Annotated in this window: 40 protein-coding genes, 1 tRNA gene, 1 rRNA gene and 1 pseudogene (1 of these 43 running past the window's edge); 12 read left to right on the top strand and 31 right to left on the bottom strand. The window is 73.2% G+C overall.

The window, feature by feature from the left end; all coding sequences use genetic code 11:
• The 4 genes from D7318_RS20185 to D7318_RS34075 all read right to left on the bottom strand — a co-directional run.
• Positions 1-330: the 5' end (the start) of an ATP-dependent DNA helicase gene (locus D7318_RS20185; protein ID WP_120698529.1), read on the bottom strand. Its footprint begins 1,668 nt before the window's first position; only the first 330 of its 1,998 coding nucleotides appear in the window; it begins with the start codon at positions 328-330; the stop codon falls past the left edge of the window.
• An 82-nt stretch (positions 331-412) separates the two neighbouring features.
• Positions 413-2,104 (bottom strand): IucA/IucC family protein, encoded by a 1,692-nt coding sequence (locus D7318_RS20180; RefSeq protein WP_120698591.1) that lies wholly within the window; start codon positions 2,102-2,104, stop codon positions 413-415.
• Positions 2,105-2,230: 126 nt separating this feature from the next.
• Entirely contained in the window at positions 2,231-2,938 is a 708-nt protein-coding gene (locus D7318_RS34080) for a GNAT family N-acetyltransferase (protein WP_230423923.1), read from the bottom strand.
• Positions 2,935-4,896 (bottom strand): IucA/IucC family protein, encoded by a 1,962-nt coding sequence (locus D7318_RS34075; RefSeq protein ID WP_230423922.1) that lies wholly within the window; start codon positions 4,894-4,896, stop codon positions 2,935-2,937. Before D7318_RS34075 ends, D7318_RS34080 begins: the two co-directional genes overlap by 4 nt.
• 293 nt (positions 4,897-5,189) lie before the next feature.
• Here D7318_RS34075 and D7318_RS20165 point away from each other — a divergent pair, with 293 nt between their 5' ends.
• Positions 5,190-6,398 carry a trypsin-like serine peptidase gene (locus tag D7318_RS20165; protein ID WP_120698527.1) on the top strand — a complete coding sequence of 403 codons (1,209 nt, stop codon included), beginning with the start codon at positions 5,190-5,192 and terminating at the stop codon, positions 6,396-6,398.
• Positions 6,399-6,483: 85 nt separating this feature from the next.
• On the opposite strand, the gene panD is transcribed toward D7318_RS20165, so the two are convergent.
• The 5 genes and pseudogenes from panD to D7318_RS34985 form a co-directional block, all read right to left on the bottom strand.
• Entirely contained in the window at positions 6,484-6,906 is a 423-nt protein-coding gene (gene panD, locus D7318_RS20160) for an aspartate 1-decarboxylase (RefSeq protein ID WP_120698526.1), read from the bottom strand.
• Between the two features lie 23 nt (positions 6,907-6,929).
• Entirely contained in the window at positions 6,930-7,766 is an 837-nt protein-coding gene (locus D7318_RS20155) for an AfsR/SARP family transcriptional regulator (RefSeq protein WP_120698589.1), read from the bottom strand.
• Between the two features lie 294 nt (positions 7,767-8,060).
• The gene (locus D7318_RS20150; protein WP_183091525.1) at positions 8,061-8,855 is read right to left on the bottom strand and encodes a thioesterase II family protein; all 795 of its coding nucleotides are present in this window, start codon (positions 8,853-8,855) and stop codon (positions 8,061-8,063) included.
• Positions 8,856-9,083: 228 nt separating this feature from the next.
• Complete coding sequence (locus tag D7318_RS20145; RefSeq protein WP_230423920.1) at positions 9,084-11,510, bottom strand: helix-turn-helix transcriptional regulator; 2,427 nt, start codon at positions 11,508-11,510, stop codon at positions 9,084-9,086.
• 66 nt (positions 11,511-11,576) lie between these two features.
• Positions 11,577-11,906, bottom strand: a pseudogene (locus D7318_RS34985) (AAA family ATPase); the annotation flags it as partial.
• Between the two features lie 547 nt (positions 11,907-12,453).
• On the opposite strand from D7318_RS34985, the gene D7318_RS20140 reads away from it, so the two are divergent.
• Positions 12,454-13,044 (top strand): TetR/AcrR family transcriptional regulator, encoded by a 591-nt coding sequence (locus D7318_RS20140; RefSeq protein WP_183091524.1) that lies wholly within the window; start codon positions 12,454-12,456, stop codon positions 13,042-13,044.
• Between the two features lie 79 nt (positions 13,045-13,123).
• On the opposite strand, the gene hflX is transcribed toward D7318_RS20140, so the two are convergent.
• From hflX to miaA, 5 genes are all read right to left on the bottom strand, one after another.
• Positions 13,124-14,608 carry a GTPase HflX gene (gene hflX / locus D7318_RS20135; RefSeq protein WP_230423917.1) on the bottom strand — a complete coding sequence of 495 codons (1,485 nt, stop codon included), beginning with the start codon at positions 14,606-14,608 and terminating at the stop codon, positions 13,124-13,126.
• Positions 14,609-14,819: 211 nt separating this feature from the next.
• Positions 14,820-16,949 carry a RelA/SpoT family protein gene (locus D7318_RS20130; protein WP_120698521.1) on the bottom strand — a complete coding sequence of 710 codons (2,130 nt, stop codon included), beginning with the start codon at positions 16,947-16,949 and terminating at the stop codon, positions 14,820-14,822.
• A gap of 181 nt (positions 16,950-17,130) precedes the next feature.
• Complete coding sequence (gene dapF, locus D7318_RS20125; protein WP_120698520.1) at positions 17,131-18,033, bottom strand: diaminopimelate epimerase; 903 nt, start codon at positions 18,031-18,033, stop codon at positions 17,131-17,133.
• Between the two features lie 30 nt (positions 18,034-18,063).
• Complete coding sequence (locus tag D7318_RS20120) at positions 18,064-18,600, bottom strand: hypothetical protein (protein ID WP_120698519.1); 537 nt, start codon at positions 18,598-18,600, stop codon at positions 18,064-18,066.
• 109 nt (positions 18,601-18,709) lie between these two features.
• A complete protein-coding gene (gene miaA, locus D7318_RS20115) occupies positions 18,710-19,657 on the bottom strand; it encodes a tRNA (adenosine(37)-N6)-dimethylallyltransferase MiaA (protein ID WP_120698518.1) in 948 nt (315 codons plus the stop codon).
• A gap of 112 nt (positions 19,658-19,769) precedes the next feature.
• Here miaA and D7318_RS20110 point away from each other — a divergent pair, with 112 nt between their 5' ends.
• Positions 19,770-20,003 carry a hypothetical protein gene (locus D7318_RS20110; RefSeq protein WP_120698517.1) on the top strand — a complete coding sequence of 78 codons (234 nt, stop codon included), beginning with the start codon at positions 19,770-19,772 and terminating at the stop codon, positions 20,001-20,003.
• A gap of 42 nt (positions 20,004-20,045) precedes the next feature.
• On the opposite strand, the gene D7318_RS20105 is transcribed toward D7318_RS20110, so the two are convergent.
• Together D7318_RS20105 and miaB are read right to left on the bottom strand one after the other, a co-directional pair.
• The gene (locus D7318_RS20105) at positions 20,046-20,753 is read right to left on the bottom strand and encodes a class III extradiol dioxygenase subunit B-like domain-containing protein (RefSeq protein ID WP_120698516.1); all 708 of its coding nucleotides are present in this window, start codon (positions 20,751-20,753) and stop codon (positions 20,046-20,048) included.
• 53 nt (positions 20,754-20,806) lie between these two features.
• Positions 20,807-22,297: a tRNA (N6-isopentenyl adenosine(37)-C2)-methylthiotransferase MiaB gene (miaB, locus tag D7318_RS20100; RefSeq protein ID WP_120698515.1), complete on the bottom strand. Its 1,491-nt coding sequence runs from the start codon at positions 22,295-22,297 to the stop codon at positions 20,807-20,809.
• Positions 22,298-22,376: 79 nt separating this feature from the next.
• Between miaB and D7318_RS20095 the strand changes: the two genes are divergently transcribed.
• The gene (locus D7318_RS20095; protein WP_120698514.1) at positions 22,377-23,375 is read left to right on the top strand and encodes a TAXI family TRAP transporter solute-binding subunit; all 999 of its coding nucleotides are present in this window, start codon (positions 22,377-22,379) and stop codon (positions 23,373-23,375) included.
• A 71-nt stretch (positions 23,376-23,446) separates the two neighbouring features.
• On the top strand, positions 23,447-26,524 hold the full coding sequence (locus D7318_RS20090; protein ID WP_120698513.1) for an alpha-mannosidase: 3,078 nt from the start codon (positions 23,447-23,449) through the stop codon (positions 26,522-26,524).
• On the opposite strand, the gene D7318_RS20085 is transcribed toward D7318_RS20090, so the two are convergent.
• Both D7318_RS20085 and D7318_RS20080 read right to left on the bottom strand, forming a co-directional pair.
• Positions 26,487-27,932, bottom strand: a complete 1,446-nt coding sequence (locus D7318_RS20085) for a HAMP domain-containing sensor histidine kinase (RefSeq protein ID WP_120698512.1) — start codon at positions 27,930-27,932, stop codon at positions 26,487-26,489. The two genes, D7318_RS20090 and D7318_RS20085, sit on opposite strands and share 38 nt — an antisense overlap.
• A gap of 18 nt (positions 27,933-27,950) precedes the next feature.
• The gene (locus D7318_RS20080; protein WP_120698511.1) at positions 27,951-28,700 is read right to left on the bottom strand and encodes a response regulator transcription factor; all 750 of its coding nucleotides are present in this window, start codon (positions 28,698-28,700) and stop codon (positions 27,951-27,953) included.
• A gap of 300 nt (positions 28,701-29,000) precedes the next feature.
• Here D7318_RS20080 and D7318_RS20075 point away from each other — a divergent pair, with 300 nt between their 5' ends.
• The 5 genes from D7318_RS20075 to D7318_RS20055 all read left to right on the top strand — a co-directional run bounded on the left by D7318_RS20075 (position 29,001) and on the right by D7318_RS20055 (position 34,018).
• The gene (locus tag D7318_RS20075; protein WP_120698510.1) at positions 29,001-29,786 is read left to right on the top strand and encodes an amino acid ABC transporter ATP-binding protein; all 786 of its coding nucleotides are present in this window, start codon (positions 29,001-29,003) and stop codon (positions 29,784-29,786) included.
• Between the two features lie 68 nt (positions 29,787-29,854).
• A complete protein-coding gene (locus D7318_RS20070) occupies positions 29,855-30,661 on the top strand; it encodes a glutamate ABC transporter substrate-binding protein (RefSeq protein WP_120698509.1) in 807 nt (268 codons plus the stop codon).
• Between the two features lie 99 nt (positions 30,662-30,760).
• Positions 30,761-31,435, top strand: a complete 675-nt coding sequence (locus D7318_RS20065) for an amino acid ABC transporter permease (RefSeq protein ID WP_113688783.1) — start codon at positions 30,761-30,763, stop codon at positions 31,433-31,435.
• The gene (locus D7318_RS20060; protein WP_120698508.1) at positions 31,432-32,343 is read left to right on the top strand and encodes an amino acid ABC transporter permease; all 912 of its coding nucleotides are present in this window, start codon (positions 31,432-31,434) and stop codon (positions 32,341-32,343) included. The genes D7318_RS20065 and D7318_RS20060 overlap by 4 nt, the downstream gene beginning before the upstream one ends.
• Positions 32,344-32,443: 100 nt before the next feature.
• Positions 32,444-34,018, top strand: coding sequence for an FAD-dependent monooxygenase (locus D7318_RS20055; protein WP_120698507.1), 1,575 nt, complete (start codon positions 32,444-32,446; stop codon positions 34,016-34,018).
• On the opposite strand, the gene recX is transcribed toward D7318_RS20055, so the two are convergent.
• From recX to D7318_RS20040, 3 genes are all read right to left on the bottom strand, one after another.
• Positions 34,015-34,623 (bottom strand): recombination regulator RecX, encoded by a 609-nt coding sequence (recX, locus tag D7318_RS20050; protein WP_230423916.1) that lies wholly within the window; start codon positions 34,621-34,623, stop codon positions 34,015-34,017. The genes D7318_RS20055 and recX overlap by 4 nt on opposite strands.
• Positions 34,624-34,625: 2 nt before the next feature.
• On the bottom strand, positions 34,626-35,768 hold the full coding sequence (recA, locus tag D7318_RS20045) for a recombinase RecA (RefSeq protein ID WP_120698505.1): 1,143 nt from the start codon (positions 35,766-35,768) through the stop codon (positions 34,626-34,628).
• A gap of 162 nt (positions 35,769-35,930) precedes the next feature.
• Complete coding sequence (locus tag D7318_RS20040; protein WP_120698504.1) at positions 35,931-36,125, bottom strand: DUF3046 domain-containing protein; 195 nt, start codon at positions 36,123-36,125, stop codon at positions 35,931-35,933.
• A 52-nt stretch (positions 36,126-36,177) separates the two neighbouring features.
• On the opposite strand from D7318_RS20040, the gene D7318_RS20035 reads away from it, so the two are divergent.
• Positions 36,178-40,848, top strand: a complete 4,671-nt coding sequence (locus D7318_RS20035; RefSeq protein ID WP_183091523.1) for an ATP-dependent helicase — start codon at positions 36,178-36,180, stop codon at positions 40,846-40,848.
• 33 nt (positions 40,849-40,881) lie between these two features.
• Here the strand turns inward: D7318_RS20035 and D7318_RS20030 are convergent, their stop codons facing one another.
• The 8 genes from D7318_RS20030 to D7318_RS19995 all read right to left on the bottom strand — a co-directional run bounded on the left by D7318_RS20030 (position 40,882) and on the right by D7318_RS19995 (position 54,583).
• Positions 40,882-41,289 carry a helix-turn-helix domain-containing protein gene (locus tag D7318_RS20030; protein WP_120698502.1) on the bottom strand — a complete coding sequence of 136 codons (408 nt, stop codon included), beginning with the start codon at positions 41,287-41,289 and terminating at the stop codon, positions 40,882-40,884.
• Between the two features lie 95 nt (positions 41,290-41,384).
• Entirely contained in the window at positions 41,385-41,966 is a 582-nt protein-coding gene (locus D7318_RS20025) for a CinA family protein (protein WP_230423915.1), read from the bottom strand.
• Complete coding sequence (pgsA, locus tag D7318_RS20020) at positions 41,963-42,604, bottom strand: CDP-diacylglycerol--glycerol-3-phosphate 3-phosphatidyltransferase (protein ID WP_120698500.1); 642 nt, start codon at positions 42,602-42,604, stop codon at positions 41,963-41,965. The genes D7318_RS20025 and pgsA overlap by 4 nt, the downstream gene beginning before the upstream one ends.
• Positions 42,601-44,175 (bottom strand): MiaB/RimO family radical SAM methylthiotransferase, encoded by a 1,575-nt coding sequence (locus D7318_RS20015; RefSeq protein WP_120698499.1) that lies wholly within the window; start codon positions 44,173-44,175, stop codon positions 42,601-42,603. Before D7318_RS20015 ends, pgsA begins: the two co-directional genes overlap by 4 nt.
• Positions 44,176-44,228: 53 nt before the next feature.
• Positions 44,229-45,044, bottom strand: coding sequence for a helix-turn-helix domain-containing protein (locus tag D7318_RS20010; RefSeq protein ID WP_120698498.1), 816 nt, complete (start codon positions 45,042-45,044; stop codon positions 44,229-44,231).
• 121 nt (positions 45,045-45,165) lie between these two features.
• Positions 45,166-47,874, bottom strand: coding sequence for a DNA translocase FtsK (locus tag D7318_RS20005; RefSeq protein ID WP_120698497.1), 2,709 nt, complete (start codon positions 47,872-47,874; stop codon positions 45,166-45,168).
• A 73-nt stretch (positions 47,875-47,947) separates the two neighbouring features.
• Complete coding sequence (locus D7318_RS20000) at positions 47,948-48,622, bottom strand: response regulator (protein ID WP_120698496.1); 675 nt, start codon at positions 48,620-48,622, stop codon at positions 47,948-47,950.
• Between the two features lie 387 nt (positions 48,623-49,009).
• The gene (locus D7318_RS19995) at positions 49,010-54,583 is read right to left on the bottom strand and encodes a HAMP domain-containing protein (RefSeq protein WP_183091522.1); all 5,574 of its coding nucleotides are present in this window, start codon (positions 54,581-54,583) and stop codon (positions 49,010-49,012) included.
• A gap of 235 nt (positions 54,584-54,818) precedes the next feature.
• On the opposite strand from D7318_RS19995, the gene D7318_RS19990 reads away from it, so the two are divergent.
• On the top strand, positions 54,819-57,416 hold the full coding sequence (locus tag D7318_RS19990; RefSeq protein WP_120698495.1) for a SpoIIE family protein phosphatase: 2,598 nt from the start codon (positions 54,819-54,821) through the stop codon (positions 57,414-57,416).
• Positions 57,417-57,468: 52 nt separating this feature from the next.
• Here D7318_RS19990 and D7318_RS19985 read toward each other — a convergent pair.
• Together D7318_RS19985 and rrf are read right to left on the bottom strand one after the other, a co-directional pair.
• Positions 57,469-57,541 (bottom strand) — tRNA-Thr (locus D7318_RS19985).
• Between the two features lie 5 nt (positions 57,542-57,546).
• Positions 57,547-57,663 (bottom strand): 5S ribosomal RNA (rrf, locus tag D7318_RS19980).
• Positions 57,664-57,671: the final 8 nt, after the last annotated feature.

Below are 57,671 nucleotides of genomic sequence, written 5' to 3'. Positions count from 1 at the left end.
CTTGAGCGTCGCGAACTCGGGGCGGCGGCGCAGCAGCGGGTGCAGGGCCTCCACCGTGCGCGGCAAGTCCCGCTCGACCAGCTGCCGTTGCAGGGCGAGGGTCGCCGTCGCCACGACCACCCGGTCACCGTGCGCGATGGCGGGCACCAGATAGCCCAGCGACTTCCCCGTGCCCGTCCCGGCCTGGACCAGCACATGCGTGCCGTCCTCGATGGCTCGGGCAACGGCCTCGGCCATGGCGACCTGACCAGGTCGCTCGCTGCCTCCCACGGCGGCGACGGCGGTGTGCAGCAGCTCGGTGAGGGTGGGGTCCCCGGATGTGGCAGTCATAGGCGAGCCACCCTACGCGGCGGGTCGGACACTCGGCGACGCGCGGGACGACCGGGCGGCCGCACCGGGGGCGGGACCGGGGTCACGCGGCGTGCAGGGGATTCGGGACGGTGCCGTGGACGGCCGCGTGCGGGCGCTGGGAGCGGTCCCGGTAGCCGTCGAGGTGCAGGCGGTTCCGGTTGAGGCAGAGGCGCTCGATCCGGGGCGTGAGCAGGTCGAACGTCTCGAAGCGCGCCTTCAGCTCGGGGAAGCGCCGGTGGTACCGCAGGATCTCCGCCCTGACGAGTGACCAGAAGTCGGCCTCGGGCACGGACAGCTGCTCCTCGCACAGGGGAGCGAGGTAGCGGAAGACGCCGACGAACAGCCCCGAGTGGATGAACTGGGTGAGAAAGCCCGGGGGTTCGGTGAGCAGGACCTGCCGCACCCGCGCCGGGATCTCGTCCAGCTCGGGCAGCGGCTCGGCGCTGAGGTTGACGTCGTCGACGAAGTCCTTGACCGCGAGGCGCGCCGGGACGTCGCGTTCGTCGAAGACCACAAGGGCGTTCTCCCCGTGCGGCGAGAAGACCGTTCCGTACCGGTAGAGGAAGTGCAGCAGCGGCGGCAGCAGCGCGGCGAAGAGGTGGCGCAGCCAGTCGTGCGGGGCCAGACCGGAGCGGTGGACCAGCTCGGCGGTGAGGGAGCGCCCCGCGGGGTCGACGCCGAGCAGCGCGGCGAGGGTGCGGGCGCGCTCGCCCGGGTCGAGGAAGGGCCCGATGGGCTCGCGCCAGATGCAGCCGAGCAGCTCGCGGTACTGGTAGGGCACGGCGGGGAGCCGGTCGTAGAGGGGGTGCTCGACGGTCACCGACGCGGTCTCGCCGAGCAGGATGACCCGGGTCTCGTCGGCGAGGAACGGGTCGGCCGCCCGCACGCCCTGCATCCACGCGGTGACCGCGGGGGCCGCGAGGGTGCGCTCGGTGGGGAGGCCGCGCCAGACAAGGGTGTTGAGGATGGAGAGCGGGAGCTTCACGCCGCGCGCCTCGGGCCTGGACACATTGGTGAACGTGCGGATCGACTGCTGGGGGAGCCGCAGGTCCCCGTCCGTGGGGAGCGGGATGATCAGGTCGGCGGCGATCTGGGGGGCGTAGAGCGGGGCTATCGTCTCGTCCCACTGCCAGGGGTGGACCGGCAGCCACAGATGGTCGGCGGGATTCCGGCCGCGGGCGGCGACCGCGGCGGCGAAGGCCTCGCGGACCCCGGGCGTCAGCTCCTCGGCGTAGAGCAGGTCGGGGGTGGCCAGCGCGGGTATGCCGCGGTAACGGGCCAGGTCGCGGTGGACGGCGAGCCACGGGAGCGTACGGGGGGCGCGCGCCTCGGGGGCCCACCGCGCGGCGTCGGCGGTGGAGAAGCCGAGGCGGCCCTTGTTGGCGACGAGCCAGGGGTGGCCGGTCTGGTGGCCCTCGAGCTCGGCGTGGCCGAGGTCGGCGAGCCCGGCCGCGTCGAGGGCGCCGGTCGCGAGCGCGACATCGGCGCTGAGCGTCGCGGTCAGCTCGCGGATGAGGTGGCCCGTGGTGTCGCCCGAGAGGGCGAGCAGCGTGTCATGGGCACGGGCGATGAACTCCAGGGGGTCCGCGGTCGGGGTGATCGACCGCGGGTCTATGCGCCAGTGGCCATAGGCTCCCCGTCTGGCCCTGAAGCGGTAGACCAGGTCGTCGGCGACGGGCAGGTGGTAGGCGTCGGGGGGCGAGCCGTCGGCTCTGGGGGTGATGACGCCCTCGTAGGCGAACTCGGCGAGCATCTTGGCGAGCAGCGCGCGGGAGGCGCGGTGCCACTGGGTCTCGGTGACGGCCACGGGGTCTCCTTCGGTGGTTTCCTTCGGTGGGTGACGGTGTGGGTCGGCATGGCGGGTGTGCGTTCGTGTCGGTCAGCGGTCCCTGAGCAGGATGGCGGCCCTCTTCTCCGGGAGATCGGCCTCGCCGCTCCTGGTGAAACCCGCGCTCTCGAACGCCGCGATGGAGGCGGCGTTGCGCACATCGGGCTCGCCGATGAGCCGTCGGCAGCGCCCCCGGTGGCGCAGGATCAGCTCGGCGACGGCGCGCAGCAGCGCCGAGCCGAGGCCGCGGCCCCGGTCCTCGGCGCTGCCGATCAGCAGGTGGATGCCGGTGTCGTGGGGGCGGCACGGGTAGTGCAGGGCGACCGGGTCGAGGTCGGCGCGGTAGATCTCCCAGTAGCTCATGGGCAGTCCGTCCAGCACCCCGAGGCACGGCACGCTGCGGCCGTCGCCGCCCAGCTGGCGCGCGATGTGCCGCTCGGTGCGCTCGGGCGGACCGGCGAGCGCCCAGGAGGCGTCGACCACCGGGTCGTTCATCCACCCGGCGATCAGCGCCAGATCGCGGTCTAGGCACACGGGGACGAGCTGGAGGACGCCCGCGTCGGTGCGCGTCGGGCCCCAGGCGGGGAGGTTGTCGAGCAGCTCGGCGGGCTGGGGGTGGCACTCGGCGGCATAGGGCGGAGGGGCGCCCGTGAGGTCGGGCGGGAGGTCGAGGTCGGCGGTGTCCTCGAGGTCGGGGTCGCCGGGATCGGGGTCGCCGGGATCGGCCGCGCCTGGTCTCTCGGCGCCCGGGGCGGTCACGCGTCTCTCCCGCGGGCGGCGGCGAGGGGGTTGGGCAGGGAGACATAGACCGACTGGCCGTCGACCGGGCCGACCAGCTCGTCGAGGCCGTGGAGGCGGGTCAGCAGGTTCGCCTTGCACGGCAGCGTCTCGGACTCGAGCAGCCGGATGACGAGCGACGAGAGCGGGCCCCCTGACGCGGCCCTGTCCTCCCCCTCGAGAAAGCCCCTGACCAGGGCGAGCAGCCGCTCCTCGTCCGCGAGCCGCTGGGCGCCGAACGCGCCGACGAGGCCGAGGAGGTGGTTGATGCCGAGGTAGTAGGCGAACCGCTCGTCGGTGACCTCGTCGGTGACGAACGTGTCGGAGCGCTCGCCGATGCCCGGCAGCCTGCGCTCCAGCGCGTCGCGGTGCGAGGCGCGGAAGTAGAAGCCCTGGTTGTCGCGGAACCTGCCGCCCGCGGGCCAGCCGTCGGCGTCGAGCAGGACCAGGGTGTTCTGCTGGTGGGCCTCGAGGGCGATGCCCGCGTGCGCGTCGAGCCACAGCAGCGGCCGCACGACCACCCGCAGATACCGCGTCAGCCACGCCTCGGCGACGGCCGTGACCTCCTGGCCCGTCCTGGCGGCGAGGGTGAGGACGACATCGGCCAGGCGGGAGCGCAGCTCGCGCTCGGGCCGCCCCGGCCAGGGGCGCGGGCCGGTCAGCGCGGCCAGGCACAGCGCGTCGTCGTCGGGGCCGAACGGGCTCTGCCGCAGCAGCGCGTCGAGCCCCGCGACGGGCGCCCCTTCGGTGCCGTCCACCGCGAGCCAGGCCGGGTCGCGGACGATGTCGAACCCCGGCCCCTCGGGGAACGCCGCCCGCCACTCGGCGGCGAGACCCGACGCGAGCACGCGGTGGACCTCGGCGCCGCGGTACAGCTCCTTGCGGAGGTTCTCGCGGCGGGAGTTGGTGATGCGCAGTCCGAGGGAGAGCTTGAGCATCGCGAACGCGCCGGGCCTGTGGACGGTGCGGACCGACGAGGTGGGATACCAGAAGTCGCCCTGCTCGCCGAGGTCGGTGAGCAGTCCGGCGTTCAGCAGCGCGGCCACCTCGGGCCGGTGCAGCACGTCGCGGGCCTGCCACGGGTGCAGGGGCAGCGGCGCCGTGCCCGGGGGGAGCGCGAGGCCCGGGCCCGCGAGCCGGGTGGTGAGCTCCTCGGCGGGCACGGCCGAGCCGTCCTCCATCCATGCCGAGTCGGCGGCGAGCACCGCGCGGTCGACGGCCAGCCAGTGCAGCCGGAAGCGGCCGCGCAGCTCGGGCGAGCAGCGTTCGGCCTCCTGCCCCGCGAGCCCCTCGCGGCTCTTGGGCGTGGGGTGCAGCGGGTGGCCGAGCACGAGGGACTGCTCGGCGTGGAGGAACGGGCTGCCGTGCGGCGCGGGCGCGGGGTCGGCGCGCCAGTGCGCGAGGAACGCGGCGGTCCTCGCGGCCGAGTCGGCGACCCGGCCGACCAGGTCGGTGGCCTCGGCCACCGCGCGCCCCGCCGCGTCCCCTGCCGCGGCCTCCCTGGCGAGGAGCGCGGCCAGCGTCACCGCGTCCACGGGGCGCGCCCCGCCCTGCGCCCCCTCGAGGGCGACCGGGCCGAAGCGGTGCAGGCCGGTCGCCGACCAGTACCGCACCGGAACGCCGAGCGCGGTGCCGGAGGCGGGCAGCGGCAGCCGCAGGTGGCCGTCGACGGGGCGCGCGGCCCCGGTCTCGCGCACCCAGCAGCGCAGCAGCCCCTCGACGGTGGCGGCGTCGGCGGCCAGCGCGGGGTCGTGCTGCTCGAGCGGGTCACCCGCGGCCAGCTCGGCGCGGCCGTCGTGGGGTGCGGCGGGGGAAGCGTCGGGAGCCGCGTCGGGGTGGGCGCGCCGCGGGGCGGGCGGGTCCATGAGCCGGGCGAGCCGGTGGCGCACCGGCTGGCGCTCCCGGGAGGGCTTCCGCTCGGGACGGGGACGTGCGTTCATCCGTGTGTGGCACCGCGCCCGACACGAACCGAACGGCGGCGCCTCCTCCTTCGTGGCCTGATGCTCAACGCCGGGGCGTTCCTCCATCCGTGGTAACGACGCGGGGGCCCGCCGATCACGGTCCGCGCGAAGATCCTTTGGCGGGCTCTCGCCCCGAGGGGGGCGCGCGGAACCGGGGACCCGCCTGCGGCCGTCCAGTTGAGCACCGGCATAGTGGTGGCCCACCTCCCATGTCGGACGCCGCAAGGCACCGCGATCCACAACTCATGGCACATACCAGGGGGAATGCACCCATGTCATCGATACGCAGGCGACCCCGTCGCCGCGTCGCCTTGGCAGCCACCGCGATGGCCGCCGCGCTCGCGCTCACCGCGACCGCCTGCAACGACGACGGCGGCTCTGACGGCGACGGCTCGCAGCCGAGCGAGGACGCCCAGGCCGGGGGCGACCAGCTCCAGGACCTGATCGACAACCTGCCGTTCGACTTCGACATGGACGCGTGGCTCGAGGGGGGTTGGGAGGACTGGGACCGCGAGAACTGGCTGCGGGAGATCGGCGACTACATCAACCCGATCATCGAGGGCCTGTGGGACCCGGACCGCATGGAGGACGCCGAGCAGCCCGACCAGTCCATCGACGACGACCAGATCGAGGAGGACGTCGATCCTCCCGAGGTCGACAGCCCCGAGGGCGACCGCGGCATCACCGACCCCGAGCCCGCCCCGGTCACGGCCGAGCCCGTCGCGACGCCGTACACGCAGAACGGCGCCCCGATCGGCAAGGTCTTCTTCGACAGCCCCGAGGGCCCGATGGTCTGCTCGGGCACCGTCGTGAAGGACCCGGCCGCGCCGGGCCGGTCGAACCTGGTGGCCACCGCGGGGCACTGCGTGCACGCGGGCGCGGGCGGCGGCTGGTACCGCAACCTGACGTTCGTCCCCGCCTACAACAACAACGGCCTGTCCGCCGACCAGCTCGCCACCGCGGCGCCCGAGGACGTCGCGCCCTACGGGGTCTACTGGGCGGAGTTCGTCTCCACCACCCAGTACTGGATCGACAACGGCACCGCCGAGGGCGGCAACGGCGCGCACGGCGACTTCGCGGTCTTCTCGGTGACGCCCGAGGACGGCAGCGGCGCCTCCCTCGAGGAGACGGTGGGCTCCGCGCTCGACGTCAACTTCGACGCCCCCGCGGTCTCCGAGCTGGGCGCGGTGACGCTCTACGGCTTCCCCGCGGCCCCGCCCTTCGACGGCGCGACGATGCACATGTGCGTGGACTACCCGAGCCGGCTGACGATCGACGCCGGCATGCCGGTGATGTACTGGGCGGGCTGCACGATGACCGGTGGCTCATCCGGCGGCCCGTGGCTGCGCACCAACGAGGCGGGCGGGCCCGAGCTGGTCTCGGTCAACTCCATCGGCCCGCTGGAGAGCACGTGGCTGGCGGGTCCGCGCCTGGACACCGAGGCGCGGGACGTCTTCGACTACGTGAGCTCGCAGAGCTGAGGCCCGCCTCCCGCGACACTCGCGCCGGGGCCCGGCGGTCGGATCCGACCGCCGGGCCCCGGCGCGTGGCGCGTGCGCGCGCCCGTCAACCGCGCGACATGGCCAGCGGGCCGCGCTCCGTGTCACCGCCGGGGACGGGCTCGCCCGGGTCGGAGCCGAGGGCCACGACGCGGTTGGCGCGGTCGACGTGGACGACCTTGGGCCGCATCGCGCGGGCCTCGGCGTCGTCGACCTGGGCGTAGCTGATGAGGATCACCAGATGGCCGGGCTGGACGAGATGGGCCGCGGCGCCGTTGATCCCGATGACGCCCGAGCCCGCCTGGCCCTCGATGACATAGGTCTCGAGACGGCTGCCGTTGTCGATGTCGACGATGTGGACCTGCTCGCCCGGCAGCAGATCGGCCGCCGCCATCAGGTCCGCGTCCACGGTGACGGAGCCGACGTAGTGCAGGTCGGCCTGGGTCACCGTGGCACGGTGGATCTTGGACTTGAACATGGTGCGCAACACGAGCGCCCCTCCTGGGTTCGAGGTCACGTTCTCACGGGAGAGATACGTGCCGACGCCATCATGCTAATGCGGCCGAACGGGGAGGTGGAGGCGGACGGGTGTTCGAGGCGGGGGTCGCCGAGCAGGATGGCCCGCTGGAGGTCGCGCAGCGGCTGGCCTGGCTCGAGTCCGAACTCGCCGTGGAGGACGCCGCGGGCGGTGTCGTAGACCCGCAGGGCCTCGGCCTGCCGCTCGGAGCGGTAGAGGGCGAGCATCAGCTGCCGGTAGAAGACCTCGCTCAGCGGATGCTCGCCGCTGAGCGTCTGGAGCTGGCCGACCACCTCGCGATGGCGCCCGACGGTCAGCTGGGCGTCCATCAGCAGCTCGAGGCACTCGACCCTGGCGTCCTCGACCGCGCCGACGAACGCCCCGATCAGCGGGCCGCCGGAGACGCCGACCAGGACGGGGCCGCGCCACAGGGAGAGCGCGGACTTGAGGACGACGCACGCCTCGTCGTGGCGCCCCTCGTGGACCAGGACGCGGCCGAGGGCGACGCGCTCCTCGAACGTCCGCACGTCCAGCTCGTCGTCCTCGTCGAGCTGGAGCAGATAGCCGGGCGGCCGGGTCACGATCGGGCCCACGGGCACGGGCGCGGCGGCGGCCAGGATCTTGCGGAGCTGCGAGACGTAGACGTGCACGGCGGCGGAGGCGCGCCTGGGCGGGGAGCCGCCCCAGATCTCCTCCTTGATCCGCCCGCTCGCCACGACCTGCCCCGACCGGATGAGCAGCGCGGCCAGCAGCGTCTCGACCTTGCGGGCGCCTATGTAGGAGGGGCCCGACTCGCCCGTGAAACGCAGCGGACCCAGGATCTCGTATCTCATCAGCCTTCCCCGTTTGTCCGACAGATCGGCCATGGCGACTGAGCCGTACTCCACGCTAGCCAACGCCGTCGGTTCGGGGCGGGTCGTGCGGAGGCGGACGGGCGGCGCGCGGGAGGTGGGCACGTCGCGCTAGGAGGCCGTAGGGGGTTGACCCGCGCCGCGGACGGCACGCGCGCGCCCGTTTCGCGCGGGTCGTCGGGAAGGGTGGGGGCGGTGGGTCGCGGGTGCCGGGCGCCGGGGCCCGCGCCCGGCCTGTGGGGTACGCCACACCCCTATCTTTCGGAACGGTCGCCGTCAGCGCGCCGTCGCGACCCCTGCGCGCTCCGTGCGCCGTCCCGCGGTGAGCCGGGCGCCGAGGTGGTCGAGGAACGCGGCCGGTGCGTCCCAGGGGAAGAAGTGCCCGCCGGGGAACCATCGCGCGCAGAACTCACCGCTGGTGTACCGCGCCCACTCGTGCGGCTCGCCCTCGCGCGCCTGCGGATCGTTCTCACCCGTGAAGACGTCCACGGGGCAGGGCAGCGGGTCGAGGGGGCCGGGGTCGGCGTGGGCGGCGAGCGCCAGGTCGTCGCGGGTCAGGGCCACGGCGGCACGCAGCCACTGCGGGTACTCGAGCAGGGCGGCGGAGACCCCGCCGAGGCGCACGAGCCAGCGGGCGAGGTCGCGTTCGCCCAGCTCGGTCACCGCGCGCGCCACGTGGGGGCGGTGCGGGGCGAAGCAGCCGCCGACCACGAGCCGTTCGGGCACGGAACGGGCGGCCGCGGCGCGGTGGCGGGCGAGCGCGTGGGCGACGAGACCGCCGACGCTGTGGCCGTAGAAGGCGTGGGGTGCGCCGAGCCAGGGGTCGAGCTCGGTGTCGAGCCGGGCGACCAGCTCGGGCAGCCCGCCGGGGCGCGGCTCCCCCGACCGCTCGGCGCGGCCCGGCAGTTGCACGGGCACCACCGAAATGCCGTCGCCGATGAGGCGCTGCCACCCGGAGAAAACGGCCGCGGTGCCGCCCGCGTGGTGGAAGCAGAACAGGCGCAACGGCGCCCGGAGATCGGGTGCCTGAGGGAGGTAAGGGGTGCGAGTGGCCTGGGCGAAGGTCAACATGTGGGATCTCCAGGAGACCTTATCGAGGACACGCGGGAACGGCACCGTTGTGCGCGAAGGGCCCGGTGAGTCATGCCCGATCATGACCGACCGCCCTAAAGGATCCCTAGAAGCGGTCGCAAGGGGTGCTGAAAGGGCTCGAATTCCGGTTTCTTTACTCGCCGCATGAACAATTGAGATACAAATTTGGGAAACGCGGGGCCGCGCCGCGGTGGGCGCGGCCCCGCGTCATGCCTCGCAGCGCCGCACGCCGAGGCGGTCGGGCAGGTCGGCCCGCCGGGAGACGCTGAGCTTGCGGTAGACCCGGGTGAGGTGCTGCTCGACCGTGCTGACGGTGATGTAGAGCTTCCCCGCGATCTGGCGGTTGGTGTGGCCGAGCGAGGCCAGCTCGGCCACCCGCAGCTCCGCGGCGCTCAGGACGGCGTCCGAGCCGCTCTCCTGCGCGCCGTCCTGACCCGCCTCGACGGTCGCGCCCGACTCCGCGCGCCGCTCACGCGCGTTCTCCCGCCCGTGCTCCTCCCGCTGCCCCGACGGGCCGTCGGCGCCGTCCCGCTGCGGCGGCGGCACCTGGCCCGTCGCATAGGAGGGCAGCAGGCGGCGGGCCAGCGGCTCCGCGCGGCAGCGCTCCGCGAGGTGCCACGCCCGGCGCGCCGTGGTACGGGCCAGGTGCTGCTCGCCGATGTGCTGGTAGGCGTGGCTGAGGTCGGCGAGGGCGCGCAGCAGCTCGAAGTCGTGGCGCCAGTCGCGTTGCAGCTCCGTGGCCTCCCTCAGCAGGGACACGCGTCGGCGCGACTCCACGGCCGAGGCCCGCACCCGCAGCGCCGCCGCGCGGATGCGGGGGTGGTAGCCGGTCGGCCGCTCCAGCTGCTCGTCGAGGTGGCGCAGCGCCCCGGCCCGGTCGCCGAGCCGCACCAGGGCCTCGGCCGCGCCCGTCCGCCACGGGATCAGGACGGGCACGTCCATGTCCCAACCGGCCATCCGGCGGCCGCAGATGAGGAAGTGACGCAGCGCGGCCTGGGGGCGGCCGACCGCGAGGTTGTGGTGGCCCTGGGCCTCCAGGTAGTGCAGGCCGAACCGCGTCCCGAACATCGCCTCGGGCACCGAGCGTTCGAGGTGGGCCTCGGCCTCCTCGTGCGCGCCCCTCGCGGTGGCGGCGCCGATCAGGTTGGCGAGGGGCAGGCCCACCATCACGCCCCACGAGCGCGGCGGGACCTGGTCGAACGCGGCGCGTGAGCTCTCCTCGGCCTGGAGGATCCGGCCGCCGCGCCGCGCGATCTCGCCGCGGATGGCGTGGATCAGGCCGCGCCAGCCGCGCATCCCCCGGGACTCGGCCTCCTGGAGCAGCCGCGAGCACCAGCGTTCGGCGCGCATCGGCTGGTCCGCGTAGACCAGGTCGAGGATCGCGGCGCTCGGCGCGGCCATCCACCAGTCGCCCATGCGGTAGTTCCGCAGAACGCTCTCCGCGTGGCGCACCAGGGCCCGGTCGGACGCCCCCTTCGACGCGTCCGCGGGCGGGGAGCCCGGAGCCGCGCCGGGCGGCGCGGTGGCCAGGGGCGGCACGGGCGGCGGCGGCTCGTAGATGACGCTGACGTCGGCGCCATGGGTCAGCCGCCGCTCGAAGAGGGACTCGATGTCGCGGAAGAGGTCGGGGTAGGAGGCCCGCACCCAGCTCCGCAGGCCCGCCAGGTCGGTGGCGGCGTCCCCGTCCACCGGGAACTCCCCCGTGCCCTTGAGCACTTCGACGGCCTCGGCGGTGCGGCCGTGCCACAGCTGGGCCTTGACGACCGTGAGCGCCTCGCGGTCGGGGAGGCCGTGCTCGCGCCAGATGTCGAGCAGCTCGGCGAGGTAGGTGTGCGCGCGGGCCGGGCTGACCTGCCACTCGGCGCGCACCAGCATGCCGACGATCTCGGTGCGCTCGGGCCCCGGCGGGCTCTCCCGGTGGGCCAGCTCGAGGCAGCGCAGCGCGAACTTCCCGTCGTTGCGCCGCAGGGCCTCCGCCGCCACGTCGAGGAGCACGGAGATGCTCCAGGGCGCGTCGGCGCGGTCGGCGGCGACGAGGTGCTCGGCCACCCGGTCCGGCGTCCCGCCCTCGGCCTCGAGCAGCTCGGCCGCGGCGTGGTGCCAGGCGGTCAGCCGGTCGAAGGCGGGGTCCTTGAGCACGGCGGCGCGCACCGCGGGGTGGCGGAAGCGCAACGACTCCAGGAAGCCACCGGAGTTGAGGATGCGCACCGCGCGGTGCAGCTCCACCGGGTCGGCGCCGAGCAGCCTGGCCAGCAGGTCGGCGGTGACGTCGTGGCCGAGCACCGCGATGCCGCGGGCCACGTCGAGGGCGATGGCGCCACTGCGGTGCAGGCAGGCCAGGGCGACATCGGTGAACGTCTCCCCCGCGACCGGGCGCGCGGTGAGCGAGCCGCTCTCGCCCGCGCCCAGCGACTCCTGGCGGAACGCCCGCAGGAGGAGGGGGTTGCCGCCGGTCAGCGCGTGCCAGTCGCTCGCCCACCGGGCGGCTCGCTCCGCGTCCACGTCCCTGGCCAGCAGCTCGGCCACCCCGTCGGCCGAGAGCGGGGCGAGGGTCAGGCGGTGACAGTGGGGACTGCGCAGCAGCTCGGCGTGGAGCGCGGGAACGGTCGGCGTGGGGTGGTCGGCGTGCGTCATCAGGAGCATGACGCGCTCGGTGCGGATCCGGCGAATGAGCTGGAGGACCCCGTGGAGCGACGCGCTGTCGATGAAGTGTACGTCGTCGATCACCACCAGCAGCGGCAACCCGCCGGCGGCATCGAGCAACTGGCCGGAAATGGCGCGCGTCAGCCGGTAGGGATCGGCGGCCTCATCCCGAGTGATGTCAACGGCAAGTTGCCGGAGCACAGCAAGCGGTATATCCCGTTCCTCGGCGGAACCGAAGGCGTTGATCACCCGCGCGCCCGCTTCGGCCACCTTTCTCGAAAAGGCGACCGAGAGTTCCGTTTTTCCCGTCGCGACGGGTCCCGAAATTAAAACGGCTTTTCCCGAGCCCGCGTCCGCCTCGCCGAGAAATTGATCCAGACTTCTCATTTCCTTGGTGCGCTCGACAAGCTCCATTACCACTCATCCCCCTTGTGACTGATTGGTAACATCACCCTTCAGCGGGCATGAGCGCGCACCTGGCCACGAGGTCCACCCAAGAACGGTCAAGGGCATGGAGGCAGGTCACACATGGTGATCCCCCGAACACCCCGCCGGACCCGGCGTTCCTCACCCCGTGAGCCCCAAGAGCTTCACGGGAGATACACGCCCGTTTCACCAGCGTCTACTGCACTTCAGTTGTTTAACTTTCGAATTCAGCTTCGAGTGTCGACATTTCGCACCCAGAGCCTAAGGTCCGACTAGTATGCACCACCGCTGTGACGCGGGGATGACGGGGGGAAGTAATCCACCCCGCGGGGTGGACGACTCCGGACAGGTCAGCGGTGAACGCCGATGTGTTCGCATTCGCGACCCCGGGGCTCCCCATCCGTGCGCGCCGCCCCCGCGCTCCCCGCCGCCCGGCGTTCGATCTCGGCCACCCGGCGCGCCCGGCTGTGGCATCCTCATGGGCACTTCCCAGGACGGAGGTTGCCCCGTGAGCGCACCGCACCGGCTGCGCGCGGACGCCGCGCGCAACCGCGCGAACATCCTGCGCGCGGCGCGTTCGCTGCTCGCCGCGCACGGCGAGGCCGTCGGCATCGACGAGATCGCGCGCGAGGCCGGTGTGGCGGTCGGCACGCTGTACCGGCACTTCCCCACCAAGGCCGATCTCATCCAGGCGATCGTCGCCGACCTCGTGCACCGGATCCTCACGGCGCTCGACGAGGCGGTCGCCCGCATCGAGGCGGGTGGCGGAGCGTTCGCCGAGCTCACCGTGCTCACCGAGCGGATCAGCGAGGCGGCCGGGGTCGACCGCACCATCAAGGCGGCCGTGGGCAACCTCGGCGGCATCGAGGCCGACCCCCGGCTCGCGGAGAAGAGCGGGGCCGTGCTGGCCAGGATCGTGGCGGCGGGCCATGCCGAGGGATCGCTGCACCCCGACGTGACCGCCGCCGACCTCATGCTGGCGATGACCAACCTGCCGGGCGACGACCTGCCGAGGACGGCGCGGCGGCGCTGGGCGCAGCTGATCCTGCGCGGGCTGGCCGCCGACCCGGCGGGCGTCGCACCCGCCGTTCGACGCTGAGCGGCCCGGGCCACCGGGGACGCCGAAGAGGCCGCCCCCCTGCGCGGGAGGCGGCCCCTTCGGGCGCGTGGCGCGTCGATCAGCCGCTGACGGCAGGGGCGTACGGCTCGAGCAGCGCGGCCAGCTCCTCGTGCACCCGGGCGGTGAGCAGCGTGCCCTCGCCGGTGTGCTCCTCGGCCAGCACCTCGCCCTCCGCGTGCACCCGGGAGACCAGGCCGCCCTCGGTGTAGGGCACCAGGACCTCCAGCTCCACCGCGGGGCGCGGCAGCTCGGTGTCGATCCACTCCAGCAGCTGCTCGATGCCGAGCCCGGTGCGCGCCGAGACGGCGATCGCCCGCTTCTCCGTCCGCAGCAGCCGCTGCAACGCCAACTCGTCCGCGGCGTCCGCCTTGTTGATGACGACGATCTCGGGGATGTCGTGCCCGCCGACGTCCCTGATCACCTCGCGGACCGTGGCGAGCTGCTCCTCGGGCGCCGGGTGGGCGCCGTCCACCACGTGCAGGATCAGATCGGCCTCGCCGACCTCCTCCATCGTGGAGCGGAACGCCTCCACCAGGTCGTGCGGCAGGTGCCGCACGAAGCCGACCGTGTCGGCCAGCGTGAACGTGCGCCCGCTCGGCGTGGTCGCCCTGCGCACGGTCGGGTCCAGCGTGGCGAACAGGGCGTTCTCGACCAGGACTCCGGCGCCGGTCAGCTGGTTGAGCAGCGAGGACTTCCCGGCGTTGGTGTATCCGGCGATGGCGACGGACGGCACTCTGTTCCGGTGGCGCTCCTGCCGCTTGAGCTCGCGGCCGTGCTTCATGTCCGCGATCTCCCGGCGCATCTTCGCCATCTTCTCGCGGATCCGCCGCCGGTCCGTCTCGATCTTGGTCTCACCGGGGCCGCGCGTGGCCATCCCGCCGCCGCCGCTCGCGGAGCCACCGCCGCCCATCTGGCGGGAGAGCGACTGACCCCAACCGCGCAGCCTTGGCAGCATGTACTGCATCTGGGCCAGCGACACCTGCGCCTTGCCCTCACGGGACTTGGCGTGCTGGGCGAAGATGTCGAGGATCAGCGCGGTCCTGTCGACCACCTTCACCTTGACGACGTCCTCCAGGTGGATCAGCTGGCCCGGGCTCAGCTCACCGTCGCACACGACGGTGTCGGCACCGGTCTCCACCACGATGTCGCGCAGCTCCTGCGCCTTGCCCGAGCCGATGTAGGTGGCCGGGTCCGGCTTGTCGCGGCGCTGGATCAGGCCGTCGAGCACCAGGGCGCCCGCGGTCTCCGAGAGCGCGGCCAGCTCGGCCAGGGACAGCTCGGCGTCCCGCGCGGTGCCCGAGGTCCACACGCCGACCAGCACGACGCGCTCGAGGCGCAGCTGCCGGTACTCGACCTCGGTGACGTCCTCGAGCTCGGTCGAGAGCCCCAGGACGCGGCGCAGCGCGGCGCGGTCGTCGCGGTCGAACTGGTCGCCGTCCACGTGGTCGAACTCGCCCGGGGTGACGTCCTCATCCATCAGGGCGTCGGCCCGGCGTCCGGTGCTGCGGAGCTGGTGGTCCTGAGGAAGGGAAGAGAAGGTCAATGCAGTCCTTATGAGTCGGGGAACGCGGCTGAGCCGAACGGCCTCCGCGGGTGCGGCACATCGAGGGTGAACCGTCACGCCCCTCAACGTCCGGGCGATCGGGAACATTCCCGGCCGCGCATGGCCATGGTGGCACGGCGACCGCCCGCCGTCACCCCGATAAGCGGTGGCGCGGCCGGGAAGGCGGGGGCGCGCAGCGCGGGCGCGGGGCTCAGGACTGGAGGCGCGCGGCGCGCGTCACGTCGTACACGCCCGGCACGCGGCGCATCGCGCGCATCAGGCGCGGCAACCCCGCGGAGTCGGGAAGTCGCAGCGTGTAGGTGTGCCGCACGCGGTGCTCACGCGGCGGCTCGACCTCGGCGGCGAGCACGGCCGCGCCATGGGCGGCCAGCGCCTCGGTGAGGTCGGCGAGCAGCTCGGGGCGGCCCAGGGCCTCGGCGTGCAGCGTGACGCGGCAGCCGATGGACTCGGAGCGCCAGGTCACCGGGAGCGGACGGCGGCCCGCCGCGGTCATCCTGACCGCGGTCGGGCAGTCCTCGCGGTGCACGGTGACGGCGCCGCCACGCACGGTGAAGCCGCGCACGCCGTCGGGCGGCACGGGCGTACAGCAACGTGCCAGGCGCACCGGGGCGCCCGGCACGTCCGCCACGATCGCGGCGGCCCGGTCCGCGGGGTCGGCGGCGGCGCGGCGTGCCACGGGGGCCAGGGCGCCCGCGGCCTGCCCGTGGTGCGGCGCGGGCTCGGGGCCCGCATCGCCCCCGCTGGCCTCGCGGCTGTCGAGCCACCGCCGGATCGGGATCCGGGCGGCGGGGGTGGTGGCGTGCTCGAGCCACTCGGGCGAAGGCCCCGAGCTGCCGTCAGGGGCGAGCAGCAGGTGCACGGTGTCGCCGTCGTGCAGGACGGTGCGGAGCGTGGCCAGCCGCCCGTTGACGCGCACGCCGAGGCACGCGTGGGCGGCGTCGCCGTGGCGGGCGTAGGCCGCGTCGACGCACGTCGCGCCGACGGGGAGCTGGAGCGGCCCCGAGCCGGGCTCCTCGCCGAAGACGGTGATCTCGCGGTCCTTGGCCAGCTCGTCGCGGAGCGCGGTCCAGAACGTGTCGGGGTCGGGCGTCTGCCGCTGCCAGTCGAGCAGCCGGGAGAGCCATCCCGGCCGGGTGGGGTCGACCCGCTCCTCCTCGGCCCCCGCGTCGCCCTCGCCCGCGCGGTGCGGGTCGCCCAGGACGATCACGCCCGCCTCGGCGACGCGGTGCATCGCGTGGGTGCGCAGCAGCACCTCGGCGATCCGCCCGCCGCCGAAGGCGAAGGCGGTGTGGAGCGACTGGTACAGGTTGAACTTGGGGACGGCGATGAAGTCCTTGAACTCCGAGACCACCGGCGTGAAGCACGTGTGCAGCTCGCCGAGCGCGGCGTAGCAGTCGGCGTTCTCCGCGACGAGGATGAGCAGGCGGCCGTAGTCGTAGGGCCCCGGCTCGCCCCGTTTGAGCCTGACCCGGTGGACGGAGAGCACATGGCGGGGGCGGGTGACGACCTGGGCGGCGATCCCGGCCTCGCGCAGCACCTCGCGGACGGCGTCCGCCGCCTCGGCCAGCGGGTCGGGGCCCGCGGAGTGACGGCGGATCAACTCCTGGGCGCGCGCGTGCTCCTCGGGGTGGAGGATGGCGAAGACCAGGTCCTCGAGCTCGCTCTTGACGGCCTGTACGCCGAGCCGCTCGGCCAGCGGGATCAGCACGTCGCGCGTGACGCGGGCGATGCGGGCCTGCTTCTCGGGGCGCATGACGCCGAGCGTCCGCATGTTGTGCAGGCGGTCGGCGAGCTTGATCGACATCACGCGCACGTCGCTGCCGGTGGCGACCAGCATCTTGCGGAACGTCTCGGGCTCGGCCGCCGCGCCGTACTCCACCTTCTCCAGCTTGGTGACGCCGTCCACGAGGTGGCCGACCTCGTCGCCGAAGTCCGCGCGGACCTGGTCGAGCGTCACCTCGGTGTCCTCGACGGTGTCGTGCAGCAGCGATGCGGTGAGCGTGGTCGTCTCCGCGCCGAGCTCGGCCAGGATCAGGGTGACCGCGAGCGGGTGCGTGATGTACGGCTCGCCGCTCTTGCGGAACTGGCCGCGGTGCGCCGACTCCGCCAGCAGATAGGCGCGGCGCAGCGCGTCGAGGTCGGCGCGGGGGTGGTGGCGGCGGTGGGCCTGGGCGACGTGCTCGATGGCGTCGGGCAGCCGGTGGCGCACGGTGGAGCGGATGACGGCGGCGCGGCCGAGCTGGCGCAGCCTCAGCACGTCTCGTCGGTGGCCCCGGCGTTCGCGGGCGGCGTCGCCCGGCGTGGTCGCCTCTGCGCTCATGGGGTGGGCACCTCCCGCGGTCCTGTGACCGGTCCGCGGCCGAGGTCGATCGACCTGGGTCGATCGGCGTGGATCTTCCCGCGTGGTCCCGCAGCGGCGCCGGTGCTTGATGCTACCGAGCCCACCACGCCCCACCCGCCGACGTCCGCCCCTATCGTGGTGGATCACCCATTCGAGTGACTTATGTTCTGGGAAACGTGGCTGAAATGTGAGCCTGATGGGGCCAGGATTGATACAACCACTCGGCGTCCAGGGTCCCTTCGGCCACGATCACCGCGGGCCCCTTCATGGTGACCGCGCCCGACGCCTCCTCGGTGACCACCAGCCGGCCCCCGGGGACATCCACCGTGTAGGTGACCGCGCGCCCATCGGCCGCCGGGTCGAGCCCGTCGCGCCTGACCGCGGCGACCATGACCGCGCACGCCCCCGTGCCGCACGAGCGGGTCTCGCCCGAGCCGCGCTCGTGCACCCGCAGGGCCACATGGCGCGGCCCTCGGTCCACCACGAACTCGACGTTCACCCCCTGCGGGTACGCGGAGGCGGGGCTGACGGCGGGGGCCTCGCGCAGGGGGCCCGCGTCCGCGAGCGAGGCGACGAACGCCACGGCGTGGGGGTTCCCCATGTCGACGTGGCGCGCGGGCCAGCTGCGCTCCCCCACGGTGACGGTGACCGACTCGGCGGGGCCACCGGGGAGCGCGGCCGCGCCCATGGCCACGGTGATGTCCCCGTCGTCCTCGAAACGCACCCGGCGCACGCCGGCGCGCGTGGCGATGGGCAGGTCCCCGCCCTCGCCCTTGGCGAGCCCGGCGCGCTGGAGGTAGCGCGCGAAGACCCGCACGCCGTTCCCGCACATCTCGGCGAGGCTGCCGTCGGCGTTCCGGTAGTCCATGAACCACTCGGCCTCGCCGGTGGCGCGCACGACGCGCAGCAGGCCGTCGGCCCCTATCCCCGCGCGCCGGTCGCACAGGCGCGCCACGGCGGCGGGCGAGAGGTCGAGCCGGTCGTCCGGGTCGGGAATGATCACGAAGTCGTTCTCCGTGCCGTGCCCCTTGAGGAACGGCACGGGCTGCTGTGCGGTGCCCACCTGCCCGAGCGTAACGCGTGGTGACGACACTCAGCGCAGCGCGGCCACCCGGAGGACGGCGAGCACGGCGAGCACGGAGAAGCCGAGGCCGTAGAGGGCGAGCAGCCGCCAGTCGGGGCGGCGGCCCGAGCCGCGCGGCGGCAGCCCGGGCCAGGTGTAGCCGACGCGGCGGGCGGCCATCATGCCCCAGCCCGCGGCGCTGCACCCGATGAGCAGGCCCAGCATGGCGACGACCGCGCCCGCCTCGTCGAAGGCGAAGGCGAGCGGGAAGGCGAACATGAGCGAGCCGAGCAGGCTCAGCAGCGCGATGGGCGCGACCAGCGAGAGCCGCAGCCGACGGGGCGGACGCAGGTCGGCATAGGACTCGTCCTTGTTGAACTCGTCGATGATCTCGACGGCTTCGCCGGTCTCCACGGGATCCAGCGTCCCGACGTCCACGATCTCGTCCGCTTCCGGTTCCGGGGTGGGCGCGGCCTCGGTGAGGGCCGCGAGTGTCTCGTCGTCCGGAAGCCGACGGGGTGGCACACCCTCCGTCGTTCCGTTGCTCTCACGAGGGCCGGCCTCCATCGCCACGCGCCCTCCAGACTCAACGGCTTCACGGTTGCGACATCGCTCGATGATGGCACGCCCGGGGACCGGTCCCGTCCGCTTGGAGCGTCCCGATGCCATCACGTGATCAGGATGTGACCGTCCGTTCGACCAGCTCCCACGCAAGGTCCACAAGCTCCCCCCGCGCCTCGCGCGCCCCGCTCAGCCAGCGCACGCGCGGGTCGCGGCGGAACCAGCTCTCCTGCCGGCGGGCGAAGCGCCGGGTGGCGCGAACGGTCTCCTCGCGCGCCTCCTCCTCGGCGCACTCCCCCGCGAGCGCGGCCAGGATCTGCTGGTACCCCAGCGCCCTTGACGCCGTGCGCCCCTCGCGCAGCCCGGCCCGCTCCAGCGCCCTGACCTCGTCCACCAGGCCCGCCCGCCACATCCGGTCCACCCGCTCGGCGATCCTGGCGTCCAGCTCGGGGCGTTCCACCCCGACGCCGATCTGGAGCGTCGGGTAGACGGACCGCTCGTCGGCGGCGCCAGGCAGCCGCGCGGTGAACGGCTCCCCCGTGATCTCGATGACCTCGAGCGCCCTGACGATCCTGCGGCCGTTGCTCGGCAGGATCGCGTGCGCCGCCCGCGGGTCGGCCTCGGCCAGCCTGGCGTGCAGCGCGGCGCTGCCAAGACCCGCCAACTCGCCCTCGAGACGCGCCCGTACGGCCGGGTCGGTGCCGGGGAAGTCCAGGGTGTCGATCGCGCCGCGGACATAGAGGCCCGAGCCGCCGACCAGCACGGGAACGCGCCCCGCGGCCAGCAGCGCGTCGATCCGCTCGCGCGCCAGCCGCTGGTACTCGGCGACGCTCGCGGTCTCGGTGACGTCCCAGATGTCGAGCAGGTGGTGCGGAACGCCGCCCTGCTCGGCGGGCGTCAGCTTGGCGGTGCCGATGTCCATGCCGCGGTAGAGCTGCATCGAGTCGGCGTTGACCACCTCGCCGCCGAGCCGCCGCGCCAGGGCGACCCCGAGGTCCGACTTGCCCGCGGCGGTCGGCCCGACCACGGCGACGACCCGGGGGGCGTGGGCTGCGCTGTTCACGCGGGGCAGTCTCCCAGATCCGCCCGCGGCCCTCGAACGAGCGACGTGACGGCGGGCGCCGCGGGTCGTTGCTGCTGCTGAGTCATCCACCCACGGAAGGTCGGGAGTTGTCATGGGAGTGTTTGCCTGGTTCCGGGGCCGCGGCAAGGGGACGTCCGAGCCTGCGGCGTGCTGCGCGGGGGCGGCCGCCGCGGCGGCGACCGAGGAGAAGGCCGCCGCCGCGCAGCCCTCGGGGACCGCCGAGGGAGGCGAGGGCGAGGGGGCCGACGAGGTCGGCATCCCGAAGCAGACCGCGGCGCCCGAGGCCGCGGACAGCGGGGCGGGCGAGGGCGCGGCCCGCTCCTGAGCCGCGCCGGGGGCGGCCGCGGAGGACCGGCCTGGACCCCGGCTAGGACCAGGAGGCCACGAAGTAGCCGACGCCGTAAGGGGCTTCGTGGTACAGCAGGCGGCCGGCGAGACCGGTCGCCTCGCCCGCGCCCGCGAGCAGCTGCCAGCTGGAGCGACCCGCCGCGCGCAGATCCTCGGCCAGCTCGGCGTCGAGGGCGGCCAGGGCGGCGGTGTTCGCCTCGCCGAGCGCCCGCGCCGTCGCCTCGTCGAACGCGACGGCGCGCTCGTCGTACGCCCCAGGCGCGCGCGGGGATCGGCACGCGCTGCCGTCGCCCATCACCAGCAGGGCGAGCCGGTCGGTCGCCGCGGCCAGCTCGCGGCCCACGGCGGCGCACCGCTCGGGCGCGAGCGGCTCGCCGACGCCGAGGCCCTCGACGGGCGCGGCGGCCCACCCCGTGCGTTCGAGCAGCCAGGCGCCGATGGTCAGGGACGGCGGCAACGCGCGCTCGCCGGGCGGGCCTTCGCCGAGACGGGCCTCGACCGCCACCCCGAAGCCGCGCAACGAGCCGCGCGCCCCCGGGGGGAACGCGCCCCGCTCGGGCTGGGCCGCGGGGCCGACGACCAGCAGCCGGTCGGGTCTGGCCGCGGTGAGCACGCCGAGGGCGTCGTCGCAGGCGGCGCGGGCCTCGTCGAGCTCGGCCGCGGCACCCCCCGCCACCTCGGGCACCAGCAGGGGCGGACACGGGCACACAGCGGCGGCGACGAGCATGGCCGCAGCCTAACCCCGCCGCCTGCGGGCGCCGGGGCGTGCGCGCCGGGGCCTCAGTGCGCCGCGCAGCCGCCGGCGGGCTCGGGGGCGGCGGCCGGCGGGCCGACCTTCGGCAGCCCGAGCAGCACTCCGGGGGTCCCCTGCGCGGGCGCGGCGGTGCGGCGTTCCCACGCGTCCCCTGCGCGGGTGCGGCGCACGGCCTCGGGGGGCGCCTCGGCCAGCAGGTGGTGGGGCGCCGCATAGGTGACGGTGACCGTGGCGACGTCGCCGGGGCGGATCGGCTCGTCGGGGCGCGCGAAGTGGACCAGGCGGTTGTCAGGGGCGCGGCCCGAGAGGCGGCGGGTGGCGTCGTCCTTGCGGCCCTCGCCCTCGGCGACCAGGACGTCGACGGTGCGGCCCAGCTGCCGCTTGTTCTCCGCCCACGAGATGTCGTCCTGGAGCCGCACCAGCCGCTCGTAGCGCGATTGGACCGTCTCCTTGGGGATCTGGCCCGCCATCTCGGCCGCGGGGGTGCCGGGGCGCTTGGAGTACTGGAAGGTGAACGCCTGGGCGAAGCGCGCCTCGCGCACGACGTGCAGCGTCTCCTCGAAGTCCTCCTCGGTCTCGCCGGGGAAGCCCACGATGATGTCGGTGGTGATCGCGGCGTCGGGGATGGCCGCGCGCACCTTCCCGATGATCCCGAGATACCGCTCCTGCCGGTACGAGCGGCGCATCGCGCGCAGGATCCGCGAGGAGCCCGACTGGAGCGGCATGTGGAGCTGGGGCATGACGTTCGGCGTCTCGGCCATCGCCTCGATGACGTCGTCGGTGAAGTCGCGCGGGTGGGGCGAGGTGAAGCGGACGCGCTCGAGGCCGTCGACGGCGCCGCACGCGCGCAGCAGCTTGGAGAACGCCTGGCGGTCGCCCATGTCGGAGCCGTACGCGTTGACGTTCTGGCCGAGGAGGGTGATCTCGGAGACGCCCTCGGCGACCAGCGCCTCGACCTCGGCCAGGACATCGCCGGGGCGGCGGTCCTTCTCCTTGCCGCGCAGCGCGGGGACGATGCAGAACGTACAGGTGTTGTTGCACCCGACGGAGATGGCGACCCAGGCCGCGTACGCGCTCTCGCGGCGCGTGGGCAGGGTGGAGGGGAACGCCTCGAGCGACTCGGCGATCTCCACCTGCGCCTCGCGCTCGACCCGGGCCCGCTCGAGCAGGACGGGGAGGCTGCCGACGTTGTGCGTGCCGAAGACGACGTCCACCCAGGGGGCGCGCCGCACGATGGTGTCGCGGTCCTTCTGCGCCAGGCAGCCGCCCACGGCGATCTGCATCCCGGGGCGGGCGGCCTTGCGGGGGGCGAGCTGGCCGAGGTTCCCGTAGAGGCGGTTGTCGGCGTTCTCCCGGACCGCGCAGGTGTTGAACACGACCACGTCAGCCGCTTCGGCGCCGGGGGCCGCCGGGACATAGCCGGCCCGCTCGAGCAACCCCGCCATCCGCTCCGAGTCGTGGACGTTCATCTGGCAGCCGAATGTCCTGACTTCATAGGTGCGCGCGACGTCGGGCATGCGTGAACTCAATCCCATTCGGTGCGAGAAGCGGATACCGCAGGTCCCCAAGTCTACGTTCCGCTGCTACCTTGCTCTGATGCTCTCCGTGGGTTCCCCGCGCCGGCGCTCGAGGCCGCTGCTGCTGGGCGTCGTCGTGGTGCTGGCCCTGGCGGCCACGCTGCTGTGGCGACCGCTCGTCGGGGACGAGGACCGGGTCTCGGGCTCGGTCTCGCTGAGCACGGGGGTGAACGGCGGAGTCTACGCCAAGTACGGCCAGCTGCTCCGTGGCCAGCTGGCGAACGACGCCCCCAACCTGGACATGGCGTTGCAGCGCAGCGTCGGCTCCCTGGAGAACCTGGGCAGGCTCGCCTCGGGCGAGGCCGACTACGCGATCGCGACGGCCGACTCGATAGCCGTCTACCAGGCCCAGGGGGGCGTGGGCGCGGACCGGCTGCGGGCCTGCGCGCGGCTGTACGACGACTACATCCAGCTCGTCGTGCCCTCGTCATCGCCGGTGCGGGCGACGGAGGATCTGCGGGGGCTGCGGGTGGGGGTCGGGCAGGACGGCTCGGGCGTGCAGCTGGTGACGCGCGAGCTGCTGGCCGCCGCGGGCCTCGACATGGACTCCGACGTGGTGCCGTTCCGCGACGGCATCGGCGACATGCCGCGCATGCTGGAGGCGGGGCGGATCGACGCGTTCTTCTGGTCGGGCGGGCTGCCGACCACCGCCGTCTCGCGGCTCTCCGGCGTCCTGGACATCCGCCTGGTGCCGCTCGGCGATCTGCTTCCCGCGCTCGGCGAGCGGGGGCCGCACACCGCGTACTACCGGGCGGCCGTGCTGCCGCCCGACGCCTACCCCGGGATCGCGGGCGCCGAGGTGGTGGACACGATCGCGGTGGCGAACCTGCTGGTGACGACCGAGGACGCGGACGAGGCGGTCACCGAGCAGATCACCCGGTCGGTCATCAACGGCCGCGACCGGATCGGGCGGCAGGTGCACGCGGCGCAGCGGGTGGATCTGCTGACCGCGATCTACACCCAGCCCCTGGTCCTGCACAACGGCGCCCGCGACTACTACCGGTCGGTCAAGTCCTGATCAACTGACCGACCTTTCCGACTCTTTCGACATTTTCGACACTTTTGACGAGAAACGTTCGGAGTAGCACCATGCACGACGACCGAAAGCTGGTCGAAGACCGACTCCGCCGGGTGCTCGAGGAGCGGATCCGGCCCGCCGTGCACCGCGATCCGGTGCCGTTCACCGTGGAGCGGTGGGACGCCCCCGGCGAGCCGGTCCCGGTGGGCGAGGGGCTGGCCGCGCCCTTCACGCCCGCGGCGGCGGGGGACTCGTGGGGGCCCGCGTGGGGCACCACGTGGCTGCGGCTGACCGGGCGGGTGCCGCGGGAGTGGGCGGGCCTGACCGTCGAGGCGGTGATCGACCTCGGCTTCGACCGCGGGATGCCGGGGTTCCAGTGCGAGGGCCTGGTGTACCGGGCCGACGGCGAGGCCGTGAAGGGCCTGCACCCCTACAACGACTGGGTGCGCATCGCCGACGAGGCGGCGGGCGGCGAGGAGGTCGAGCTGTTCGTCGAGGCGGCGGCCAACCCCGTGATCAACGACGCGCGCCCCACCGTTCTCGGCGACCGGCTCACGGCGGGCGACGAGCCGCTGTACCGGTTCGACCGCCTCGACCTCACGGTGTTCGAGCCGCAGGTGTGGGAGCTGGCGCAGGACCTCGACGTGGTCGGCGGGCTGATGGAGCAGCTGGCCGTCGACGACGCGCTGCGCTGGACGCTGCTGCGGGCGATCGAGGGCGCGCTCGACGCGCTCGACCTGGACGACATCGCGGGCTCGGCCCCTGCGGCGCGCGAGCGGCTCGCGCCGGCGCTCGCGTCCCCGGCGCACGCGACGGCGCACCGCGTCAGCGCGGTCGGGCACGCGCACATCGACTCGGCGTGGCTGTGGCCGCTGCGCGAGACCGTGCGGAAGGTGGCGCGCACGTCGGCCAACGTGGTGGCGCTGATGGACGACCACCCGGAGTTCGTCTTCGCCATGTCGCAGGCGCAGCAGCTCGCGTGGCTCAAGGAGCACAGGCCCGAGGTGTTCGCGCGGGTGCGGCGGAAGGTGGCGGACGGGACGTTCGTGCCGGTGGGCGGCATGTGGGTGGAGTCCGACACCAACATGGTCGGCGGCGAGGCCATGGCGCGGCAGTTCGTCCACGGGAAACGTTTCTTCCTGGAGGAGTTCGGGATCGAGACCCGGGAGGTGTGGCTGCCGGACTCCTTCGGCTACACGGCCGCGCTGCCGCAGCTGGTGAAGCTCTCGGGGTCGACCTGGTTCCTCACGCAGAAGATCTCCTGGAGCCAGAGCAACGCCTTCCCGCACCACACGTTCTGGTGGGAGGGCATCGACGGCACGCGCGTGTTCACGCACTTCCCGCCGGTGGACACCTACAACTCCGACCTCAGCGGGCGCGAGATGGCGCACGCGGCGCGCAACTACCGCGAGAAGGGGCGCGGGACGCGTTCCCTCGCGCCCTTCGGCTGGGGCGACGGCGGGGGCGGCCCCACCCGGGAGATGCTGGCGCGGGCCGCGCGGCTGCGCGACCTCGAGGGCTCGCCGCGCGTGGAGATCGAGCGGCCCGAGGCGTTCTTCGAGGGGGCGCACGAGGAGTACCAGGACGCGCCGGTGTGGGTCGGGGAGCTGTATCTGGAGCTGCACCGCGGCACCTACACGTCGCAGGCCAGGACCAAGCAGGGGAACCGGCACAGCGAGTCGCTGCTGCGCGAGGCCGAGCTGTGGGCGGCGACGGCCGCGGTGCGGGCGTCGGGCGGCTCCTCCCCGTACGCGTATCCGTACGAGGAGTTGGACCGGATCTGGAAGACGGTGCTGCTCCACCAGTTCCACGACATCCTGCCCGGCTCGTCGATCGCGTGGGTGCACCGGGAGGCCAGGGAGACCTACGCGCGGGTGCGCGCGGAGCTGCTGGCGATCATCGACGCGGCGCAGCGGGCGCTCGCCGGGTCGGGGGACGGCGCGGGCGGCGCGAGCGCGGGCGGCTCGGTGGTGTTCAACGCCGCCCCGCACCCCCGCGGCGGCATCCAGGCCGGTGGCGCGGCACCGCGCCCGGAGCTGTCCACCGCGCCGGTGCGCGCGCAGGAGCGCGCGGACGGTGGCTTCACGCTGGCCAACGGTCTGCTGGGGGTGGAGATCGACGCGCGCGGCCTCGTGGTGTCGGCCATGGATCTCACCACGGGCCGCGAGGCCATCGCGCCCGGCGGCGCGGGCAACCTGCTCCAGCTCCACCCCGACCTCCCCAACCACTGGGACGCGTGGGACGTCGACGCGTTCTACCGGAACAGCGTCACCGATCTGACGGCCCTCGACGAGCTGGCGCTCGAGACCGCGGACGACGGGGCGGCGACGGTGCGGGTGGCGCGTTCGTTCGGCGCCTCGACCGTGACCGAGCGGCTGACGCTGCGCGCCGGCGCGCGGGCGCTCGACGTGGACGCGGACATCGACTGGCACGAGCGGGAGAAGATCCTCAAGGCGGCGTTCGCGCTCGATGTGAAGGCCGACGCGTCGGCCGCCGAGACGCAGTTCGGGCACGTCTTCAGGCCCACGCACACCAACACGTCGTGGGAGGCGGCCAAGTTCGAGATCTGCGCGCACCGCTGGATCCACGTGGGCGAGCCCGGCTGGGGCGCGGCCGTGGTCAACGACTCGACCTATGGCCACGATGTGAGCCGCGAGGTGCGCGAGGACGGCGGCCAGACGACGACGGTGCGGCTGTCGCTCCTGCGCGCGCCGCGTTATCCCGACCCCGACACCGACCAGGGCGCCCACCGGCTGAGGTACGCGCTGGTGCCGGGGGCGACGATCGGCGACGCGGTGCGCGAGGGGCACTGGATCAACCTGCCCGAGCGCTCGGTGCCGGGCGGCGCGACCGTGGAGCCGCTGGTCACGGTCGTGGACGGCGGGTCGATCGTGGTCGAGGCCGTCAAGCTGGCGGACGACCGCGGCGGCGACGTGGTGGTGCGGCTCTACGAGTCGGGCGGCGGCAGGGCGCGCGGGCGCCTGGTGCCGGGCTTCCCGTGCACGGGCGCGGTCGAGACCGACCTGCTCGAGCGCCCGATGGAGGGCGGCGCGCCGCTGGACGCCGCGGAGGAGGGCGGAGTGGGGCTCGCGCTGCGGCCCTTCCAGGTCCTCACGGTGCGGCTGAGCCGCTCCCCGGCTCGCGCCTGACCGGCTGCGCCGGCGCGCGCTCGGGCGCGTGGCGCGGGACGGCGACGATCACCCGCAGGCCGCGCGGCTCGTTCGCGGTGTAGGTGATCGTCGCCCCTCCCGCGGCCAGCAGGGTGGCCACGATGGAGAGGCCGAGCCCCGAGCCCTGGACGTTCTGGTGGCGGCCGCTGCGCCAGAAGCGGTCGCCGATCCGCTCCAGTTCCTCGGGGGCGAGCCCGGGGCCGTCGTCGGCGGTCTCGACGGTGACGCGCTCGCCGTTCGCGGTGACGGCGACGCGCACCGCGCCGCCCTCGGGCGTGAACTTCAGCGCGTTGTCGACAATGGCGTCCAACGCGCTGGAGAGCCCCACCGGGTCGGCCCAGCCGGTCGCCGCCGCCGCGCCCTCGGCGGTCAGCCGCACCCCGCGCCGGTCCGCGACGGGGCGCCAGGCGGCGACGCGTTCGGCGGCGAGCGCCGCGACATCGGTGATGCGCAGGTCGGCGGGGGTGCCCTCGGCGAGCGCCAGGTCGAGCAGCCCGTCGAGCACCTTGGCCAGCCTGATGCCCTCGGCCTTGACGGAGGCGAACTCCTCGTTGCCCTCGGGCAGTTCGAGGCCCAGCAGGTCGATGCGCAGGAGCAGCGCGGCCAGCGGGTTGCGCAGCTGGTGCGAGGCGTCGGCGACGAAGGCGCGCTGCTGGTCGAGGACCAGCTCGACGTGGTCGGCCATCTCGTTGAACGAACGCGCCAGGCGCCGCAGCTCAGGCGGCCCGCCCGCGGCGGCCACCCGCGACGCGAGCTGCCCGGTGGCGATGTCGTGGGTCGCCTTGTCGAGCACCCGCACCGGGCGCAGCACCCAGCCGGTCAGCCGGAACGCCGCCCCGACCGCGAGCAGCATCGCGGCGGCCTCGCCCGCGGCGATCCCGAGCCAGCCGCGCAGGATGCGGGAGCGCAGCGGCCCGGTCGGCGAGTCCACGACCACCACCGCGATCACGTCGCCGTCCCTGATCACGGGCGAGGCGACGACCAGCCGCCGGTCGAGCGCCCAGGGCCACACCTGGGTCGGGCCCTGGCTGCGGCGGCCCGCGAGCGCCTCGGCGAACTCCTCGCCGCCCGCCCCGCCCGGCGCCTCCCAGCCCTCGGGGGCGACCGCCATGGGGCGGCCGTCGCGCTGGAAGACGCCGACCCTGATGCCGTAGACGTCGTGGTAGGTGGCGAGTTCGTCCTCGAGCGCGGCAAGCCGCTGCTCGCCCGGCGGCCCCGCGTCGGCGGCGGACTGGGTCAGGGAGGCGAAGCGCGCGGTGTCGTCGATCCGGTCCACGACCACGCGCTGCTGCTCGCTGCGGGCCTGGCTCGTCGCCAGCGGGATGCCGAGGGCGAGCAGCACGCCGGTGAGCAGCACGATGAGCAGTGGGAGAAGGCGGGAGCGCATGGAGTGGCCTGGCGCCCGTCAGGCGGAGGGCGCGGGCGGCGTCGAAGGGGCGGAGGGCGCGGGCGGCGCGGAGGGTGCCGACGGCGCGGGCGGTATCGCCAGGCGGTAGCCGACGCCGCGCACCGTCTCGACCAGCTCCGGCCTGCGCAGCTTGGAACGCAGCGAGGCGATGTGCACCTCGAGGGTGCGTGCCGTCCCCTCCCAACTGGTCTGCCACACGTCGCTGATGATCTGCTCGCGGCGGAAGACCACGCCGGGCCGCTGGGCGAGCAGCGCCAGCAGGTCGAACTCCTTGCGGGTCAACGTCACAGGGCGGCCGTCCACCGACACCTGCCGCGTCGCCAGCTCGACGACGACCGGGCCGAGGGACAGCACGTCGTCGGGCACGCCGGGCTCCGCCACCTCCTCGGGGCCCGTGCGGCGGCTGACCGCGTGGATGCGGGCGAGGAGCTCGCCGGTGTCATAGGGCTTGACGACATAGTCGTCCGCGCCCAGGTTGAGCCCGTGTATGCGGGAACGCACGTCCGCGCGGGCCGTCACCATGATGATCGGCACCGAGGTCAGGCGCCTGATCCGGCCGCACACCTCGAAGCCGTCGACGTCCGGCAGGCCGAGGTCGAGCAGGACCACCCCGTAGGAGCGGTCGCGCAGCAGGCTGATCGCCTCCTCGCCCCCGCGGGCCCGCACGACGTCGAAGCCGTGCCTGCCGAGCACCGCCACGAGGGCGGCGGCGACGTGCTCGTCGTCCTCGACCAGGAGCAGTCTCACCGTCCGCCCTCCTTCCGGCGCTCTGTCCGCGTCACCGGTTGCCCGCGGGTGTCCCCCTGTGTCCTCGCGTGTCCGCGCGTTTCTCCCTGGCATCCACGCCGATCACCTGGGGCCGCGTCAAGGGGCACCGGACGAGCTGAACGCTTCCGTTATGCGCCGGGCACGCTGAGCGACGGACGGTGACGCAGGGAAGTGGCGGGCGATCGGATCGTTATGCTCAATTTCCCCTCAGATCAAGTGACGTTGTGATTCATGCTGGCTAGTGTCCCTGCAACCGACGAGGACGGGAGCAGGACCACGATGAGCGAAGTGCCGCTGGCGAAGGAGGCCGCCGACGCAGCACCCCCGGCGGAAGATCTGGTCGTCCTGGACAAGGTGAACAAGCACTTCGGCGCACTCCACGTGCTCCAGGACATCAACCTGACGATCAAGCGCGGCGAGGTCGTCGTCGTGATCGGCCCCTCGGGTTCCGGTAAATCGACGCTGTGCCGGGCGATCAACCGCCTGGAGACGATAGACGACGGCAGCATCACCATCGACGGCCGCCCCCTGCCGGAGGAGGGCAGGGAGTTGGCCCGGCTGCGCGCCGACGTGGGCATGGTCTTCCAGTCCTTCAACCTCTTCCCGCACCGGACCGTGCTCGACAACGTGGCGCTCGGTCCGATCAAGGTGCGGGGACAGGACAAGTCGCTGGCCAGGACGCGTGCCCAGGCGCTGCTCGACCGGGTGGGCGTGGGCAACCAGGCCGGCAAGTACCCGGCACAGCTCTCCGGTGGGCAGCAGCAGCGCGTCGCCATCGCCCGTGCCCTCGCCATGGAGCCGAAGGTGATGCTCTTCGACGAGCCCACCTCGGCCCTGGACCCCGAGATGATCAACGAGGTCCTCGAGGTCATGCAGCAACTGGCCCGCGAGGGCATGACCATGGTCGTGGTCACCCACGAGATGGGCTTCGCCCGCTCGGCGGCCAACCGCGTCGTGTTCATGGCCGACGGCCGGATCGTCGAAGAGGCCGACCCCCACCAGTTCTTCGACAACCCGCGGAGCGACCGCGCGAAGGACTTCCTGTCGAAGATCCTCGCGCACTGATGCGCGGCTCCGGCATTCCGCACGTTTTCACCTCCATCACGCACATTCAACGAGGGGGAGTACCCACCATGAGACTTCGCAAGGCAAGCGCCCTGGCCGCCTCCGCCGCCGCCCTGGTCCTGACCGCCACGGCCTGTGGCGGCGGGGGCGACGACGGCATCACGATCGGCATCAAGTTCGACCAGCCGGGCCTCGGCCTCCAGAACGAGGAGGGCGACTTCGTCGGCTTCGACGTGGACGTGGCCCGTTACATCGCGGGCGAGCTCGGCTACGAGGAGGACGAGATCACCTTCGAGGAGGCCCCGAGCCCCGAGCGCGAGCAGCTGCTCGACCGCGGCGACGTCGACATGATCGTGGCCAGCTACTCCATCACCGAGGAGCGCGAGGAGCAGGTCGACTTCGCGGGCCCGTACTTCGTCGCCCACCAGGACCTGCTGCTGCGCACCGACACCGAGGTCCCGACGCCCGAGGCCATCAACGACCTGACCCTGTGTTCGGTCTCCGGCTCCACCTCGGCGGAGAACGTCCAGCGGGACTTCGCCCCCGACGCCAACCTCCAGCCGTTCAACACCTACTCCGAGTGCCTCACCGGCCTGGAGAACGGCACTCTCGACGCCCTGACCACCGACGACTCCATCCTCGCCGGCTACGCGGCCCAGGAGCAGCACCAGGGCAAGTTCGCGCTGGCCGGGCTCGAGCTGAGCGACGAGTACTACGGCGTCGGCCTGCCCAAGGACTCCGAGGACCTCGAGGACGTCAACGACGCCATCGCGCAGATGGTCGAGGACGGCACCTGGGAAGAGCTGGTCCAGGAGCACTTCGGCCCGGCCAACTACGAGGCGGACGCCGCCCCCGAGATCGGGGCCCGTCCCTGACCCTGGCCCGTTCACGGCCACCGTGGCGCGCCGCTCACGGCGGGCGGCGCGCCACGCCCTCTTCCGCCATCCGCCCCCAGGGCGAGACTGCGAGATTCCGTGTTCGACTTCCTTGACCTCGACAGGTATGACCTGTTCGGAGCGTTCTGGACGACGGTGCAGCTCACCGTCCTCTCGGGGATCGGCTCCCTCATATGGGGAACGATCCTCGCCGCGATGCGCGTCAGCCCCGTCCCGATCATGCGGGCGTTCGGCACCGTGTATGTGCACGTCTTCCGGAACACCCCGCTGACCCTGATCATCGTGGCCTGCTCTCAGCTCCTCGCCTACACGCTGGGGATGACGATGTGGGCCGACTTCGGCACCCAGTCGCTGTCGTTCAGGCTGGCCGTCCTCGGATTCGTCCTCTACACCTCGACGTTCGTGTGCGAGGCGCTGCGGTCCGGGATCAACACGGTGCCTGTCGGGCAGGCCGAGGCCGCCAGGGCACTCGGGCTGAGCTTCACACAGGTGCTCACACTGATCGTGCTGCCCCAGGCGTTCCGCGCGGTGGTCGCGCCGCTGGCCAACGTGCTGATCGCCCTGACCAAGAACACCACGGTGGCCGCCGCCATCGGCGTCGCCGAGGCCGCCCTGCTGATGCGTGACATGATCGAGCAGGAGGCCCAACTGGTGCCGATCGCCATCCTGTTCGCCTTCGGTTTCATCGTCCTGACCCTCCCGACCGGCCTGTTCCTCGGCTGGGTCGCCAAGCGCGCGGCGGTGAAGCGATGAGCGATCTCTCCGTTCTGTACGACGCCCCAGGGCCCCGCGCCCGACGCCGGAACGTCCTCATCGCCGTCGTCTTCCTCGTGGTCCTGGCGGCGGGCGCGGGGTGGGTGCTGAGCGTCCTGGAGGACAACGGCGAGCTGGACTGGGACCAGTGGGAGCCGTTCTTCACCAACGGCAACGTGTGGACGACGTTCATCCTCCCCGGCCTCCAGAACACCCTGATCGCCGCGGGCCTCTCCATGCTGATCGCCCTGCCGCTCGGCGCCGCGCTCGGCATCGGGCGGCTCTCGGACCACGCGTGGGTGCGGATCCCCGCGGGCACCGTCGTCGAGTTCTTCCGCGCGATCCCGGTGCTGCTGCTGATGCTGTTCGCCAACGAGGCGTACGCGATGTGGACCGACATCGACCGCGACGTGCGGCCGCTGTACGCGGTGGTGACCGGCCTGGTGCTGTACAACGCCTCGGTGCTCGCCGAGGTCGTGCGCGCGGGCGTGCTCGCGCTGCCCAGGGGGCAGACCGACGCGGCCAAGGCGATCGGCATGCGCAAGGGGCAGATCATGCTGTTCGTGCTGCTGCCGCAGGCGGTCACCGCGATGCTGCCCGCGATCGTCAGCCAGCTGGTCGTCATCGTCAAGGACACCGCGCTCGGCGGCGCGATGCTGGGCTACAGCGAGCTCCTGGACAGCGTCGGCCTGATCGACGGCAACTTCGCCAACCTGCTGGCGGCGTTCACCGTGATCGCCGTGATCTTCATCGTGCTGAACTTCCTGCTCACCAGCTTCGCCAGCTGGCTCGAGGGCCGGATACGGCGCGGCAAGCGGGGCACGGGTGCCGTGCTGTCCACCACGGTGACGGACGAGTTGGACGCGGCGGGCGACGTGCCGGGTCCCGGCGGCCTCGCCAAGACGTAGTGGGTCGTCGCGCGGGGCCGGCCACGGCCGGTCCCGCGACAACCCGCCCGCGTCAAGGCCGACTTGACGCCCTCTCATCCGCTGCCGTTGCATACGTCCTGTGCTGCCCGTGATCATCGCCGGCGCGGGCCCCGTCGGGCTCGCGCTGGCGCTCGCCCTGGCCGGGCACGGCGTCCCGACCGTCCTCCTGGACGGCGCGGATGAACCACCCCCCGTGCGCCTCGCCCGCACCTGTGTGCTGCCCCCCGACGTGGCGCACTGGGCCGGGCTGCCGGGCCTGGGCGGCCAGGCCCCCGCCTGGGAGGCGTGGCGGGTCACCCAACGCGGCAGGACCGTGCTCCACCGGCCGGTCGCCCCCGATGACGCGCCGCGCCATGTGCCGCAGCACGCGCTGGAGCGGGCCCTGCGCGACGCCGTCGCCCGCCAGGAGCTGATCCGCGTCGCCCGGGGGCACCGCGTCGTCGACCTCGAGCAACGCGGCAGGGAGCTGGTGGCCCGCTCGGTCGCCCGCGCCCCCGAGGGGCGGCGCGACGAAGAACGGCAGTGGCGCGGCAGCCACCTCGTCGGCTGCGACGGGCCCCGCTCCACCGTCCGCAAGCTGCTGCGCGTCCCCTTCCCCGGGCGCACCGGCGTCGAGCGCTTCGCCGTCGCCGCGGTGGGCGCCGAGCTGCCCTGGCCCGGCGAGGCGGGGCTGCACCGGGGGCTGCCCGCGGGGGAGGTCACGGCCCGGCCGCTGCCGGGGGACGTGTGGCGCCTGGACTGGCCGCTGCCGCGGGACGACGGCCTCGTCACCCCCGACGCCCTGCTCGACCGGGTGCACAGCACGCTCGCCGCGTGGCACGAGGGCGAGGTGCCGCCCTACGAGCTGCTCGACACCGGCGTCCACGTCTGCCACCAGCGGCTGGCCCGCGCCTGGCGCTCGGGGCCCGCCTTTCTCGCCGGGGACGCCGCGCACCTGCTGGGGGCGCTCGGCACGCAACAGGTCGCCGAGGGGCTGCGGGACGTCGACAACCTCTCCTGGAAGCTGGCCGTCGCCTGCCACGAGGGCAACGCCGACTCCCTCCTCGACAGCTACCAGGCCGAGCGGCGCACAGCGGTCGGCGCGCGGCTGCGCGCCGTCGACCAGGCGCTGCCCCTGGTGCGCGGCGGGGGCGGTCTCAAGGGGCGGCTCACGGGGCGGAGCGGTGGCCGCCTCGCGCTGCTGTCCGACAGCCATCTGGGCCGGGGCACCCTGGGCGGCCCCGCGCGGTACGGCGCCTCGCCCCTCGCCTGCGCGCCGCGCCGGGGCACCACGACGGACACCCCCGTCGGCGCGCCGGTCGCCGATGTGCCGGTGATCACCCTGGAGGGCGAGACGCGCATGCTGCGCGAACGCCTGGGCGGGCCGCTGCTGCTGGTCCTGACCGCGCCGGGGGCCCGGGTGTGGGACGCCCGGCACTGGCTCTCGGCCGGGCTCATGCCCGAACTGGCCGCCGCCACCGGCACCTTGGCGCTGCCCGCCGAGCTGCTCGTGACCGAGGACTACCCCGGGGCCGCTCCGCACACGCTGCTCGTGGTCCGCCCCGACGGGCACCTGGCCGCCGCCCTGCCGGGCGCCGACCAGCCGTCCCTGCGCGCCTGCGCGGCCGCCCTGCGCGCCGTCCCCGACCCCGCCCCGGAAGCCGCCGAGGGCTAGAAGCCGTCCCGCCACCGCTCGTCGGTGGTCCCGGGGGCCTCGGCGGCCTCGGCCGCCAGCGCCTCGCGGACCACCCGGACGGCCAGCTCCTCGGCGTATCCCTTGCGGGCCAGCACGCCGACCAGCCGCCGCAGCCGCTTGACCGGCTCGACGCCCCGCGTGGCGCGCAGCCTGCGCTCCACCAGGGCGCGGGCGGTCTCCTCCTCGCGCTCGGGGTCGAGTCGGGCGACCGCCTCGTCGATCACCGGCGCCGCCACGCCCTTGGTGCGCAGCTCGCGGGCGAGCGAACGGCCCGCGAGGCCCCGCCCGTGGTGCCGGGACTCCACCCACGCCGCCGCGAACGCCGCGTCGTCGATGAGCCCCACCTCCTCGAAGCGGTCGAGGACGGTGTCGATCGCCTCGTCCGGGATGTCCCGCTCGCGCAGGGCGTCGGCCAACTGCCGCCGGGTGCGCGGGGTCCCGGTGAGCAGCCGCAGGCTGATCGCCCGCGCCCGCTCGACCGGGTCACGTGGCGTGCGCGGTGGCCCCTCGTCGGCCCTCGACGTCGAGGGGCCACCGCGGTCTCGGGGTGGTGGGCGCTCCGGCCACTCGCTGCGCCGGGTCACCGTCAGCTCTTGGCGGCCGCGGGCTTGGCGGCCCGGGACACCTTGGCGGGCGGCGCGGCGACCGTCGCGGTGGCGGTGGCCCCGGCCGGGGCCGCGCCCTTGGCGGGCGCGCCCGCGGGGGCGTCGGCCGCCTGCTCGGGAACGTCGGCCTTCGGGCCGATGCCGAGCTTCTCCTTGATCTTCCTCTCGATCTCGTCCGCCAGGTCGGGGTTGTCCCGCAGGAAGTTCCTCGCGTTCTCCTTGCCCTGGCCGAGCTGGTCGCCCTCGTAGGTGTACCAGGCGCCGGACTTCCGGATGAAGCCGTGCTCCACGCCCATGTCGATCAGCCCGCCCTCGCGGCTGATGCCGGTGCCGTAGAGGATGTCGAACTCGGCCTGCTTGAACGGGGGCGCCACCTTGTTCTTGACGACCTTGACCCGCGTGCGGTTGCCCACCGCGTCGGTGCCGTCCTTGAGCGTCTCGATGCGCCGGATGTCCAGCCGCACCGAGGCGTAGAACTTCAGCGCCCGGCCACCCGTGGTCGTCTCGGGGGAGCCGAACATCACGCCGACCTTCTCCCTGAGCTGGTTGATGAAGATCGCGGTGGTCTTCGACTGGTTGAGCGCGCCGGTGATCTTCCGCAGGGCCTGGCTCATCAGCCGGGCCTGGAGGCCGACGTGCGAGTCACCCATCTCGCCCTCGATCTCGGCGCGCGGCACCAGGGCGGCCACGGAGTCGATGACGATGAGGTCGAGCGCCCCCGAGCGGATCAGCATGTCCGTGATCTCCAGCGCCTGCTCGCCGTTGTCCGGCTGGGAGAGGATCAGCTGGTCCACGTCCACGCCGAGCCGCTTGGCGTACTCCGGGTCGAGGGCGTGCTCGGCGTCCACGAACGCCACGGTGCCGCCCGCCCGTTGGGCGTTGGCCACCGCGTGCAGGGTCAGGGTCGTCTTGCCCGAGGCCTCGGGGCCGAAGACCTCGACGACCCGGCCGCGGGGCAACCCGCCCACGCCGAGGGCCACATCGAGGGCCGTGGAGCCGGTGGGGATGATCTCGACCGGCTCGTCGGGCCGCTCGCCCAGGCGCATCACCGCGCCCTTGCCGAACTGCCGCTCAATCTGGGCGAGAGCGGCGTCGAGTGCCTTCTCGCGGTCTGTACCTGCCATGGGTGCCACCCGGTCCGTCTGATGAGATCGCTTCACATCACGGACGCTAACGCCCGCCACTGACAATCGCCGATTGCCCTTCCCATAAGAATGGCCGTTCGATTTGTGTGTCAAGCGATCCAGGGCCCACCGACCGCCCCGCCGGCCGTCGTCCGGGGGCCGTCACCGCAGGTGCGGCGGGACATCGAAGGCCGTGCAGACAGCGCGCCAGACGTCCTTGGTGTCCCACCCCGCGTCCAGCGCCTCGACGACCGTCCGCCCGCCGAGCTCCGCCATCACGTGGTCGCGGGCGAATGAATCCACATAGGCGGGCCCGAAACGCTCGGTCATCCGCTCCCAGAAGTCCGTCAACCGCATGGTCCCAGTATCGCGCCCGCCCGATGTCAGTGGCGGGGTGCACGATGGAGCCATGGATCCACGCGCGGCGCTCGACTCCTTCTCACCGGCGACCCGGGCCTGGTTCTCGCGCGCCTTCGAGGCGCCCACCGCCGCGCAGGAGGGCGCCTGGCGGGCGATCGCCGAGGAGTCCGACGCCCTGGTCGTGGCGCCCACCGGCTCGGGCAAGACGCTGGCCGCCTTCCTCGCCTCGCTGGACCGGCTGGCCGCCACGCCCCCGCCCGCCGAGCCGCACAAGCGCTGCCGCGTGCTGTACGTCTCCCCGCTCAAGGCCCTGGCCGTCGACGTCGAGCGGAATCTCCGAAGCCCCCTGACCGGCATCCGGCAGGAGTCGGTCCGCCTCGGCCTGCCCGAGCCCGACATCAGGGTCGGCATCCGCACCGGCGACACCCCCGCGGCCGACCGGCGCTCCCTGGCCCGCAGGCCCCCCGACATCCTGATCACCACCCCCGAGTCGCTCTTCCTGATGCTGACCTCCGCCGCCAGGGACACCCTGACCGGCGTGGAGACCGTCATCCTTGACGAGGTGCACGCCGTCGCGGGCACCAAGCGCGGCGCCCACCTCGCGCTGAGTCTGGAGCGCCTCGACGCCCTGCTGCACCGCCCGGCCCGCCGCATCGGGCTCTCCGCCACCGTGCGCCCGGTGGACGAGGTCGCCCGCTTCCTCTCCCCGCAGCGCAGGGCGACGGTCGTCCAGCCGCCCTCGGGCAAGGAGTTCCGGCTCTCCGTCGTGGTCCCCGTGGAGGACATGGGCGAGTTGGGGGGCTCCCCCGTGCCCGACGCCCCGGGCTCCGGCGCGGTGCCGTCCATCTGGCCCTCGGTCGAGGAGCGCATCGTCGACCTGGTGCGGGCGCACCGCTCGACGATCGTCTTCGCCAACTCCCGGCGGCTCGCCGAGCGTCTGTGCAACCGGATGAACGGGATCGCCCACGAGCGCGCCACCGGCCAGCCCCTGCCCGAGGAGCACTCCCCCGCCGCGCTGATGGGCGGCTCGGGCGCGGCCAGGGGCGCCGCTCCCCTGCTGGCCCGCGCCCACCACGGCTCGGTCTCCAAGGAGCAGCGGGCGCTCATCGAGGAGGACCTCAAGGCCGGGCGGCTCCCGGCCGTCGTCGCCACCTCGAGCCTGGAGCTCGGCATCGACATGGGCGCGGTCGACCTGGTGGTCCAGGTCGAGTCCCCGCCCTCGGTGGCCTCGGGGCTCCAGCGGGTCGGCCGCGCCGGGCACCAGGTCGGCGCGGTCTCCGCGGGCGTCGTCTTCCCCAAGTACCGCGGGGACCTGGTGCAGTCGGCCGTGGTCACCGAGCGGATGCGGGCCGGGGCCATCGAGTCGCTGCGCGTCCCGGCCAACCCCCTGGACGTGCTGGCCCAGCAGCTGGTCGCCATGGTCGCGATGGACCCGTGGGACGTCGACGAGCTGCTGGCGCTGGTCCGCAGGGCCGCCCCGTTCGCCGCGCTGCCCGAGTCGGCGTACCACGGGGTGCTCGACATGCTGGCCGGGCGCTATCCGTCGGACGCGTTCGCCGAGTTGCGGCCCCGGCTGGTCTGGGACCGCGTCGCGCACACCCTCACCGCCCGCCCGGGCGCCCAGCGGCTCGCCGTCACCTCGGGCGGCACGATCCCCGACCGTGGCCTGTTCGGTGTCTTCCTCGCCGGGGCCGACCCCAGGAAGGGCGGCGGCCGGGTGGGCGAGCTGGACGAGGAGATGGTGTACGAGTCGCGGGTGGGCGACGTCTTCACGCTGGGCACCACGTCCTGGCGGATCGAGGACATCACCCGGGACCGGGTGCTGGTCACCCCCGCCCCTGGCATCGCGGGGCGGCTGCCGTTCTGGAAGGGCGACCAGCTGGGCCGCCCCCTCGAGCTCGGCCGGGCCCTGGGCGCGTTCCTGCGGGAGATCGGCGGCCTGGACGACGGGGCCGCGCGGGAGCGGCTGGCCTCGGCTGGCCTCGACGCCTGGGCCGTGGACAACGTCCTGGCGTATCTCGGGGAGCAGCGCCAGGCGTGCGGCCACGTCCCCGACGACCGGACGATCGTGGTCGAGCGGTTCCGCGACGAGCTGGGCGACTGGCGCGTGGTGGTGCACTCGCCGTTCGGCGCGCAGGTGCACGCCCCCTGGGCGCTGGCCCTCGGCGCCAGGATCGGCGAGCGCTTCGGGCTTGACGCCCAGGTGATGCACGCCGACGACGGCATCGTGCTGCGGCTGCCCGACGCCGATCTGCTGGCCACCGAGGCCGCGTTCGACCTCGACGCGCCCGGCGCGGTCACGGGCCCGGCCGACGCCGCGTTCGACGACGCCAAGGCCCCGGTCGGCGCCGCGGACGTGCTGCTCGACCCCGGCGAGGTCGACCAGGTGGTCACCGACCAGATCGGCGCCTCCGCCCTGTTCGCCGCCAGGTTCCGCGAATGCGCCGCGCGCGCCCTGCTGCTGCCCCGGCGCGCCCCCGGGCGGCGCACCCCGCTGTGGCAGCAGCGGCAGCGCGCCCACCAGCTGCTCTCGGTCGCCGCCGAGTTCGGCTCGTTCCCGATCGTGCTCGAGGCGGTCCGCGAGTGCCTCCAGGACGTCTTCGACGTGCCGGGGCTCACCGAGCTGATGCGGGACATCGAGGCCAGGCGCGTGCGGCTGGTCGAGGTCACCACGCGCGACCCCTCGCCGTTCGCCCGCTCGCTCCTCTTCGGCTATGTCGCGCAGTACCTCTACGAGGGCGACTCCCCGTTGGCCGAGCGCCGCGCCGCCGCCCTGTCGCTCGACTCCCGGCTGCTCGCGGAGCTGCTCGGCCAGGCGGAGCTGCGTGAGCTGCTCGACCCCGATGTGCTCGCCCAGCTGGAGCGGGAGCTCCGGTGGCTCACCGAGGAGCGCCGGGTCAAGGACGCCGAGGGCGTCGCCGACCTGCTGCGCGTCCTCGGCCCGCTCACCGACGAGGAGTTGGCCGAGCGCGGCGCACGCCCCGAGTGGGCCGAGTCCCTGGCCGCCGCCCGCAGGGCGCTGCGCGTGCGCGTCGCGGGCCGGGTCCACTGGGCGGCGATCGAGGACGCGGGGCGGCTGCGGGACGCCCTGGGCGCCGCGCTCCCGGTGGGCGTGCCGGAGGCGTTCACCGAGCCGGTGGGCGACCCGCTCGGCGACCTCCTTTCCCGGTACGCCCGCACCCACGGCCCGTTCACCTCGGCGCAGTTGGGCGCCAGGTTCGGCCTCGGCAGCGCGGTCACGGACGGCGTGCTGCACCGGCTCGCGGCCGAAGGCCGCCTGGTGCAGGGGGAGTTCAGGCCGGGCGGCGCGGGACACGAGTGGTGCGACCCGACCGTGCTGCGCAGGCTGCGGCGCCGCTCGCTCGCCGCGCTCCGCGAGGAGGTGGAGCCGGTGCCGCCGACGGCGCTCGCCGCGTTCCTCCCCCCGTGGCAGCACGTGGGCGAGCCGGGGCGCGGCGGGCTGCGCGGCATCGAAGGACTGGTGCGGGCGATCGAGCAGTTGCAGGGCGCCCCCGTGCCCGCCTCCGCGCTCGAGCGCCTGGTCCTGCCGTCCCGGGTCTCCGGCTACGCGCCGCCGCTGCTCGACGAGTTGACGGCCTCGGGCGAGGTCGTCTGGGCGGGCGCCGGCGCCCTGCCGGGCAAGGACGGCTGGGTCGCGCTCTACCCCGCGGACACCGCGCCGCTGCTGCTCCCGCCGCCGCACCCCCTGGAGCTGTCTCCGCTGCACCGCGCGGTGCTCGACGCGCTCTCCGGCGGGTACGGGCTGTTCTTCCGGCAGATCGCCGAGCAGGTGGGGGCGGCCGGGCACGAGGCGTCGGACGCCGCGCTCACCGAGGCGGTCTGGGAGCTCGCCTGGTCGGGTCGTCTGACGAACGACACCCTGGGCCCGTTGCGCGCCCTGCTGGGCTCGGGCCGCACCGCAGGCTCCGTGGCGCACCGCGGTCGGAGGGCCACGCCCCGTGGCCGCTACGGCTCCCTGGCGATCGGGGGCGGCCGCCGCCCCACGGCGTCGAGGAGCGGGCCGCCCACCGTGGCCGGGCGCTGGTCGCTCGCGCCCGTCCCCGAGGCCGACGCCACGCTGCGCGCCCACGCCCTGGCCCGCACGCTGCTCGACCGGCACGGGGTGGTCACCCGCGGCGCCGTCACGGCGGAGGGGGTCACCGGCGGCTTCTCGGCCGCGTACCGGGTGCTCTCGGCGTTCGAGGACAGCGGCCAGGCCAGGCGCGGCTATGTCGTGGAGGGCCTCGGCGCGGCCCAGTTCGCCATGGACGGCGCGGTGGACCGGCTGCGGGCCCTCAGCGCATCGGCGGAGCGGGGCGGGGCCGCCCACGGGCCGCGCGCCCTCGTGCTGGCCGCGGCCGACCCGGCGAACGCCTACGGTGCCGCGCTGCCCTGGCCCGAGCCGCCCATGGGGGCGGGGCACAAGCCTGGCCGCAAGGCGGGGGCGCTCGTGGTGCTGGTGGACGGACGGCTCACGCTCTACCTGGAGCGCGGCGGGCGCACGCTGCTCGCCTGGCCCGACGAGGCGGCGGAGGCCCCTGAGGAGGCCCCGCGGGCGGCCGCGGAGGCGCTGTCCCGTGCGGCGCGGGAGGGCGCCATCGGCGCGCTCACCGTGGAGCGGGTGAACGGCTCGTCCGTGCTCGCCGATCCGGTGTGGACGGGGCGGCTCGAGGCCGCGGGCTTCCACGCGACGCCGCGCGGACTGCGCCTGCGGCCATGACGTGGGGGCGTGACCCCCGGTGATCGCGCGGAATCAGGCCGCGACGACGTCGACGGCTTCGCTCTGTGCCTTGATCGTGACGTGCTCCTCCGGCCGGTGAGTGACGGATGTCACCCGCACCGGATTGAGCATGGGACGCTCCCCCAGGCCCCGCCCAGGGGGGACCCCCAGGGACGGCACCGCGTCGCTCGCGGCGGACTGGGCCAGCTCGGCGAGGGCCAGCTCGTCGCTGACCTCCCTGAGCAGCTCGGACATCCGCAGATCAAGCGCGTCGCAGATGGCGGAAAGCAGCTCGGAAGAGGCTTCCTTCTGACCGCGCTCCACCTCGGAGAGATATCCGAGGGAGACCCGGGCCGAGGAGGACACCTCGCGCAGGGTGCGGCCCTGACGTTGGCGCTGCCGACGCAGCACGTCACCCAGCAGGCGACGGAGCAGGATCATCGGTGGCTCCCTCCTCGGACCGTTGGCCTCGCTTGCTTCATGCCCCACCGTACCGCCTCGGACTCCAACGGGGCGGGGAGCGATGTCTTGTTCACTCAGGGCTGCAAACATCCATCCTCTCCGTTCTGTTCCGTATCCTGTCCCGCCCCGGCGCCCTGAGGATCTCGCTCCTCCCGGGCGAGGATCAGCTCGTTCCGCAGCAGGGTCAGCGCCGCCCTGACGCTGCTCGCCCGGATCGCCGCCCGGTCGCCGCGCAGATTCAACCGCTGAGCCACGACTCCCCCCGTGACCGGGCCCGAAACCGCCACATGGACCGTGCCCACCGGCTTCCCGTCCTGGGTCTCGGGGCCGGCGACCCCGGTCGTGGCCACGCCCCAGTCGGCTTTCAGCAGGTCACACACGCCGAGCGCCAGCTGCCTCGCGACCTCGGCGTCCACCGGGCCGCGCTCGGCCAGCACATCGGCGTCCACGCCGAGAACGTCTCGTTTCGCCTCCGTCGCGTAGGCCGTGACCGAGCCGAGGAACGCCCGCGAGGCGCCGGGAACGCCGGTCAGCTCGGCCGCGAGCAGGCCTCCGGTGAGCGACTCGGCGACGGCGAGCGTCTGCCCGCGCCCGGCGAGCAGCCCGAGCACCTGGCGGGCGAGCGGCGGCTCGTCCCGCGCTCCTCGACCGCTCACCGGCTGCCCTCTCCGCGGTCCGCTTCCCTGGCGAGGCCCGCCCTGCGCAGCACCACGGCCTGGCGCACATAGTCGAGCCCGGTCGCCACGGTGAGCACCACCGCGACGGCCATCACCCACCAGCGCAGCGTCGCCAGCGGCCCTGTGAGGGCCAGGATGTACATGCCGACGGCGACGCCCTGGGTGAGCGTCTTCGCCTTGCCGCCGCGGCTGGCCGGGATGACCCCGTGGCGGATCACCCAGAACCGCAGCACGGTGATGCCGAGCTCCCTGACCAGGATGACGACGGTGACCCACCATGGCAGGTCGGAGAGGGCCGACAGGCAGATGAGCGCGGCCCCCATGATCGCCTTGTCGGCGATGGGGTCGGCGATCTTGCCGAAGTCGGTGACCAGGTTGTGGCGCCTGGCCAGCTCCCCGTCGAACAGGTCGGTGATCATGGCCACGGTGAACGCCGCCCACGCGACCGACCGCCACGCCGGGTCGTGGCCCCCCTCGGCGAACATCAGCAGCACGAACCCCGGGACGAGCAGCAGCCGCACCATCGTCAGGACGTTGGCGATGTTCCACAAGGCGGGGGCCCGCCGCGGATGCGCGCGCGGTCCGACCTCGTCGGCCGGTGCCGGCGTATCCGTCATCTTCCGTCCCCGCGGGGCCCGGGAACGGGGACGCGGCGCGGCACGGCGATCAGGTCCACGCCCCGGGCGGCGACGATCTCGGCCTCGACGAAATCGCCCACGCGCGGCCGTTGATCGCGCTCCCCCGCGGCGCCGCGCGGCGCGGTGAGCAGGATGTGGCCGTCGGTCTCGGGCGCCTGGTGCTCGCCGCGCCCGACGGCGATCACCTCGCCGAAACCGCCGCCGTCACCGTCTCCGTCGACGTCGCCGTCCTCGCCCGTGTCGTCCTCGCCGAGCGACTCGACGAGCACGCGGGCCCGTTCGCCGATCCGCTCCTCGGCGCGCTGCGCGATCAGCTCGTCGGCCAGTCGGGAGACGCGGTCGAGCCGCGCGGCGATCTCCTCGGGATCGTGCTTCCCCTCGTACCCGGCGGCCTCGGTGCCGTCCTCGTCCGAGTACCCGAACACGCCGATGGCGTCGAGCCGCGCCTCGGCGAGGAAGCCCTCCAGCTCGGCCAGGTCGTCCGCCGTCTCGCCGGGGAAGCCCACGATGAAGTTGGACCGCACCCCGGCCAGGGGCGCGTCGGCCCTGATGCTCTCGAGCAGGTCGAGGAAGCGGCGGGTGTCGCCGAAGCGCCGCATGGCGCGCAGGACTCCGGGCGCCGAGTGCTGGAAGGAGAGGTCGAAGTACGGCGCGACCTTGTCCGTCCCGGTGAGCACGTCGATCAGCCCGGGGCGCATCTCGGCGGGCTGGAGATAGCTCACGCGGATGCGCTCCAGACCGTCCACGGCGGCCAGTTCGGCGAGGAGGGTCTCGAGCAGCCTGATGTCGCCGAGGTCCTTGCCGTACGAGGTGTTGTTCTCGGAGACGAGCATGATCTCCTTGACGCCCTGCTCCGCAAGCCAACGGGCCTCGCCGAGCACGTCGGAGGGGCGGCGCGAGATGAACGAGCCCCGGAACGACGGGATCGCGCAGAACGTGCAGCGCCGGTCGCAGCCCGAGGCCAGCTTGACCGAGGCCACCGGGCCCCCGCCCAGTCTGCGGCGCAGGGGCGCGCGCGGCCCCGACGCGGGGGCGACCCCGGCGGGCAGATCGGCGATCGCGCCGTGCCCCGGCAGCGCCACCGCGGGCTCGGCGGCCTGCCGTTCGGCGGGGCTGATGGGCAGCAGCTTGCGCCGGTCGCGCGGTATGTGGGAGGCGTGCACGCCACCGGCGAGGATCGTGCGCAGGCGCGTGGAGATGTCGGCGTAGTCGTCGAAGCCGAGCACCGCGTCCGCCTCGGGCAGGGCGTCGGCCAGCTCCTTGCCGTACCGCTCGGCCATGCAGCCGACGGCCACGACCGCCCTCGTCGGCCCGCTGCCGCCGTCGGCGGCCGCCGACTTGAGCTCCCCCGCCTCCAACAGCGCGTCGACCGAATCCTTCTTCGCGGCGTCGACGAAGCCGCACGTGTTGACGACGGCGACCTCCGCGTCGGCCGCGTCCTCCACCAAGTCCCAGCCATCCGCGGCCAGCCGCCCCGCCAGCTCTTCGGAATCCACCTCATTACGGGCGCAACCAAGGGTGACCAGAGCAACGGTACGGCGTTCGGACATGGCCTCACCCTACTTCGTCCCGGGGCGACCGCCCGCCCCGGGACGGACGGTGATCAGCCCTCGCTCGGGTCTCCCCGGGTGTAGCTCAGGCGCTCCACCTGACCCATCTCGAAGACGTCCTCGATCTCACTTCCGTTGACATGGAGCCGCACGGCGCCCGCGTTGCCCAGGATGAGGTCGATCTGGTCGTCGTCGCTGAACGTCTCGGACTGGCCCTCCTGGAGCACGCCCTGGAAGATCAGGCCCCCGTTGGCGTCCTTGGCGGAGATCCAGCTGGATCCGCCCTCGGCCGTGGCCACGACGGTGACCTCGTCGGCGGGCGGGGCGGCCACCGCGCTCTCGGACGGCTCGGGGGCGGGCTCCTCGGGCTCCTCGGTCTGCTCCGGCGTCTCCGTCCGCTGGCCCGCGCTGGGGCTCGGGGACTCGGAGCCCTCGGCGACCGCACCGGGGTCCTCGCCCTCGCCACCACTGAAAAAGGTGAAGCCGACGAACCCGATCACCACGACGATCGCGGCCACCATGGCGGCCGTCCAGTTCGGGCGGCGCGGCTCGGGCCGGATCCGCTCGGCCTCGAACAGAGGTCCGGACGAGAGGAGGGGCGGGGCGGAGCCCTGTTGCTCGTTGAACAGCTCGATCAGCTCACCCGCGTCCGCCCCCACGGCACGGGCGAGCGTACGGATGTGGCCGCGGGCATAGACGTCCCCACCGCAGCGCGAGAAGTCGTCCTGCTCGATGGCCTGCACGATCGGAATGCGCACACGTGTGGACGAACTGACCTCATCCACGGTCAGCTTTGCATCGATGCGCGCCTGCTGGAGGATTCGACCGACGGAAAGCCGGTCCTTGGCGGAAGAGTTGCCGTTGGACACGGGGGCGCCTTTCGAGCGTGGAGCCACGTGCTGTGCTTATCAGTCTAGGGGGGCTGCGAAAGGAACGAGCAACCGGGCCGACGGCTTTATACGCCATCAGGATGGCCGATTCCCCTGGGGTCTAGAAGGGAGTCTCCCCCCGGATCACCGCGAGCACGCCATCGAGTTCGTCGGGCTTGACCAGCACGTCGCGGGCCTTGGAGCCCTCGCTCGGCCCCACCACCCCGCGGGACTCCATGAGGTCCATCAGCCGCCCCGCCTTGGCGAAGCCGACCCGCAGCTTGCGCTGGAGCATGGAGGTCGATCCGAACTGCGTGGAGACCACAAGCTCGGCTGCCTGGCACAGCAGATCCAGGTCGTCGCCGATCTCCTCGTCGATCTCCTTCTTCTTCCCCGACGAGACGGTGACGTCATCGCGGAAAACGGGCGCCATCTGGTCCTTGCAGTGCTGGACGACGGCCGCCACCTCCTCCTCGGTGACAAAGGCGCCCTGCATGCGCGTGGGCTTGTTCGCCCCCATCGGCAGGAAAAGCCCGTCGCCCTTGCCGATCAGCTTCTCGGCGCCCTGCTGGTCGAGGATGACGCGGCTGTCGGCGAGCGAGGACGTGGCGAACGCGAGGCGCGAGGGCACGTTCGCCTTGATCAGGCCTGTCACCACGTCCACGCTCGGCCGCTGGGTGGCCAGTACCAGATGGATCCCGGCGGCGCGCGCCAGCTGCGTGATCCGGACGATCGCGTCCTCCACGTCCCGCGGGGCGACCATCATGAGGTCGGCCAGCTCGTCGACGATCACCAGCAGATACGGATACGGCGCCAGGTCGCGCTCGCTGCCCGCCGGCGGGGTCGCCTTGCCCGAGCGGACGGCGGCGTTGAAGTCGTCGATGTGCCGGTACCCGTACGCCGCCAGGTCGTCGTAGCGCAGATCCATCTCGCGCACCACCCACTGGAGCGCCTCGGCGGCCCGCTTGGGGTTGGTGATGATGGGCGTGATCAGGTGCGGGATGCCCTCGTAGGCCGTGAGCTCGACCCGCTTGGGGTCGATCAGCACCAGGCGCACGTCCTCGGGTGTCGACCTGATCATCACCGAGGTGATCAGGCAGTTGACGCACGACGACTTGCCGGATCCGGTGGCGCCGGCGACCAGCATGTGCGGCATGCGCGCGAGGTTCGCGGTGACATAGCCGCCCTCGACGTCCTTGCCGAGGCCCACCACGAGCGGGTGTTCGTCGCCCACCGCGTCGGCCAGGCGCAGCACGTCCCCGAGGTTGACCATCTCGCGGTCGCTGTTGGGGATCTCGATGCCGACGGCCGACTTGCCTGGGATGGGGCTGATGATGCGGACGTCGGGACTCGCCACGGCGTAGGCGATGTTCTTGGTGAGCGCGGTGATCTTCTCCACCTTGACCGCGGGGCCGAGCTCCACCTCGTAACGCGTCACCGTCGGGCCCCTGGTGAAGCCGGTGACCCGGGCGTCCACCTTGAACTCCGTGAAGACGTTGGTCAACGAGTCGACCACCGCGTCGTTGGCGGCGCTCCTGGACTTTCCCGGGCCGCCGCGGCGCAGCAGGTCGAGCGAGGGCAGGGCGTAGGTGATGTCGCCCGACAGCTGCAACTGCTCGGCGCGCGGCGGCAGCGGCTCCGACGGCTCCGGCGCGCTCTTGGTCAGGTCGGGAACGGCCGACCCGGCGCCCGACGCGCCCGGGTCGGAGGCGGCGGGCCCGGCCTCCACGGGCTCGGCGGCGCCCGCGGCGCCCACCGGGTCGGCGAGCTTCTCGACACGGCCCCCCGCGGTCACACGGCTGCTGAGGTCGGCGACGAGCGGCGAGGGCCGCACCCCGTGCCGCACGGCCCCGTCCAGCGCCTCGGCGGCCTCCGCCGCCACGTCGATCGGGTCGCTCCCCCGGGCGCGGCGCCCCCGGCCCGCGGCCTTGCGCGGCGCGGCGCGGCGGCGTTCCTCGAGCGCCTCGCGCTCCGCCAGGTCGGGCGGCGAGGACAGCGGCCAGTCCGGGTCGTCGTCGCGGTATCGCTCGACCAGGATCTCGGTCTCGGTGCCGGGACCGTTCCCGGCCAGCAGCCCGAGCCGGATCGCGCCCTGGCGCAGCCGCCGCGGAATGGTGTTCACCGGCGTCGCCGTCACCACGAGCAGCCCGAAGACGGTCAGCAGGGTCAGCAGCGCCACCGCGAGCGGCTCGCCGACCGCCAGGATCAGCGGCCGGGACGCCGCCCACCCCAGGTGCCCCCCGGTGTCGCGCAGCGCCTGCGCGCCCTCGCCGCGCCCCGGGGCGCCCGTGAAGACGTGCACCAGGCCGAGCACGCCCACCAGGAGGGCGCTGAGGCCGATGACGATGCGGCCGTTGGCCTCCTGCTTCTCCGGGTGCCGGATCAGCCGCACCGCGAGAAAGCCGAGGATCAACGGGAAGATCAGGTCGAGGCGGCCCAGCGCGCCGGTGACCAGCATGGTGACGAGCTCGCCGACCGGGCCCTGGAGATTGGACCACGTGCCCGCCGCGGTGATCAGGGCGAGGCCGAGCAGCAGGAGCGCGAGCCCGTCCTTGCGATGCGCCGGGTCGAGCGCCTTGGCGCTGCTCCCTATGCCGCGCAGCAACGCGCCCACCGGGTGGGCCAGTCCCATCCACAGCGCGCGGACCGCGCGGAACGCGAGACGCGGCGCGGGCTTGTTGGGTGGCGGCGCCGGCTTCCTGGCCGCGGCCTTCTTCGCCGGGGGCTTCTTCGCGGCCGCCTTCTTGGCGGGCGCCTTCTTCGCTCCCCCGCCACCGCCGCGCCCGGCGCGCGCGCCCTGGGAACCCTTGCCGGGCGTACCTGAGGCCATGGAGGCGAGATTACCGGGCGGGAACGCCCGGGGCACGGACCGCGTCCCGCTCCCGCCGCGGCCCGCCCACCCGTCAACCGGGCTGTGACTCCACGGTGTCCCGCTCGACCGCGCCCGGCTGGAGCGCGTCAAGTGCCCTGCGCAGACCGGACAGTTTCCGTTCGAGATGGGCGGCCGTGGACACGGCCGTGCCCGCTCCCGACTCGGAGAGCTCCTTGGTCAGCACCTCGGCCTGCTCCTCGACCGCGGCGAGGCGCGCGGACAGCTCGGGCAGCAGGCCGCCCGCCGTCCTGTCGCCGTCGCCCGGCTGCCCGCCCTCGAGCTCGCGGCGCAACAGCAGGGCCTGCTCGCGCAGTTGCATGTTCTTCATGTGGAGGTCGACGAAGACCGACACCTTCGCCCGCAGCACCCACGGGTCGAACGGCTTGGAGATGTAGTCGACCGCGCCCGCGGCATAGCCCCGGAACGTGTGGTGGGGGCCGTGGTTGATCGCGGTCAGGAAGATGATGGGGATGTCGCGCGTCCGCTCACGCCGTTTGATGTGAGCGGCCGTCTCGAAGCCGTCCATGCCCGGCATCTGAACGTCGAGCAGGATGACCGCGAAGTCCTCCGTGAGCAGCGCCTTGAGCGCTTCCTCCCCTGACGATGCCCGGACCAGCGTCTGATCCAGCGCCGAGAGAATCGCCTCAAGCGCCAGCAGATTCTCGGGTCGGTCATCGACCAGGAGGATCTTGGCCTTCTGCACCATGGCCCGTCCTCCTTGCCCCTGCGGCGCGGCGTGGCGCCGCCGTTGTGGACGGCACCCTCACGCCGTCCGGTCCTGTGCCGGACATGTTGACATCCTCCCCGGCACCATTGCCAGCGAGCCTGGTACACCCCACGCTGCCACGTGGTGGCATCCGATGGGCTCTCGCCCGGTCGCGAGACGCCGGAAGATCTCCGGCCCGGCCCCCGCTACACCAGAAAACGTCCTGTCCGATCACCCTGCGATCAGCAGCACGAGGCGTCCGGTGATCAACGCATCGCGCTGCGTCACGATACCACGCACCCCGATCCCGGCGAACTCCGCTGCACACATTGCCAGAACGACCTCTCCACCTCGAAAGTTCCGCGTGGGCGGGGAGGGTAGGGAAGATCACGCGCCACCGCTCTCCATCCACTGGCCCATCACCGTGAGCAGGTTGTCGGTGTCCACCGGCTTGGTCACATAGTCGGAGGCCCCCGACTCGATGCTCTTCTCCCGGTCGCCCTTCATCGCCTTCGCGGTGAGCGCGATGATCGGCAGCCCGGCGAACTGCGGCATCCGCCGGATCGCGGCCGTCGTCGAATAGCCGTCCATCTCCGGCATCATGATGTCCATCAGCACGAGCGCCACGTCCTCGTTGGACTCGAGCACCTCGATGCCCTCCCGCCCGTTCTCGGCGTAGAGGACGCGCAGGCCGTGCTGTTCGAGCACGCTGGTCAGCGCGAACACATTGCGCACGTCGTCGTCGACGATCAGCACCTTACGGCCCCTGAAGTCCCGGAACGCCCGCCTGCGCGCGGCCTCCGTGGCCCGCGCCCCCGCCCTCACGGCGGGCTCGGGGTCGCGCTCCTTGGCGTGGCCGTTCTCCATGAAACGCTCCCGGTGCCGCTTGGTGAGCGACTCCGCTGCCCGCTCCGCGGCGATGGTCGCCTCCCGGCCCTGGCGCTCCTGCCGGTGCTGCGCGTCCGTGCCCGCGGCCGCCTCGACAGGCCCGGCCTCCCCGGCCTCCCCGGCCGCGCCGCCCGTCCCGCCCGCCTCGATCGCCTTCGGCTCGGCCGCCGCCTCGACCCGCGCGGGCTCGGCCGCCGACGCCGCCTCGGAGCTGAGCGTCCCGCTCGCCAACTGCCCATAACCGGGCGGCGGCAGCTCGGTCGGCTGGAGCGGCAGGTACAGCGTGAACGTGGACCCCCGGCCCGGCTCGCTCGCCGCGTGGATCTCACCGCCGAGCAGCCGCGCGATCTCCCGGCTGATCGAAAGGCCGAGGCCCGTCCCGCCGTACTTCCGGCTCGTGGTGCCGTCCGCCTGCTTGAACGCCTCGAAGATCACCCGCATCTTGCCCGCGGCGATCCCGATCCCGGTGTCCGAGACGGCGAACGCCACCAGCGGCGCGTCGGCCGTCAGCACCGACCCGCTCTCCAGCATCTGCTCGCGGATGTCGTGGGGCACCTCGCCGCCCGCCGGCCTGATCACCAGCTCGACCGAGCCCGTGTCCGTGAACTTGACCGCGTTCGACAGCAGGTTGCGCAGCACCTGGAGCAGCCGCTGCTCGTCCGTGTGCAGCGTCGCTGGCAGCTCGGGCGAGACCCGCACGGAGAACTCCAGGTTCTTCTCCGCGGTCAGCGGCCGGAACGACGCCTCGATGTAGTCCACCAGCTGCACCAGCGCGATGCGCGCCGGGCTGACGTCCATCTTGCCCGCCTCGACCTTCGACAGGTCCAGGATGTCGTTGATCAGCTGCAACAGGTCCGAGCCCGCGCCGTGGATCGTCTCCGCGAACTCCACCTGCTTCGGCGAGAGATTGCCCTCGGCGTTGTCCGCGAGCAGCTTGGCCAGGATCAGCAGGGAGTTCAGCGGGGTGCGCAGCTCGTGCGACATGTTCGCCAGGAACTCCGACTTGTACCGCATCGAGACGGCGAGCTGCTCCGCGCGCTCCTGGAGGCCGCGCCTGGCCTCCTCGATCTCGGAGTTCTTCAGCTCGATGTTGTGGTTCGTCTTGGCGAGCAGGTCCGCCTTGTCCTTCAGCTCGGCGTTGGACTCCTCTAGCGCCTTCTGCTGCCGCTCCAACTCGGCCGTCTGCGCCCGCAGCTGCTCGGCGAGCTGCTGCGACTGCGTCAGCAGCATGCCCGTCCTGGTGTTGACGCTGATCGTGTTGACGCTCGTCGCGATCATCTCGGCCATCTGCGCGAGGAAGTCGCGCTCGATCTGGGTGAACGGCTTGAACGACGCCAGCTCGAGCACGCCGAGCACCCGGTCCTCGAAGAGCACCGGCAGGATGATCACCGTCACCGGCGGCGCCTGCCCCAGCCCCGAGGAGATCCGCAGATAGCCCTCGGGCGTCGGCCCGAACTGCATGATCCGCCGCTCACCCGCCGCCGTGCCGATCAGCCCCTCGCCGGGCCGGAACGACAGCGCCTGCGCGTCGGGCGCGTACCCGTAGGCCGCGATCATCCGCAGCTCGTACGCGTCGTCCTCGCCCGCCCCCGCGACCAGGTCCTCCTCCTCGCCGTCCACCGGCACCGAGAGGTAGAACCCGCCGTGCTGCGCCGCGACGGCCGGGCACAGCTCGCTCATGATCAGCGTCGCGACGTCCTTCAGGTCGCGGCGGCCCTGCATCATGGCCGAGATGCGGGCCAGGTTGCCCTTGAGCCAGTCCTGCTCCTTGTTGACCTGCGTGGCCTCGCGAAGGTTCCTGATCATCGCGTTGACGCTCTCCTGGACGACCAGGATCTCGCCCGCGGCGTCGGCGCTGATGCTGACGTTGTGGTCACCCCTGGTCACGAACGTCGCCACCCGGGCGATCCCGCGCACCTGCTGCGTCAGGTTCCCGGCCATCTCATTGACCGACTCCGTCAGATCCTTCCACGTCCCGGCCACACCGGGCACCCGCGCCTGCCCGCCCAACTGCCCCTCGATCCCCACCTCGCGGGCCACCTTCGTCACCTGCTCGGCGAAGAGCGACAGCTGGTCGACCATCGTGTTGAGCGTCTCGGTGAGCTGCTGGATCTCCCCGCGCGCCTCGACGTTGATCTTCTTGGTCAGGTCGCCCGCGGCGATCGCGGTGGTGACCGTCGTGATGTTGCGGACCTGGAGGGTGAGGTTGGACGCCATCGAGTTCACCGACTCGGTCAGGTCGAGCCATGTCCCGGACACCCCGGGCACGTTGGCCTGACCGCCCAGGCGGCCCTCCGTCCCCACCTCGCGCGCCACGCGCGTGACCTCGGCGGCGAACGACGACAGCGTGGTCACCATCCGGTTGACCGTGTCGGCCAGCTCCGCGACCTCGCCACTCGCCTCCGCGGTGACCTTCCGGGACAGGTCGCCGTTCGCGACCGCCGAGGCCACCTCCGAGATGTTCCGCACCTGGGTCGTGAGGCTGCGGGCCATCAGGTTGACGTTGTCCTTCAGGTTCTTCCAGGTGCCCGCGACGCCGCGCACCTCCACCTGGCCGCCGAGCCGCCCCTCGGTGCCCACCTCGCGCGCGACCCGGGTCACCTCGTCCGCGAACGAGGAGAGCTGGTCCACCATCGTGTTCACCGTGGTGACCAGCTCCAGGATCTCGCCGCGGGCGCCGACGGTGATCTTCCGCGTGAGGTCGCCCGTCGCCACCGCCGCGGTGACCTCCGAGATCTGCCGCACCTGCGACGTCAGGTTGTTCGCCATCTCGTTGACGGACTGGGTGAGGTCCTTCCAGGTCCCCGCGACGCCCTCCACCTCGGCCTGGCCGCCGAGGCGACCCTCGGTGCCCACCTCCCTGGCCACCCGCGTGACCTGGTCGGCGAAGGAGAGCAGCTGGTCCACCATGCGGTTGAGGGTGTCCTTGAGCTCGAGGAACTCACCCCGCGCCTCCACCGTGATCTTCTGCGACAGATCACCGCGCGCCACCGCGGTGGCGACCTGCGCGATGTTCCGCACCTGATCGGTCAGGTTCGACGCCATGTCATTGACGGAGTCGGTCAGATCGCGCCACACACCGGCCACGTCCGCCACCTGCGCCTGGCCGCCGAGCCGCCCCTCGGTGCCCACCTCGCGCGCGACGCGGGTCACCTGCTTCGCGAACGACGACAGCTGGTCCACCATCGTGTTCACGGTGTTCTTCAGGTCCAGGATCTCGCCCCTGGCGTCCACGTCGATCTTCCGCGACAGGTCGCCGTTGGCCACGGCGGTGGTCACCTGCGCGATGTTCCGCACCTGATCGGTGAGATTGCCCGCCATCTGATTGACGGAGTCGGTCAGCGCCTTCCAGGTCCCGCTGACGCCGTCGACGGACGCCTGGCCGCCGAGCCGTCCCTCGATCCCGACCTCGGTCGCGACCCTCGTGACCTCCTCGGCGAACGACGAGAGCTGGTCGACCATCCTGTTGACGGTGTTCTTCAGCTCGAGCATCTCGCCCGAGACGTTCGCGGTCACCTTCTGCGACAGGTCCCCGTGCGCCACCGCGGTCGTCACGCCCGCGATGTCCCGCACCTGGTCCGACAGGTTCCTGAAGACCGTGTTCACCGAATCGGTGAGGTCCTTCCACGCCCCCGCGAGCCCCTTGACCGACGCCTGCCCGCCCAACGTGCCCTGCGTGCCGATCTCCAGCGCGACGCGGGTGACCTCAGCCTGGAACGACGACAGCTGGTCGACCATCGTGTTCACGGTGTTCTTCAGCTCGAGCATCTCGCCCGAGACCCGGACGGTGACCTTCTTGGACAGGTCGCCGTTGGCCACGGCCGTCGTCACCTGCGCGATGTCGCGAACCTGGTCCGACAGGTTCCTGAAGGCGGTGTTGACCGAGTCGGTCAGCTCCTTCCACACCCCGGCCACGCCCTGCACGCGCGCCTGTCCGCCCAGGGTGCCGTCCGTGCCGATCTCCATGGCGGTCCTGGTGACCTCGTCGGCGAACGACGAGAGCCGCTCCGTCATGGCGTTCAACGTGTCCGCGAGCCCGGCGATCTCGCCGCGCGCCGTCACCGTGATCTTCTGCGACAGGTCTCCGTCGGCGACGGCCCTGGTGACCTCGGAGATCTCCCGCACCTGACGCGTGAGGTTGCCCGCCATGAGGTTCACCGAGGCCGTCAGGTCCTTCCAGGCCCCGCTCACCCCGTCCACCCGCGCCTGGCCGCCGAGCACGCCGTCGGTGCCCACCTCGCGCGCCACCCGGGTCACCTCGGACTGGAACGACGAGAGCTGGTCCACCATCGTGTTGACGGTGTTCTTGAGCTCCAGCATCTCGCCCGCGACGTGCACGGTCACCTTGCGCGACAGATCGCCGTCGGCCACCGCCTTGGTCACGGTGGAGATGTCGCGGACCTGCGCCGTCAGCCGGGACGCCATCGTGTTGACCGAGTCGGTGAGGTCCTTCCACGAGCCGGAGACACCCGGCACCTTGGCCTGACCGCCCAGCTTGCCCTCGGTCCCGACCTCGCTCGCGACCCGCGTCACCTCCACGGTGAACTCGGAGAGCTGGTTGACCATCCTGTTGACCGTCCGGCCCACCCGCAGGAACTCCCCGCGCAACGGGCGGCTCGTGCCGTTCTCCGTCTGCGCGCGCAGGTCCATCCGCTGGCCGAGGTCGCCGTCCGCGACGGCGGTGACGACGCGGCCCACCTCGGCCACCGGCTGCACCAGGTCGTCGACCAGCTCGTTGGCGTCGTCGACGGCCTTGGCCCAGGCGCCCTGGAGCAGTCCGATCTCGACGCGCTCGGTCAGCTTGCCCTCGCGCCCCACCACCCGCCGCACCCTGGCCAGCTGGTTGGTGAGGTGCAGATTGCGGTCCGCGACCTCGTTGTACAGCGCCGCGACCTCCGCCATCGGGCCCTCGCCCACCACGGTCAACCGCTTCCGGAGGTTGCCGTCCCGCATCGCCTCGAGCGCCGAGACGAGCCGGTTCAGGGCGGCGGCGTCGACTTCCACCGTGCCACCGTTCCTCGGCCTCCTCGATCGCGCGGCCGTGTCGGTACGCGCAACTGCTCCGTCAGACACCACTGTGTCCCTCCCGCAGGTCGACCTTCCGCCCTGACTGTCCCATCGAGCCCTTCCAGTGTTTCACTCCCAACAGACCGGGCGATAACAGTTCGGCAGCATCGCATACCACTGTTTCCGCGTCAGGGGGGAAATCATCGGATGCGCCGTCCGCCGAGCCGGACGACGTCAGTAATCTGGCCTTCGGCCGCCGACGAGGCGCCGGGACCGAACGACAGACCCTTGGGGGAGTGACGTGATCACCGCGCGAGCTGCGGCCACCTTCGAGCCGGTCGGACGCTCGGTCGCCACCGCGCGGGGCTTCGTGCGGGACACTCTCCAGGGCTGGGGCCTCACCGACCTGATCGAGGACGCCGTCGTCCTGACCAGCGAGTTGGTGACCAACGCCGTGGTGCACGCGGGCACATCCGCCGAGGTCCGCTGCCTGCGCGACCCGCAGGGCGTCCGCATCGAGGTCGTCGACCGCCACCCCGAGCGCGAGTTGCCGCTCGCCGAGGTCTCCCGCGGCAGGCTCGACCTCAGCAGCGAGGGCGGCCGCGGCCTCCTGCTGTGCGCGGCCCTCGCCTCCCGGTGGGGCGTGGACTACACCGCCATCGACAAGAGCGTCTGGTTCCGCCTCGACCAGCAGGCGCTCCCCGTCGGCACCCGCGCCGCGGGCCCCGTGCTGCCCGACGAGGCCCTCCCCGTGAGCGACACCCGCGTCCGGGTCGCCGTCGTCCAGGTCGACAGGGCCGACACGATCACGGCGTGGAACGACGACGCCAAGGAGCTGTTCGGCTACACCGCGGAGCAGGTCGTCGGCAAGCCCCTGGCCGACCTGGCCGCCTGGCCCCAGACCCCCGGCACGGGCACGGGCATCGCCGAGGCGCTGGCGCTCTCCCGCTGGGAGGGCAGCTACGGCCTGCGCGACAGCGAGGGCCGCACGATCCCCGTCTACGCCTGCCACCTGCGGGTGCGCGACGCGCACGGCGAGCCCTCCACGGTCTGCCTCATCGTCCGCGACCAGGAGCGGGCGGTCCTCCAGAGCCCCTCCCGCGTCCCCGGCACCGCGTCGGGCGACGACCGCCCCGGCGACCCGCTGGACGCGTTGATCGGCTCCCCGCCGCCCGACGACCTGGACGGCCTGCTCCAGCGCACCGTCGAACGCGCCCGCGACATGCTCGACGGCGACGCCGCGTTCCTGCTCCTCGCGACGGACGACGAGACCGAGTTGGAGGTCCGCGCCACGACGGGGCTGCCCGCGGCCCGCCAGCGCTTCGCGCGCGTCCCGGTCGAGACCGGCAGCGGGCGTTACGGCTCGGCCCGCATGCCGTCGGTGCACGAGGACCTGGCCATCGCCCCTGGCGCCGTTCCCCTCCTGTCGGGCACGGGCATGCACGCCGTGGTGACGGTGCCGCTGAAGGTCGAGGGCAGGCTGACGGGCTCGCTCGGCGTCGCCTCGGAGACCCCGGGCCGGTACAGCAACGAAGAGGCGCTGCGCCTCCAGTTCGCCGCCGACCGCATCGCGCTGGCCGTCGAGTCGGCCCGGCTGACCGAGCTCGAGCGGCTGCGCCGTGGCTCGCTCGCCTTCCTTGTGGAGGCGTCCGAGCTGCTCGCGGGCACGCTCGACCGGAACCAGACGCTGGCGCTGATGGCGCAGATGACCGTGCCGACGCTCGCCACGTGGTGCGCGGTCTACACGATCCACGAGTTCGGCTCGGAGCCGGTGCTCTCCTACGTCCTCCACGAGGACGAGGAGCGCATCGACGGCATCAAGGCCCTGCTCGAGCGCGTCGATCCCCCGGACCCCGACATCACGCTCGGCGTGCGCGTGTGGACCGCGCCCGCCGACGCCGCCCATGACACGGCGCTGCGCAGCTCGTTGAGAAGCCTGGCGCTCGGACGGCCGCATGGCGCGCGAACGCCGGGCACCAGCCTGACGACGGCCTCCGCGGTCGGCGGCGAGACGGTGGTGCTGCCGCTCATCGCGCGGAACCGGGTGATCGGGCTGCTCGCGCTCGGCAAGCCGACCGAGGAGCGGTTCCGCCAGGACATCCTGGAGCTGGCGGAGGACCTGTCACGCAGGGCGGCGCTCGCCCTGGACAACGCGCGCCTGTACAGCGAACGCACGGCGATCTCCCAGTCGTTGCAGCGCAGCCTGCTGCCTCCCGAGCTGCCGGACATCGACGGCGTGGACGTCGAGGTCATCTACCGCGCGGCCGGTGAGGGCAACGAGGTGGGCGGCGACTTCTACGACGTCTTCCCCATCAGGGAGGGCGCGTACGGCTTCGCGATCGGCGACGTGTGCGGAACGGGCCCGCTGGCCGCGGCGGTCACGGGGCTCGCCAGGCACGCGCTGCGGCTGCTGGCCCGTGAGGGCCTCGGCGGCCCCGCGGTGCTCGAGCGGTTGAACGCCGCGATCCTGGAGGAGGGCGACCGCTCCCGCTTCCTGACGCTGCTGTACGGCGAGTTGTGGCCGCAGCCGGAGGGCGGGGCGCTGCTGAAGATGGTGTGCGCGGGACACCCGCTGCCGCTGCATCTGACGAAGGACGGCACGGTGGCGCCCGCCGCGAGCCCGCAGCCGCTGCTCGGCGTGATCGAGGATCTGGAGCTGTACGAGCAGACGGCGATGCTGAATCCGGGCGACGTGCTGCTGTGTGTCACGGATGGCGTGACCGAACGCCGCGAGGGCACACGGATGTTGGGCGACGACGGCCTGGCCGATGTGCTCAGCTCGTGCACCGGACTGACCGCGGGCGCGGTGGCGGCGCGCGTGCTGCGCGCGGTGGAGCGCTTCGCGTCCGACGCCCCTTCGGACGACATGGCGATTCTGACCCTGCGCATTCCGGAGTGAATGCGGGCACGCATGAAAAAGGCCCTCGCCATAGGCGAGGGCCTTTTCTTTGAGCCCCAAAACGGAATCGAACCGTTGACCTTCTCCTTACCATGGAGACGCTCTGCCGACTGAGCTATTGGGGCGGGTTGTCCGGCGGTGTCCTACTCTCCCACACGGTCCCCCATGCAGTACCATCGGCGCAGGGAGGCTTAGCTTCCGGGTTCGGAATGTAACCGGGCGTTTCCCTCCCGCCATGACCACCGGAACACTGCG

It is taken from the genome of Streptomyces radicis, assembly GCF_003626575.1.
GTDB classification, from domain to species: Bacteria; Actinomycetota; Actinomycetes; order Streptomycetales; family Streptomycetaceae; genus Streptomyces; species Streptomyces radicis.
This window is presented reverse-complemented; position numbering and strand designations above follow the sequence as displayed.

Coding starts and splice junctions, on each gene's coding strand:
- D7318_RS20075 (WP_120698510.1), top strand. CDS start 29,001: ATGAGCGAAGTGCCGCTGGCGAAGGAGGCCGCCGACGCAGCACCCCCG.
- pgsA (WP_120698500.1), bottom strand. CDS start 42,604: ATGACGGATACGCCGGCACCGGCCGACGAGGTCGGACCGCGCGCGCAT.
- D7318_RS20150 (WP_183091525.1), bottom strand. CDS start 8,855: ATGTTGACCTTCGCCCAGGCCACTCGCACCCCTTACCTCCCTCAGGCA.
- D7318_RS20165 (WP_120698527.1), top strand. CDS start 5,190: ATGTCATCGATACGCAGGCGACCCCGTCGCCGCGTCGCCTTGGCAGCC.
- D7318_RS20040 (WP_120698504.1), bottom strand. CDS start 36,125: ATGCGGTTGACGGACTTCTGGGAGCGGATGACCGAGCGTTTCGGGCCC.
- D7318_RS20015 (WP_120698499.1), bottom strand. CDS start 44,175: ATGTCCGAACGCCGTACCGTTGCTCTGGTCACCCTTGGTTGCGCCCGT.
- D7318_RS20145 (WP_230423920.1), bottom strand. CDS start 11,510: ATGACGCACGCCGACCACCCCACGCCGACCGTTCCCGCGCTCCACGCC.
- D7318_RS20105 (WP_120698516.1), bottom strand. CDS start 20,753: ATGCTCGTCGCCGCCGCTGTGTGCCCGTGTCCGCCCCTGCTGGTGCCC.
- D7318_RS20085 (WP_120698512.1), bottom strand. CDS start 27,932: ATGCGCTCCCGCCTTCTCCCACTGCTCATCGTGCTGCTCACCGGCGTG.
- D7318_RS20070 (WP_120698509.1), top strand. CDS start 29,855: ATGAGACTTCGCAAGGCAAGCGCCCTGGCCGCCTCCGCCGCCGCCCTG.
- D7318_RS20090 (WP_120698513.1), top strand. CDS start 23,447: ATGCACGACGACCGAAAGCTGGTCGAAGACCGACTCCGCCGGGTGCTC.
- D7318_RS20130 (WP_120698521.1), bottom strand. CDS start 16,949: ATGAGCGCAGAGGCGACCACGCCGGGCGACGCCGCCCGCGAACGCCGG.
- recA (WP_120698505.1), bottom strand. CDS start 35,768: ATGGCAGGTACAGACCGCGAGAAGGCACTCGACGCCGCTCTCGCCCAG.
- D7318_RS20095 (WP_120698514.1), top strand. CDS start 22,377: ATGCTCTCCGTGGGTTCCCCGCGCCGGCGCTCGAGGCCGCTGCTGCTG.
- D7318_RS20005 (WP_120698497.1), bottom strand. CDS start 47,874: ATGGCCTCAGGTACGCCCGGCAAGGGTTCCCAGGGCGCGCGCGCCGGG.
- D7318_RS20120 (WP_120698519.1), bottom strand. CDS start 18,600: ATGGAGGCCGGCCCTCGTGAGAGCAACGGAACGACGGAGGGTGTGCCA.
- D7318_RS20000 (WP_120698496.1), bottom strand. CDS start 48,622: ATGGTGCAGAAGGCCAAGATCCTCCTGGTCGATGACCGACCCGAGAAT.
- D7318_RS20155 (WP_120698589.1), bottom strand. CDS start 7,766: ATGAGATACGAGATCCTGGGTCCGCTGCGTTTCACGGGCGAGTCGGGC.
- D7318_RS20110 (WP_120698517.1), top strand. CDS start 19,770: ATGGGAGTGTTTGCCTGGTTCCGGGGCCGCGGCAAGGGGACGTCCGAG.
- D7318_RS20180 (WP_120698591.1), bottom strand. CDS start 2,104: ATGCTCGCCGAGTTCGCCTACGAGGGCGTCATCACCCCCAGAGCCGAC.
- D7318_RS34075 (WP_230423922.1), bottom strand. CDS start 4,896: ATGAACGCACGTCCCCGTCCCGAGCGGAAGCCCTCCCGGGAGCGCCAG.
- miaB (WP_120698515.1), bottom strand. CDS start 22,297: ATGCCCGACGTCGCGCGCACCTATGAAGTCAGGACATTCGGCTGCCAG.
- D7318_RS20030 (WP_120698502.1), bottom strand. CDS start 41,289: ATGATCCTGCTCCGTCGCCTGCTGGGTGACGTGCTGCGTCGGCAGCGC.
- D7318_RS20035 (WP_183091523.1), top strand. CDS start 36,178: ATGGATCCACGCGCGGCGCTCGACTCCTTCTCACCGGCGACCCGGGCC.
- D7318_RS20060 (WP_120698508.1), top strand. CDS start 31,432: ATGAGCGATCTCTCCGTTCTGTACGACGCCCCAGGGCCCCGCGCCCGA.